At 41.0% G+C, this 57,467-nt stretch carries 58 protein-coding genes, 5 tRNA genes and 1 pseudogene (1 of these 64 running past the window's edge); 45 read left to right on the forward strand and 19 right to left on the reverse strand.

The genetic code is table 11. The annotated features are described in order from the left end of the window. Positions 1 to 204, reverse strand: a 204-nt coding sequence (locus tag B9T26_RS13500; protein ID WP_143223031.1) for a helix-turn-helix domain-containing protein, incomplete at its 3' end; no start/stop codon positions are given. Between the two features lie 220 nt (positions 205 to 424). Between B9T26_RS13500 and B9T26_RS13505 the strand changes: the two genes are divergently transcribed. The 3 genes from B9T26_RS13505 (at position 425) to B9T26_RS13515 (ending at position 2,151) form a co-directional block, all read left to right on the forward strand. Continuing rightward, positions 425 to 1,036, forward strand: a complete 612-nt coding sequence (locus B9T26_RS13505; protein WP_086200188.1) for a glutathione binding-like protein — start codon at positions 425 to 427, stop codon at positions 1,034 to 1,036. A 186-nt stretch (positions 1,037 to 1,222) separates the two neighbouring features. Next, positions 1,223 to 1,804 carry an NAD(P)H-dependent oxidoreductase gene (locus B9T26_RS13510; RefSeq protein ID WP_086200189.1) on the forward strand — a complete coding sequence of 194 codons (582 nt, stop codon included), beginning with the start codon at positions 1,223 to 1,225 and terminating at the stop codon, positions 1,802 to 1,804. Between the two features lie 26 nt (positions 1,805 to 1,830). Beyond that, a complete protein-coding gene (locus B9T26_RS13515; protein WP_086200190.1) occupies positions 1,831 to 2,151 on the forward strand; it encodes a putative quinol monooxygenase in 321 nt (106 codons plus the stop codon). Positions 2,152 to 2,216: 65 nt separating this feature from the next. Here the strand turns inward: B9T26_RS13515 and B9T26_RS13520 are convergent, their stop codons facing one another. From B9T26_RS13520 to B9T26_RS13540, 5 genes are all read right to left on the reverse strand, one after another. Continuing rightward, entirely contained in the window at positions 2,217 to 3,002 is a 786-nt protein-coding gene (locus tag B9T26_RS13520) for a thiazole synthase (protein ID WP_086200191.1), read from the reverse strand. A 12-nt stretch (positions 3,003 to 3,014) separates the two neighbouring features. Further along, a complete protein-coding gene (gene thiS, locus B9T26_RS13525; RefSeq protein WP_086200192.1) occupies positions 3,015 to 3,212 on the reverse strand; it encodes a sulfur carrier protein ThiS in 198 nt (65 codons plus the stop codon). Between the two features lie 18 nt (positions 3,213 to 3,230). Continuing rightward, on the reverse strand, positions 3,231 to 3,596 hold the full coding sequence (locus B9T26_RS13530) for a DUF423 domain-containing protein (RefSeq protein ID WP_086200193.1): 366 nt from the start codon (positions 3,594 to 3,596) through the stop codon (positions 3,231 to 3,233). 160 nt (positions 3,597 to 3,756) lie between these two features. Beyond that, positions 3,757 to 4,626 carry an RNA polymerase sigma factor RpoH gene (rpoH, locus tag B9T26_RS13535; protein WP_086176049.1) on the reverse strand — a complete coding sequence of 290 codons (870 nt, stop codon included), beginning with the start codon at positions 4,624 to 4,626 and terminating at the stop codon, positions 3,757 to 3,759. Positions 4,627 to 4,766: 140 nt separating this feature from the next. Then, a complete protein-coding gene (locus tag B9T26_RS13540) occupies positions 4,767 to 5,000 on the reverse strand; it encodes a sulfurtransferase TusA family protein (protein ID WP_086200194.1) in 234 nt (77 codons plus the stop codon). 383 nt (positions 5,001 to 5,383) lie between these two features. Between B9T26_RS13540 and B9T26_RS13545 the strand changes: the two genes are divergently transcribed. After that, positions 5,384 to 5,596 (forward strand): cold-shock protein, encoded by a 213-nt coding sequence (locus tag B9T26_RS13545; protein WP_004648643.1) that lies wholly within the window; start codon positions 5,384 to 5,386, stop codon positions 5,594 to 5,596. 99 nt (positions 5,597 to 5,695) lie between these two features. Beyond that, positions 5,696 to 6,847, forward strand: coding sequence for an ATP-dependent RNA helicase RhlB (rhlB, locus tag B9T26_RS13550; RefSeq protein WP_086176047.1), 1,152 nt, complete (start codon positions 5,696 to 5,698; stop codon positions 6,845 to 6,847). A gap of 398 nt (positions 6,848 to 7,245) precedes the next feature. Here the strand turns inward: rhlB and B9T26_RS13555 are convergent, their stop codons facing one another. Further along, a complete protein-coding gene (locus tag B9T26_RS13555) occupies positions 7,246 to 7,626 on the reverse strand; it encodes a hypothetical protein (protein ID WP_086200195.1) in 381 nt (126 codons plus the stop codon). A gap of 227 nt (positions 7,627 to 7,853) precedes the next feature. Here B9T26_RS13555 and B9T26_RS13560 point away from each other — a divergent pair, with 227 nt between their 5' ends. The 14 genes from B9T26_RS13560 to B9T26_RS13625 all read left to right on the forward strand — a co-directional run bounded on the left by B9T26_RS13560 (position 7,854) and on the right by B9T26_RS13625 (position 21,046). Next, entirely contained in the window at positions 7,854 to 8,429 is a 576-nt protein-coding gene (locus B9T26_RS13560; protein WP_086200196.1) for a nitroreductase, read from the forward strand. Between the two features lie 33 nt (positions 8,430 to 8,462). Beyond that, the gene (locus tag B9T26_RS13565) at positions 8,463 to 9,536 is read left to right on the forward strand and encodes an NAD(P)H-dependent glycerol-3-phosphate dehydrogenase (protein WP_086200197.1); all 1,074 of its coding nucleotides are present in this window, start codon (positions 8,463 to 8,465) and stop codon (positions 9,534 to 9,536) included. Between the two features lie 71 nt (positions 9,537 to 9,607). Then, the gene (locus tag B9T26_RS13570) at positions 9,608 to 10,063 is read left to right on the forward strand and encodes a SixA phosphatase family protein (RefSeq protein ID WP_086200198.1); all 456 of its coding nucleotides are present in this window, start codon (positions 9,608 to 9,610) and stop codon (positions 10,061 to 10,063) included. 30 nt (positions 10,064 to 10,093) lie between these two features. Then, positions 10,094 to 11,233 carry a type II secretion system protein GspL gene (gene gspL / locus B9T26_RS13575; RefSeq protein WP_086200199.1) on the forward strand — a complete coding sequence of 380 codons (1,140 nt, stop codon included), beginning with the start codon at positions 10,094 to 10,096 and terminating at the stop codon, positions 11,231 to 11,233. Next, entirely contained in the window at positions 11,233 to 11,712 is a 480-nt protein-coding gene (gene gspM / locus B9T26_RS13580) for a type II secretion system protein GspM (protein WP_086200200.1), read from the forward strand. Before gspL ends, gspM begins: the two co-directional genes overlap by 1 nt. 90 nt (positions 11,713 to 11,802) lie before the next feature. After that, positions 11,803 to 12,813, forward strand: a complete 1,011-nt coding sequence (locus B9T26_RS13585; protein WP_086200201.1) for a quinone-dependent dihydroorotate dehydrogenase — start codon at positions 11,803 to 11,805, stop codon at positions 12,811 to 12,813. Then, positions 12,810 to 13,397, forward strand: coding sequence for a CvpA family protein (locus B9T26_RS13590; RefSeq protein ID WP_086200202.1), 588 nt, complete (start codon positions 12,810 to 12,812; stop codon positions 13,395 to 13,397). The genes B9T26_RS13585 and B9T26_RS13590 overlap by 4 nt, the downstream gene beginning before the upstream one ends. A gap of 24 nt (positions 13,398 to 13,421) precedes the next feature. After that, entirely contained in the window at positions 13,422 to 14,960 is a 1,539-nt protein-coding gene (purF, locus tag B9T26_RS13595; protein WP_086200203.1) for an amidophosphoribosyltransferase, read from the forward strand. Positions 14,961 to 15,089: 129 nt separating this feature from the next. Next, positions 15,090 to 16,940 carry a M48 family metalloprotease gene (locus B9T26_RS13600; protein ID WP_086200256.1) on the forward strand — a complete coding sequence of 617 codons (1,851 nt, stop codon included), beginning with the start codon at positions 15,090 to 15,092 and terminating at the stop codon, positions 16,938 to 16,940. A gap of 97 nt (positions 16,941 to 17,037) precedes the next feature. Next, positions 17,038 to 17,706: a hypothetical protein gene (locus B9T26_RS13605; RefSeq protein ID WP_086200204.1), complete on the forward strand. Its 669-nt coding sequence runs from the start codon at positions 17,038 to 17,040 to the stop codon at positions 17,704 to 17,706. Then, the gene (locus tag B9T26_RS13610; protein WP_086200205.1) at positions 17,703 to 18,671 is read left to right on the forward strand and encodes a 2-hydroxyacid dehydrogenase; all 969 of its coding nucleotides are present in this window, start codon (positions 17,703 to 17,705) and stop codon (positions 18,669 to 18,671) included. Before B9T26_RS13605 ends, B9T26_RS13610 begins: the two co-directional genes overlap by 4 nt. Positions 18,672 to 18,757: 86 nt before the next feature. After that, positions 18,758 to 20,194, forward strand: coding sequence for a M48 family metalloprotease (locus B9T26_RS13615; RefSeq protein ID WP_086200206.1), 1,437 nt, complete (start codon positions 18,758 to 18,760; stop codon positions 20,192 to 20,194). 43 nt (positions 20,195 to 20,237) lie between these two features. Beyond that, on the forward strand, positions 20,238 to 20,606 hold the full coding sequence (locus B9T26_RS13620) for a GFA family protein (protein ID WP_086200207.1): 369 nt from the start codon (positions 20,238 to 20,240) through the stop codon (positions 20,604 to 20,606). 80 nt (positions 20,607 to 20,686) lie between these two features. Beyond that, positions 20,687 to 21,046 (forward strand): hypothetical protein, encoded by a 360-nt coding sequence (locus tag B9T26_RS13625; RefSeq protein ID WP_086200208.1) that lies wholly within the window; start codon positions 20,687 to 20,689, stop codon positions 21,044 to 21,046. Positions 21,047 to 21,203: 157 nt separating this feature from the next. Here the strand turns inward: B9T26_RS13625 and B9T26_RS13630 are convergent, their stop codons facing one another. Both B9T26_RS13630 and rpsU read right to left on the reverse strand, forming a co-directional pair. After that, positions 21,204 to 21,650 carry a GatB/YqeY domain-containing protein gene (locus tag B9T26_RS13630; RefSeq protein ID WP_086200209.1) on the reverse strand — a complete coding sequence of 149 codons (447 nt, stop codon included), beginning with the start codon at positions 21,648 to 21,650 and terminating at the stop codon, positions 21,204 to 21,206. 34 nt (positions 21,651 to 21,684) lie between these two features. Then, entirely contained in the window at positions 21,685 to 21,900 is a 216-nt protein-coding gene (gene rpsU, locus B9T26_RS13635) for a 30S ribosomal protein S21 (RefSeq protein WP_001136722.1), read from the reverse strand. Between the two features lie 146 nt (positions 21,901 to 22,046). Between rpsU and tsaD the strand changes: the two genes are divergently transcribed. Beyond that, entirely contained in the window at positions 22,047 to 23,063 is a 1,017-nt protein-coding gene (gene tsaD, locus B9T26_RS13640) for a tRNA (adenosine(37)-N6)-threonylcarbamoyltransferase complex transferase subunit TsaD (protein ID WP_086200210.1), read from the forward strand. Between the two features lie 218 nt (positions 23,064 to 23,281). Continuing rightward, positions 23,282 to 24,223 (forward strand): sensor domain-containing diguanylate cyclase, encoded by a 942-nt coding sequence (locus B9T26_RS13645; protein ID WP_086200211.1) that lies wholly within the window; start codon positions 23,282 to 23,284, stop codon positions 24,221 to 24,223. 8 nt (positions 24,224 to 24,231) lie between these two features. Here the strand turns inward: B9T26_RS13645 and B9T26_RS13650 are convergent, their stop codons facing one another. Continuing rightward, on the reverse strand, positions 24,232 to 24,795 hold the full coding sequence (locus B9T26_RS13650) for a DUF4385 domain-containing protein (RefSeq protein WP_086200212.1): 564 nt from the start codon (positions 24,793 to 24,795) through the stop codon (positions 24,232 to 24,234). A 399-nt stretch (positions 24,796 to 25,194) separates the two neighbouring features. Between B9T26_RS13650 and B9T26_RS13655 the strand changes: the two genes are divergently transcribed. Then, complete coding sequence (locus B9T26_RS13655) at positions 25,195 to 26,244, forward strand: hypothetical protein (RefSeq protein ID WP_086200213.1); 1,050 nt, start codon at positions 25,195 to 25,197, stop codon at positions 26,242 to 26,244. 399 nt (positions 26,245 to 26,643) lie between these two features. On the opposite strand, the gene B9T26_RS13660 is transcribed toward B9T26_RS13655, so the two are convergent. Continuing rightward, positions 26,644 to 27,612, reverse strand: coding sequence for an Lrp/AsnC family transcriptional regulator (locus B9T26_RS13660; RefSeq protein ID WP_086200214.1), 969 nt, complete (start codon positions 27,610 to 27,612; stop codon positions 26,644 to 26,646). Between the two features lie 112 nt (positions 27,613 to 27,724). On the opposite strand from B9T26_RS13660, the gene B9T26_RS13665 reads away from it, so the two are divergent. Continuing rightward, complete coding sequence (locus B9T26_RS13665) at positions 27,725 to 29,005, forward strand: MFS transporter (RefSeq protein WP_227518817.1); 1,281 nt, start codon at positions 27,725 to 27,727, stop codon at positions 29,003 to 29,005. Continuing rightward, on the forward strand, positions 29,002 to 30,345 hold the full coding sequence (locus tag B9T26_RS13670) for an amidase (RefSeq protein WP_086200216.1): 1,344 nt from the start codon (positions 29,002 to 29,004) through the stop codon (positions 30,343 to 30,345). The genes B9T26_RS13665 and B9T26_RS13670 overlap by 4 nt, the downstream gene beginning before the upstream one ends. Positions 30,346 to 30,406: 61 nt before the next feature. Here the strand turns inward: B9T26_RS13670 and B9T26_RS13675 are convergent, their stop codons facing one another. Then, positions 30,407 to 31,279, reverse strand: a complete 873-nt coding sequence (locus tag B9T26_RS13675; protein WP_086200217.1) for an ATP-binding protein — start codon at positions 31,277 to 31,279, stop codon at positions 30,407 to 30,409. Between the two features lie 187 nt (positions 31,280 to 31,466). Here B9T26_RS13675 and B9T26_RS13680 point away from each other — a divergent pair, with 187 nt between their 5' ends. The 7 genes from B9T26_RS13680 to B9T26_RS13710 all read left to right on the forward strand — a co-directional run bounded on the left by B9T26_RS13680 (position 31,467) and on the right by B9T26_RS13710 (position 34,527). Then, positions 31,467 to 32,978, forward strand: a complete 1,512-nt coding sequence (locus B9T26_RS13680; protein ID WP_086200218.1) for a DUF3336 domain-containing protein — start codon at positions 31,467 to 31,469, stop codon at positions 32,976 to 32,978. Beyond that, on the forward strand, positions 32,938 to 33,792 hold the full coding sequence (locus tag B9T26_RS13685; protein ID WP_086200219.1) for a protein kinase domain-containing protein: 855 nt from the start codon (positions 32,938 to 32,940) through the stop codon (positions 33,790 to 33,792). Before B9T26_RS13680 ends, B9T26_RS13685 begins: the two co-directional genes overlap by 41 nt. Positions 33,793 to 33,899: 107 nt before the next feature. Further along, a tRNA-Leu gene (locus B9T26_RS13690) sits at positions 33,900 to 33,984 on the forward strand. A 34-nt stretch (positions 33,985 to 34,018) separates the two neighbouring features. Next, a tRNA-Trp gene (locus B9T26_RS13695) sits at positions 34,019 to 34,092 on the forward strand. A gap of 37 nt (positions 34,093 to 34,129) precedes the next feature. After that, positions 34,130 to 34,214 (forward strand) — tRNA-Leu (locus B9T26_RS13700). A 71-nt stretch (positions 34,215 to 34,285) separates the two neighbouring features. Further along, positions 34,286 to 34,371: transfer RNA gene (locus B9T26_RS13705), tRNA-Leu, on the forward strand. A 71-nt stretch (positions 34,372 to 34,442) separates the two neighbouring features. Beyond that, positions 34,443 to 34,527, forward strand: a tRNA-Leu gene (locus B9T26_RS13710). A 141-nt stretch (positions 34,528 to 34,668) separates the two neighbouring features. On the opposite strand, the gene B9T26_RS13715 is transcribed toward B9T26_RS13710, so the two are convergent. Beyond that, positions 34,669 to 34,872, reverse strand: coding sequence for a hypothetical protein (locus B9T26_RS13715; protein ID WP_086176023.1), 204 nt, complete (start codon positions 34,870 to 34,872; stop codon positions 34,669 to 34,671). A 569-nt stretch (positions 34,873 to 35,441) separates the two neighbouring features. On the opposite strand from B9T26_RS13715, the gene B9T26_RS13720 reads away from it, so the two are divergent. Then, the gene (locus tag B9T26_RS13720) at positions 35,442 to 35,714 is read left to right on the forward strand and encodes a hypothetical protein (RefSeq protein WP_086200220.1); all 273 of its coding nucleotides are present in this window, start codon (positions 35,442 to 35,444) and stop codon (positions 35,712 to 35,714) included. A 21-nt stretch (positions 35,715 to 35,735) separates the two neighbouring features. Here the strand turns inward: B9T26_RS13720 and gloB are convergent, their stop codons facing one another. Continuing rightward, the gene (gene gloB / locus B9T26_RS13725; RefSeq protein WP_086200221.1) at positions 35,736 to 36,467 is read right to left on the reverse strand and encodes a hydroxyacylglutathione hydrolase; all 732 of its coding nucleotides are present in this window, start codon (positions 36,465 to 36,467) and stop codon (positions 35,736 to 35,738) included. A 248-nt stretch (positions 36,468 to 36,715) separates the two neighbouring features. Between gloB and B9T26_RS13730 the strand changes: the two genes are divergently transcribed. Together B9T26_RS13730 and B9T26_RS13735 are read left to right on the forward strand one after the other, a co-directional pair. Next, entirely contained in the window at positions 36,716 to 37,540 is an 825-nt protein-coding gene (locus B9T26_RS13730; protein ID WP_086200222.1) for a PhzF family phenazine biosynthesis protein, read from the forward strand. A gap of 135 nt (positions 37,541 to 37,675) precedes the next feature. Further along, positions 37,676 to 40,444: a M16 family metallopeptidase gene (locus B9T26_RS13735; RefSeq protein ID WP_086200223.1), complete on the forward strand. Its 2,769-nt coding sequence runs from the start codon at positions 37,676 to 37,678 to the stop codon at positions 40,442 to 40,444. 93 nt (positions 40,445 to 40,537) lie between these two features. Here B9T26_RS13735 and B9T26_RS15850 read toward each other — a convergent pair. Further along, a pseudogene (locus tag B9T26_RS15850) lies at positions 40,538 to 40,948 on the reverse strand (amidohydrolase family protein); the annotation flags it as partial. Between the two features lie 124 nt (positions 40,949 to 41,072). Next, positions 41,073 to 41,480, reverse strand: coding sequence for a DUF3144 domain-containing protein (locus tag B9T26_RS13745; protein WP_086200224.1), 408 nt, complete (start codon positions 41,478 to 41,480; stop codon positions 41,073 to 41,075). A gap of 108 nt (positions 41,481 to 41,588) precedes the next feature. On the opposite strand from B9T26_RS13745, the gene B9T26_RS13750 reads away from it, so the two are divergent. After that, positions 41,589 to 42,221 carry a hypothetical protein gene (locus tag B9T26_RS13750; protein WP_086200225.1) on the forward strand — a complete coding sequence of 211 codons (633 nt, stop codon included), beginning with the start codon at positions 41,589 to 41,591 and terminating at the stop codon, positions 42,219 to 42,221. A gap of 21 nt (positions 42,222 to 42,242) precedes the next feature. Here B9T26_RS13750 and B9T26_RS13755 read toward each other — a convergent pair whose 3' ends face one another. Then, positions 42,243 to 43,703, reverse strand: coding sequence for a CYTH and CHAD domain-containing protein (locus B9T26_RS13755; protein WP_086200226.1), 1,461 nt, complete (start codon positions 43,701 to 43,703; stop codon positions 42,243 to 42,245). A gap of 199 nt (positions 43,704 to 43,902) precedes the next feature. Continuing rightward, positions 43,903 to 45,363, reverse strand: a complete 1,461-nt coding sequence (locus B9T26_RS13760) for an inorganic triphosphatase (protein ID WP_086200227.1) — start codon at positions 45,361 to 45,363, stop codon at positions 43,903 to 43,905. Between the two features lie 284 nt (positions 45,364 to 45,647). Here B9T26_RS13760 and B9T26_RS13765 point away from each other — a divergent pair, with 284 nt between their 5' ends. The 10 genes from B9T26_RS13765 to B9T26_RS13810 all read left to right on the forward strand — a co-directional run bounded on the left by B9T26_RS13765 (position 45,648) and on the right by B9T26_RS13810 (position 56,240). Next, positions 45,648 to 46,025, forward strand: coding sequence for a DUF962 domain-containing protein (locus B9T26_RS13765; RefSeq protein WP_086200228.1), 378 nt, complete (start codon positions 45,648 to 45,650; stop codon positions 46,023 to 46,025). Between the two features lie 672 nt (positions 46,026 to 46,697). Continuing rightward, positions 46,698 to 47,318 (forward strand): thiamine phosphate synthase, encoded by a 621-nt coding sequence (gene thiE / locus B9T26_RS13770; protein ID WP_086200229.1) that lies wholly within the window; start codon positions 46,698 to 46,700, stop codon positions 47,316 to 47,318. A gap of 38 nt (positions 47,319 to 47,356) precedes the next feature. Next, positions 47,357 to 48,658: a glutamate-1-semialdehyde 2,1-aminomutase gene (gene hemL, locus B9T26_RS13775; RefSeq protein ID WP_086200230.1), complete on the forward strand. Its 1,302-nt coding sequence runs from the start codon at positions 47,357 to 47,359 to the stop codon at positions 48,656 to 48,658. Between the two features lie 156 nt (positions 48,659 to 48,814). After that, positions 48,815 to 49,231 (forward strand): GlcG/HbpS family heme-binding protein, encoded by a 417-nt coding sequence (locus tag B9T26_RS13780; RefSeq protein WP_086200231.1) that lies wholly within the window; start codon positions 48,815 to 48,817, stop codon positions 49,229 to 49,231. Positions 49,232 to 49,503: 272 nt separating this feature from the next. After that, on the forward strand, positions 49,504 to 50,256 hold the full coding sequence (locus B9T26_RS13785; RefSeq protein ID WP_086200232.1) for a hypothetical protein: 753 nt from the start codon (positions 49,504 to 49,506) through the stop codon (positions 50,254 to 50,256). Between the two features lie 135 nt (positions 50,257 to 50,391). Continuing rightward, complete coding sequence (locus B9T26_RS13790) at positions 50,392 to 51,090, forward strand: phosphopantetheine-binding protein (protein ID WP_086200233.1); 699 nt, start codon at positions 50,392 to 50,394, stop codon at positions 51,088 to 51,090. Between the two features lie 141 nt (positions 51,091 to 51,231). Beyond that, the gene (locus B9T26_RS13795) at positions 51,232 to 51,876 is read left to right on the forward strand and encodes an RluA family pseudouridine synthase (protein WP_086200234.1); all 645 of its coding nucleotides are present in this window, start codon (positions 51,232 to 51,234) and stop codon (positions 51,874 to 51,876) included. A gap of 142 nt (positions 51,877 to 52,018) precedes the next feature. Then, positions 52,019 to 54,856: an RNA polymerase-associated protein RapA gene (gene rapA / locus B9T26_RS13800; protein ID WP_086200235.1), complete on the forward strand. Its 2,838-nt coding sequence runs from the start codon at positions 52,019 to 52,021 to the stop codon at positions 54,854 to 54,856. Positions 54,857 to 54,998: 142 nt separating this feature from the next. Next, positions 54,999 to 55,265 carry a PAAR domain-containing protein gene (locus B9T26_RS13805; protein WP_086200236.1) on the forward strand — a complete coding sequence of 89 codons (267 nt, stop codon included), beginning with the start codon at positions 54,999 to 55,001 and terminating at the stop codon, positions 55,263 to 55,265. 153 nt (positions 55,266 to 55,418) lie between these two features. Continuing rightward, entirely contained in the window at positions 55,419 to 56,240 is an 822-nt protein-coding gene (locus tag B9T26_RS13810) for an alpha/beta fold hydrolase (protein WP_086200237.1), read from the forward strand. 38 nt (positions 56,241 to 56,278) lie between these two features. On the opposite strand, the gene B9T26_RS13815 is transcribed toward B9T26_RS13810, so the two are convergent. Next, positions 56,279 to 57,467, reverse strand: the 3' end of a protein-coding gene (locus tag B9T26_RS13815) for a fimbria/pilus outer membrane usher protein (RefSeq protein ID WP_086200238.1). The gene runs 1,232 nt beyond the window's last position; 1,189 of the gene's 2,421 nt are visible here — the last part of the coding sequence; the start codon falls outside the window, past its right edge; the stop codon is at positions 56,279 to 56,281.

Consider the following 57,467-nt stretch of genomic DNA (forward strand, 5'->3'; position numbering starts at 1 on the left):
GGGATTTGGGCAATGCCTTGCTTGAGCAAGCTTGTTTGCATGTTTGGCGAAATATCCATTTCTTGCTTTATTCCGACTGATTTCTCTAGAAATAGTTGAAGGAGATCGATTCAACCGCCAAGCAATATAACGAATAGAAAAATCTTCACGTAATAAGGCAAATATCTGATATCTTTCGTCTTGAGTAAGATGAGTATAGTTCATGATGCAACTTTGACTTTGGTCGGTCGGAAGCAAAATGCTAACTCATCTTACTTCCTTCCAAGAATTTAATCTCTGTTGCACTTCATTTAAGAATCTAAGATATTTAAAAGGTAAGTGATTTTTATACATTTACGCTTTTTTGCAATTTACAGGTGCGATCACTTGAAAGTTTGTTAGAAGCAATTTAAAACAGTGAATAGATATATAACAAGGATCAGGTATGAAGCTTTATTATTCTCCAGGTGCATGTTCTTTGGCATCACACATTATTTTAAATGAAATTAATGTTGATTTTGACTTGGAGCGCGTTAATTTAAAAACCCATAAGACAGAAAAAGGTACAGATTATTACGCGATTAATCCTAAAGGTTATGTTCCGGCTTTAGAAATTAATCCAGGTCTGATTCTTACTGAAAACGTTGCCATTTTACCTTTCCTTGCCCAGCACGACCCTAAACAAGATTTGATTCCGCCATCCGGGCTAGGACGTGCCAAAGTTCTAGAATGGTTGGGATATTTAAACTCAGAATTACATGATGCGTATGCGGTTTTCTTCGGTGCTCCTTTAGAAGCCGAAGCTAAAGAAAAAGCTTATGCAGAAATTGACAGGTTATTGACTTATATCGATAAAGCGATTGGCGAGTCGGATAACGATTATCTGGTCGATGATAACTTTGGCCCGGCAGATGCATATCTATTCGTATTAACCAACTGGTCGAATGGTATTGGTCATGATCTTACGCCGTACAAGAATATTATTGCCTTGCGTAATAAAGTCGCTGAACGCCAGTCTGTACAGATTGCCATGCGTGATGAAGGTTTGATTCCTTAATTCTGTACATTGAATTGAAAAAGCACCTTCGGGTGCTTTTTTTCTTTGAGTGCCGTAGTAAGACTCAAATCATCTGAAAATATATTATTGATTTTTTATCAATAGTATTTTGCAATTCCATGAATTTTTAGCAATGAAATATTTGAGTATATTGGCCGCTGAAAACAAATCCTCAAAGGCGAATGAATGAGTAATATCCTGATTGTGAATGGTGCCAAGCAGTTTGCACACTCGAATGGCGAGTTGAATGACACTTTAACTGGGTTGGCAAATGCTGTGCTGAGTGATCTGGGTCATCGCGTTAAAATTTCACGTGCAGATAGCGACTATGAAATTCAGGAAGAAATTCAAAAATATGTATGGGCAGATGTGATTATTTATCAAATGCCAGGCTGGTGGATGGGTGCGCCGTGGACAGTAAAAAAATATATGGATGATATTTTTACCGAAGGGCATGGCACCTTATATGCCAGTGATGGCCGATCGCGTTCTGATGCATCGAAAAAATATGGTTCAGGTGGCCTTATTCACGATAAAAAGTATATGTTATCGTTAACCTGGAATGCACCTATCGAAGCTTTTAATGACCCTGAGCAATTTTTTCAGGGTGTTGGAGTAGATGGGGTTTATCTGCCATTTCATAAAGCCAATCAATTTTTGGGTATGAAGGGTTTAGAGACTTTCATTGTGCATGATGTGATTAAAATGCCCAATGTCGCTCAATATCAACATGAGTACCGTCAACATCTTATGCATATTTTTGCTTAATTGATGGGTTCGTTAAGGAGCAAACCATGTTGACTATTATTGCAGATATTCAGATTCGCCCAGGTGCCAAACATCGTGAAAACGTACTAAACGCCTTTAGGAAAATAACAGCTACTGTTTTGCAGGAAGAGGGTTGTCACGGTTATGAACTACTGATAGATCATCAATCAAATGCTGATTATCAGACTAAATTACCTGATGTAATTACCACGTTGGAACATTGGGAAAGTATGGAGCATTTGAATGCTCATTTACTAACTCTACATATGCAAGCCTATCAGCAACAAGTTAAAGATGACGTGCTGGATGTAAAAATCCGGATTATGCAAAAGGGTTTAAGTGCTTAGGTACATTTTGAAATCTTAGAATATAAAAAAAGGACTCATTTGAGTCCTTTTTAAGATCTTTAATTTTATTTAAAGAAATAACCGGTTTCGGGCGAGCTGGCATTGGCCATGCGTTTACGTGGCATACGGCCTGCAAGGAAGGCTTCACGACCTGCTTCAACCGCTTTTTTCATCGCAGATGCCATTAAAATCGGGTTTTGCGCAGCGGCAATGGCGGTATTCATCAGTACACCGTCACAACCGAGTTCCATTGCAATCGCGGCATCACTGGCAGTACCGACACCGGCATCCACCAGTACTGGAACTTTGGCATTTTCCTTAATAATGGAAATGGTATGCGGATTTAAAATGCCAAGTCCTGAACCAATCAGGCTACCTAAAGGCATAATCGCGACACAGCCCATGCTTTCTAATTCTTGCGCAATAATCGGGTCATCCGAGGTATACACCATAATCTCGAAACCGTCGTCAATTAAGGTACGCGCTGCTTTTAAGGTTTCAGTGACATTCGGATAAAGTGTTTTTTCATCGCCCAGTACTTCCAGTTTGACCAGGTTGTGTCCATCCAGCAGTTCACGTGCCAGCATACAGGTACGCACAGCACTGTTGGCGTCAAAGCAGCCGGCTGTATTGGGCAGAATGGTGTATTTTTCTGGTGGAACGACAGAAAGCAGATTCGGCTGATCAGGATGCTGGCCGATATTGACCCGACGGATGGCAACCGTGACGATCTCTGCGCCGCTGGCCTGAATAGCCAAGTCGGTTTCAGTTAAGTCTTTATATTTACCTGTACCGACCAACAAACGTGAATTAAAAGTACGAGAACCAATTATAAGCGGGGTGTCTTCCATGGGAGCTCCGAATTAGCCGCCACCGACGGCATGAATAATTTCAATTTGATCTTCAGCGCAAATAGGGGTTTGTGCCAGTTTGCTTTTGGAAATGATCATTTCATTTTTTTCTACAGCAAAGCGTTTGCCTTCAAGTTCAAGCTCTTGAATTAGTTCTAATAAATTGCTGCATGTGGTATTTTTTGCTTCGCCATTTAAATAAATCTGCATCATTAATTCCCTTTAATTTTATTTCACGTATTTAAAGGCATTCCACGCCAATACCAGCCAGCCTGCAATCATCAAAGCACCGCCAATCGGGGTAATGGCCCCTAAAAAGCGGGGTAGGCCTAATGCCATGACATAGAGTGAGCCACAGAAAAAGAAAATACCAACCTGAATCAGTATAAAACTTGCTTTAATGGGAAGCTGGGGAAGCACTTTGGCTAAAATGGCAAGCGCCAAAAGTCCAAGCGCATGATAGAAAAAATAATCAGTTGCGGTCTGCCACCATGCCAATTGGGCTTCAGTTGCACGTGTTTTTAAGCCATGGGCACCGAAAGCACCCAGCATGACAGCAAAAGCTAAATTGAGGGCTGAAATTGCAATCCACATAAGCAATGACTACCTGAGTAAATTTGCGCATAACTTAGCATATTCTGACACTTGCACGAAAGGCAAAAAGCAACATTCCTGCAGCCTATATATGAAAAAAGAGCACGCAGCCCTTTTTTCAAAATATCATAAAATCGGTTTGGTCACTTAGTTGGAAGACTTAGTTAGATGACATGGCGACCTTAATTTTTTCCATGGCATTTTTTTCTAACTGACGAATACGCTCGGCAGACACGTTATATTCAGCAGCCAGCTCATGCAGGGTCGATTTCTCATCATCTAACCAGCGACGCTGTAAAATGTTGCGTGAACGGTCATCCAGCTGATCCATGGCATCATGCAGAGCAGAGGTGCTTTGTTCTTCGTAGTCTTCTTCTTCAGCTAAGCGAGCAGGGTCGTAACGATTGTCTTCCAGATATAAAGCCGGTGCAACATGGGTTGAACCTTCATCATCGTCATCGCCTTGTGCTTCAAAAGCAGCATCATAAGCGGTTAGACGACCTTCCATTTCCAGCACCTGTTCAGGTGTGACATTCAGGTCATTGGCAATGGATTGTGCTTCATCCAGAGTTAATTTTTTACTGGATTTTTTTAGGCTACGTAGATTGAAGAATAATTTACGTTGTGCCTTGGTGGTGGCAATTTTAACAATACGCCAGTTACGAATCACGTATTCATGAATTTCAGCTTTAATCCAGTGCACGGCAAAAGACACCAAACGTACACCCATATTCGGGTCAAAGCGTTTAACGGCTTTCATTAGACCCAGGTTGCCTTCTTGAATCAGGTCACCTTGTGGCAAACCATAGCCTGCGTAACTACGTGCAATATGCACCACAAAACGCAAATGCGACATCACCAGCATTTTTGCGGCATCTAAATCTTGATCATAATAGTAGCGTTCGGCTAACTCTTTTTCTTGTTCAGCCGTCAAAATAGGAATCTGATTGACAGTACTTATATAAGCACCGAGATTTACCCCTGGTGCCGATAATGACAGGGGCATCAATTGATTGCTGCTGTCACTCATATGTTCTCCTTGAGAGTTGGATGACATAACCATCTTAATAAATTTATCTTAATCCAATATTTCCGTGAAATTAGGAACTTTGGGTAGAGAAATGTAATTTTTTATGCACATTTGAAACGTTCTAGTTTAATTGAAAATAATTAAGATTCAATTAAGTAGTGATACTCAGAATCAGAAATTTTACTCATCTTGCAATTGATCTGATGCATCTGGCAATAACGGCTTACATCTTGCTGACTATGCGGATCTGAAGATTTAAGTAAAAATATGCCGCCTGATTTGTTCTTGATCGCTCGCTTAAGCATCAATAATGGCATGGGGCAAGGTTTGCCCATTGCATCAATAATTATTGCTGAATTGGCTAGATCATTCATCACATTCTATATCTGATTAACTTTAGATAAATATTAGCAAATTTGGTGCCAAAGCCCAATAAAATTATATAACTTCAACATAAAAGTACTTATCTAAAATAAGGAAATAATTAGTAAAAAAGAAGCGGAATCAAAAAGAAGATTAATCAAAAAAAACAGTATGAATTGTGATAAACCCGTGTTAAGCTCGTCGCGTATTCAAAATTAATGACACTATTTCAGTGTGTCTTAAAATGAATATTGCAATGGATGTAACCGGGATTTTGTTAATAGTAATACAGAATGATTACAAGCTTAGAAATAATAATTATTTTTAAACCTTGTTTACTCTGCTGTTTGCAACACCGGGTGGTCCTTTAATTAAATACAATGAGGATTAACTTATGACAGCTCGTGAACAAGGCGTAGTTAAATGGTTCAACGACACTAAAGGCTTCGGCTTTATTCAACGTAACGGCGGCGACGACGTATTCGTTCATTTCCGCGCTATCCAAGGTGACGGTCACCGTTCACTTCGTGACGGCCAACGTGTTGAATTCAGCGTAGTTAAAGGTCAAAAAGGCTTCCAAGCTGAAGAAGTACAACCTTTAGACTAATCGCCTGATTATTCATGAGAACGCCCCAATGTAATTTGGGGCGTTTTTGTTTATAATAGACTCCTATTTTTCCTGATCATTAAGTTAGAGCACATTTATATGTCATCTGGTTTTGAAACCTTAAATTTACATCCGAAACTGAAACAGGCAATTGATGCTTTAGGTTTCAAAGAAATGACACCTATTCAGGAAAAGGTTTTAAAATTCACTTTGGCTGGACATGATGCCATTGGTCGTGCACAAACTGGTACGGGAAAAACGGCGGCTTTTCTGGTCAGCGTGATTAACGATTTGCTGAATAATCCGATTAAACAACAGCGTTTTCGTGGTGAAGCGCGTGCATTGATTCTTGCGCCTACACGTGAGCTGGCTTTACAGATTGAGAGTGATGCCAAAGAACTTACCAAATTTACCGATCTGCATCTGGTGACTTTGCTGGGTGGGGTAGATTTTGACAAGCAGAAAGCACAGCTGGATAAAAATTTTGTCGATATTATTGTGGCGACTCCAGGCCGTTTAATCGATTTCGTTGAACAAAAAGAAGTCTGGCTGGACCAGATTGAATTTTTGGTGATTGATGAAGCAGACCGGTTACTGGATATGGGCTTCATTCCCTCAGTAAAACGTATTGTGCGTTTTTCACCGCGTAAAGAACAACGTCAAACCTTAATGTTCTCTGCAACCTTTAGCTATGATGTGTTGAACCTGGCACAGCAGTGGTTGTTCGAACCGGTGACTGTAGAAATTGAGCCGGAAAAGAAAACCAATGCTGATGTAGAGCAACGCGTTTATATGGTTGCAAAAACAGATAAATATAAGTTGTTGCAAGAAATCTTACGTGATGAACCAATTGAAAAAGTCATGATCTTTGCCAATCGTCGTGATCAGGTGCGTAAGCTTTATGATCACCTGAAAAAAGACGGTTATAAAGTGGTGATGTTGTCAGGTGAAATTGCACAGGATAAACGCTTGAAAATGCTGGACCAGTTTAAAAATGGTCAACATAATATTATGATCGCGACCGATGTCGCAGGTCGTGGTATCCATGTGGATGGCGTTTCACATGTGATTAACTTTACCTTGCCTGAACAGTCGGATGACTATGTTCATCGTATTGGCCGTACTGGTCGTGCGGGAACAAGTGGGGTAAGTATCAGTTTCTTATCTGAAGATGATGCGTTCTATCTTCCAGAAATTGAAAAGGCCATTGGTCAGAAATTACCTTTAACCCGTTTAGAAGGCTACTGTTAATTTTAAGATGTTGATCCAAGTGTTAAATAAGATGTAAACCAAAAGCCGCTTCAATAAGCGGCTTTTTTTTTGCTTTTTGATCTAGGGTCTGTTGACAATTCGTCTATGTTTGCGACTACGCGTATTTTTTAGATGATACTAGGCGTGAACTGCAAAATTTAGTCATTCTAAATGCGTAGTTCACAACGACGTAGCGTCAAAAAATACTCTAGTCCCGAAGGGTTGTGGCTAAAATTATCTCAGACTGCGTCATGAAATTTAAAAATGGAACCACCATTCTTTGCATTTCATTCCTTGTCTGCTCAATTTTAGCCGACAACGCAAGCCATTTATGAAATGTCAACAGCCCCTAGACTTTTATTGAGTGAATAAGCTGAGATAGACCCTTATTAGAAGGTCTAGTTGGCTCGACAGCTAAAGGTCAGTACGGTTTGATAGTCTTCATCACGTGCCAGACTGCCGCTTTTACCGGCCAGGGTGCCAAGTACACTGGTTGCAGCCTGAATCATTTGACCAGTTTTTTCATCGACCACACCTTTTAAGGCGCCATTATATTCAGTCTTTTCATTGACTATGACCGGGCTGGCTTTTTTACCGCAGGTATTATTGGCTGCTGTAATTGCATTGTTTTTAGAGATTAAGTTACTTTTACCTATACCTGTCACTTCATATTGGTTATTTTCTTTTTGAACGGCTAATGATGTGGTTGGATTGGATGCACATGCGGTGAGCGCGAGAGCAACGGCAACTGTTGAAGCGAGTGCAAAGACTTGATTCATCTTTTTCCCCTGGATTGTTTTAAAAAAGAATTTGAATTATTTGAACATGATTAATTGAATGATTTTTGAAGGACTTGTATAGAATATGCAGCTTTATATGGACACTATGTGACTGAGGGCGATTAAGTTGAATATTGGGGATAACACATTCACTCGATGCTCTAGAGTAACTGAACAAGATTATGCTAATCTTGTTGAAATATTTTAGTACACAGATATAAAAGTCAATGACGGATTCAGCGGTAGAGACGGTTCATCAAAATATTCATCAACGTCAGTCGGTAGGACATTTGGTTGAGCCTGCACCGAATGCACAGCAACTGGAAAAGGCCTTTCAGGCTGCTCTGACTGCGCCAGATCATCACCGTTTAAAACCCACCCGTTTTGTGGTGATTCCGAGTGATCAGCGTGAAGCTTTTGGCGAATTATTGTCTAAAGCTCTGGCAGATATGGGTGAAACAGATCCGGCTCAGCTGGAGCGTGTGAAGCATCACCCATTTCGCGCACCACTGCTGGTTTTGGCGTTAACCCAGTTTCAGCCACATCCCAAAGTCCCCAATTTTGAACAAACCTTAAGTTCAGGGGCGGCCATTGAGAATTTCTTATTGTCTTTGCAGATACAGGGTTTTTCAACCATGTGGCGAAGCGGGGCAGTGGTTGAATCGCCGTTGTTTAAACGAAGCCTGGCGCTGGCGGAAGATGATTTAATTTCTGGAATTATTTATATTGGCACAGCAGTAAAAGCGATTCCAGCGCGTATAGCAGTGAATACACAAAATTATGTCAGTTATTGGAATCAATAACTGTATTGAATCATGAGTTGAGATATAAAAATAATGTCAGAGTTGAAATTTTCAGATCTTGTGGAACCGGTTGCAATCGATCAAAAAACAGCTTTACGTGTAACGGTGTTGGGGGGCGGTAGTTTTGGTACTGCTATGGCCAATACTGCGGTACGTAATGGTTGCGACACCATGATCTGGATTCGTGATGAAGCGGTAGCAGCAGAAATTAACCAAACCCATATTAATAAACGCTATTTACCCGATTTTGTTTTGGAGTCGGGCTTAAAGGCAGTGTCAGATTTGGAAACGGCTGTTTGTAATCGTGACATTATTTTGGTGGCTATACCGAGCCATTCTTTTCGCGATGTGCTTAAACAAATTAAGCCTTTTATTACTTCGCAGGCCGTCATTTCCTTAACCAAAGGCATTGAGGCGAAAACCTTTCATTTTATGAGCGATATTATTCGCGAAGAATTGCCTCAGGTTCCATATGGTGTACTTTCCGGACCGAATCTGGCCAAGGAAATTATGGCCGGACAACCGGCAGGAACGGTTGTCGCCAGCCAATCGGAACTGGTGCGTTATGCGGTACAGCAAGCGTTACACAGCGCATTATTCCGGGTTTTTGCCAGTGATGATGTGCATGGTGTGGAATTGGGCGGGGCTTTAAAAAATATCTATGCTGTTGCCATGGGCATGGCTGCTGCTTATAAGGTGGGTGAAAATACCAAAAGTATGATTCTGACCCGTGCACTTGCAGAAATGAGCCGTTTTGCCGTGAAATTGGGTGCAAATCCTCTGACTTTTCTTGGTTTATCGGGCGTGGGTGATTTGTTTGCCACCTGTAATAGTCCGCTCAGTCGTAACTATCAAGTTGGGTTTGCCCTGGGTTCTGGTAAAAGTCTGGAGCAGGCGACTAAAGAATTGGGTCAAACCGCTGAAGGGATCAATACCATTGTGCAGGTACGTAGCCGTTCGGAAGAATTGGATGTATATATGCCAATTACCAGTGCCTTATATGATGTGATTTTTGAAGGGGCTCCCCCTTTAAGCATCGCACTTTCACTCATGAAAAATGGGCATCGTAGTGATGTGGAATTTGTTTTGCCTCATAATGAAGTGTAATTTTTTAATAAGATTATTACCTTCATAAAGCCTGGTTATAATTGCTGCATATTCGAAAATAAGGAAATTTTATGCAACTTACCTTAGTCCGTCATGGTGAAGCTGCTCCAGCGCTGCATGGTAATGATGACAAGCGGCCTTTAACCGAGCGTGGGCATAAGCAGGCACAATTCACCGCAGAATATTTAAAAAACATGATTCAGCCAGATGCTTTTGTGGTCAGTCCTTTATTGCGCGCGCAAGAAACCTTGGCCCATCTGCAACATTATTTTCCTGATGTGTCAGTCTTGGTGTGCAATAAAATCAAACCGGATGATGATGCAAAACTGGCAGTGGACTGGTTGTCACAGCTGCCTTATGAATCCATTGTGGTGGTGTGTCATATGAATGTAGTAGCACATATTTCGTCATTGTTGACAGCAGAACCTTTTCATCCGTATGCTTTGGCTGAAGCGCGGATATATGAGCAAGCAGTCATTGCAACTGGGTTATCAACCCAGTTAAAAAGTTTTATTCCAAACGCATAAAATATTAATTAAAACGGCAGAAAAACATTAATGTTGTATTTATGGATGCCTGAAGCCAATGGGGCTTGGCAATGGTCGACTGGAGAAAGTTGGTCTCAGGCCACTAGTCTTGAACAATTGATTCAAGATACTCAAGGCTATCATGGGCAAGAAGCGGTAGTTTTTTTTCCGAGTCGCGATGTGCAAATGCTGCAACAGAGTCTGGCTAAACCTCAATACAAGAAATTGGGTGCGGATGGGGTAAAATATTTATTAGAAGAATTTGTGGTTTTGCCCATCGATTCCATGAAAATATTGCATCATTTTCAAAATCCAGATCAATTGATCATTTTGGGTGTGGCACAGAGCACCGTTGAAACCTTGCAACATGCTTTGAACCTGATTCCGGTTAAAGTCATTTCCTTATTGCCTGATTTTCTCATTTTGCCGGTTCCAGAAGTGGGGCAAACCATCATTGCCAACCTGTCTGGACGCTTGCTGGTACGTGAAAGTGAATTTATGGGAAATTCGGTAGATGATTTGGCACTGTTTTTAGATTATCAGCCGCAAGGTCAATCTTATAAAATCAGTAATTTTACTGCTGAACAAATGCAAAGCCTTGAAGCCATGGTGACGCATGAACAGATTGAAACTTTTGATTATGCCGTGCCCTTATTAAAAAAAGCACAATATCATCCTTTTAATATTCTGCCTAAAGCCAAAAATAGCACGGGTGTATCTGGCTATTGGAAAGCGTGCGCTGCGGTATTGGTTGCTGCTTTAGTGGTTCAATTTGGCTATGATGTAACCCGCTGGTATAAATATAAAAAGGTGGCAGACCAGACTGCATTGCAAGCTGTTGATCAGTATAAATACTGGTTTGGGCAGAGTAGCCGTGTCACTGAACAGAATTTGAAAAGTCAGTTTGAAAGTCATGTACGCTTAAATAAAAGTGCCAACACCCAAGCTTTGCAGTTGCTGAGCCGTATTGGGCCGGTGCTCATGCAAAACCAGATTGTGGCCAATCGTGTCCATTATGAGGCTTCAGCTTTAAACATGGAATTAAAAGCGAATTCATCGACTGTACTGCAAAATTTAATCCAGCAGTTGAATCAGCAAGGCTTTAAGGCAGAATTAGGCAATATTCAGCCGAACGGAGCAGGTGTAATGGGATTGGTGAAAATACAATAATGAATACATCAGAAAAACTGCAAAACTCGATTGATCAGTCCATCGAAAGAATCACTGATTATCTGGATCGGCTGTCTGTACGTGAACGCTATATGGTGATCTTCACAACGGTTTTTGTACTGGTTGCGGCCATTGGTTCAGCACTTTGGTATATGCATGCCGCCGCCAATAAACAGCAGAATCGGGTCAATGATTTAAAAGACATGATGGTGTGGATGCAGAGCAATGCGGTAACCATGAAACCCGCCGATGATTTGCAGTTAACTGCGGCTGATAAGGTGCAACGCGTTGCCCAGCAGCAGGGATTGTCTGTGGCATCGCAACAGGCAGGTGAGCAAATCCAGATTGTGGCAGCGCATGAAAATTATGCCATTTTGGCCAATTTTTTAACCCAATTGACGCAAATGGGTCTAAGCCTTGAAAAAATAGAATTAATTTCCGAGGCGGGGCAGATTAAATTAACAGCGACAGTGCAATAATGGGTAAAAATAAAGATCTGCTAAGCATGGTGTTTTGTACAGGCTATGCCTATAATATGGCGACTTAAAAAGCAGTAGACTTTTATAGATATGTTGTATTCTCTTGCCCGCCCTTTGTTGTTTTCTTTAGCACCAGAGCGTGCACATGAGCTAACATTATCGTTATTGAAATCAGCTCATCGCATGGGCATGATGCGTCAAAACGTAGCGTCCAAACCTGTGACCTGTATGGGAATCGAATTTCCCAATCCGGTAGGTTTAGCCGCTGGTTTAGACAAAAATGGCGCTTATATTGATGCCCTGGCTGGACTGGGGTTTGGTTTTATTGAAATTGGAACCATTACGCCACGTCCTCAATCGGGCAATCCGCATCCCCGTTTATTCCGTTTACCTGAAGCCAAAGCCATTATTAACCGTATGGGGTTTAATAATGATGGGGTGGATAAACTGGTTGAAAATGTCAAAGCAGCAAAATTCAAAGGCATTTTAGGCATTAATATTGGTAAAAATGCCGATACGCCGGTTGAAAATGCAGTGGATGATTATCTGATCTGCCTTGAAAAAGTCTACAATTACGCTTCTTATATTACTGTTAATATTTCATCACCCAATACCAAAAATTTGCGTAGCCTGCAAAGTGGCGATGCACTGACCGAATTATTGCAAACCTTAAGAAAACGTCAGCTTGAACTGGCTGAAGAACATCAGCATTATGTACCTTTGGTGCTTAAGGTTGCACCAGATCTGACTGCCGAAGATATCGATTTTATTGCCAAACAGCTCATCCAGTTTAAAATTGATGGTTTGATTGTGACCAATACCACCTTATCTCGTGAAGGGGTAGAAAATCTCAAGCATGGCGATGAAGCAGGCGGCTTGTCCGGTGCTCCGGTATTTGAAAAAAGTACTGCTTGTCTGGCCGCTTTCGCTAAAGCACTGAAAGGTCAAGTTCCATTGATTGGAGTGGGCGGTATTTTGTCAGGTGAACAGGCGGTTGCAAAACAGCAAGCAGGTGCCAGCCTTGTACAAATTTATAGTGGCCTCATATATACAGGTCCAAGCTTGGTAAAAGATTGTGTTGATGCTTTAAAAACGCCATGAATACACTGGATATCTTCATACTGATTATTTTGCTCATTGGAGGGCTCAACGGTTTGCGACAAGGATTGGTTTCAGCCTTTGCGAACTTGGTAGGATGGATTTTTGCGCTGATAGTCGGTGCAAAATACGCGACCATCCTGGCACCTTCGATGGTCTCACTTAGTGCAGATCCAGTAGTACAAAAAATAGCAGCTTTTGCATTTATTGTATTGGTCATGGTGGTATTCACCTGGATTATTACCGCATTCCTCAACAAGATATTAAAGAGTCTGAAGCTTGGTCCGCTGAATAGACTGGCAGGCGGTGCTTTTGGCTCTTTAAAAGGTTTAATGATTGTACTGATTACCATGCAGGGCATTGGCCCTTGGGTAGAAAGCTCCCCGCATTGGAAACAGTCTAAATTCGTACAACTCCTTATTCCTTATGCACCCTGGGCGACCGAACTTTCTAAAGAAGCGGCGCAAGGGGCACTTGCTCATATCAAGTCCGATGAAGGTGCGCCGACATCTTCCGACTCATCATCTGATAAAACGCAGAAGCATGCAGCGCGTACAGATGAATCAACAAATAATCCTTTTTATTAATCCTAGCTTGTTTGCGAGGTTGCTATGTGTGGAGTTGTTGGTATAGCTGGTAAGTCACCTGTTAACCAAATGTTGTTTGATGCATTGACGATGTTACAGCATCGTGGTCAGGATGCAGCCGGAATAGTAACTTGTCATGAAGGGCGTTTGTTCCTGCGTAAAGACAACGGTATGGTACGAGACGTCTTTCATACGCGTCACATGCGTGCACTGCTAGGTAATTACGGTATTGGTCATGTGCGTTATCCAACAGCAGGTTCTTCAAGCAGTGCAGAAGCACAGCCATTTTATGTGAACTCGCCTTATGGTATTACCTTGGCGCATAACGGTAACTTGACCAACGCTGAAGAAATTCATGAAGACTTGTTTAAAACAGATCTTCGTCACATGAATACCGATTCGGATTCTGAAGTACTGCTCAACGTTTTTGCACATGAAATGCACAAGAACGGCAAGTTGAATCCATCACCGGAAGATATCTTTGATGTAGTGTCACGTGTACATGAGCGCTGCAAGGGTGCTTATGGTGTAGTCGCCATGATTACTGGACATGGTTTGGTTGGCTTCCGTGATCCAAATGGTATTCGTCCATTGATCTATGGTTCGCGTGAAACTGAAAAAGGCATGGAATATATCATTGCTTCCGAGTCTGTAGCGATTACCGCTTTGGGCTTTAAAGTTGAACGTGATATTGAACCAGGTGAAGCAATCTTCATTACTTCAGAAGGTGAATTGTTCAGCAAGCAGTGTGCTGCAGATCCTGAATATCGTCCTTGTATCTTCGAATATGTCTATTTTGCACGTCCGGATGCAATCATTGATGGCATTTCAGTGTATAAGGCACGTTTGAAGATGGGCGAAAAGCTTGCTAATAAAATTATCCGTGAATGGGGTGAAGAGCACGACATCGATGTGGTGATTCCAATTCCGGATACTTCCCGTACTTCCGCTTTGGAACTGGCAAATAGCTTGGGTGTTAAATTCCGTGAAGGTTTTGTGAAAAACCGTTATATCGGACGTACCTTTATTATGCCGGGTCAGCAGCAACGTGAAAAATCAGTACGTCAAAAACTCAACCCGGTTGAGCTTGAGTTTAAAGGCAAAAACGTTTTACTGGTAGATGACTCGATTGTACGTGGTACGACCTGTAACGAAATTATTCAAATGGCACGTGATGCTGGCGCAAAAAAAGTATTCTTTGCTTCAGCTGCACCGATGGTGAAATATCCAAACGTGTACGGTATTGATATGCCTGCAAAAGCAGAATTGATTGCTTCAAACCGTAGTGTTGAAGAAATTCGTGAAATTATTGGTGCTGACCGTTTAATTTTCCAGGATCTGGAAGATTTGAAAGGCGCAGTACGTACCAGTAAAGTACCGGCATTGCAGGAATTTGACTGTTCGGTGTTTGACGGTGTGTATGTGGCAGGCGGTATTGATGCAGCTTATCTCGATAATCTTGAGAACAAGCGTAACGATTCTGCGAAAAAAGCCCAAGGCGGTTATATTGATGTCAATATCGATGCTGCATCAGTAGACTTGACTGGCGTGAAAGAAGAATAAATTCTTCTTCCATACTATGAAAAGCGGGAAATTCCCGCTTTTTTAATTTATGATAGGTGAATAAATACAATGTAATACAGGAACTTTACATTGAAGCATGTGGGTTATTCTTTCATAAAAAATAAAAATATGGTTTGGTCTGCAAGTGTCTGTATGCTTGCGGTACTGCTCACGCTATTCATTTTAAATACCATTGTAGGATTGAACGTTTTTTATTTTGATCAGACTCAATCCATCTTCTGGCATGTGTTAAGCCCTTATCTCATTGTGCTATTGCTGAGCGTGATGATCATTTCTGTACTGTACGAGTTTTATGTGTTTCGTTCAGGTGGTCATTCACTGGCAAAACAGTTGGGTGCACGTCGCTTAAGCCTCATTGAAAGTATTCCTGAAGAAAGTATTGCGCTGAAAATTACCGAACAGCTGGCCGATACTTTTTTAATTGATGCGCCAGCTGTTTATGTGCTTCCTGATGAAGTGGGCGTAAATGCACTTACGGCCGGGTTTTATCCACGTGATATTGTGATTATCTTGACTTGGGGTGCTTTGCAGAATCTGGATGAACTAGAACTTTATGGTTTGCTCAGCCATGAGTTTAATAAAATTTTGTCTGGTGAAACGGCTGAAAATACCCGTTTAAAAATTCTCTACAGTAGTCTGACCACTTTTAGTCAGTGGGGCAGCAAAATTGCCAAACTTGGCTTTACCAAGCACGGCCAGGCACATACGCATAAATTTGCGACTTCTTTTGTGGCCATGGGTGGAATAATCTGGTTGATTGGAAGTCTGGGTGTTTTGATTACCCGTTTTATTAAATACATTTCACTTGGTAGCCGTACTTTTAAGAATGATCAAAAAACCAGACGCCTGATTCAAAACGATGCCAATGTGCAAACCTTGCTCAGAATTTATGTGCATCATTCAGGTTCGCAGATTCATAGTGAATATGCCGAATCCATTTCGCATATGTGTTTTGCCAATTCTTTAAGTCCACAAAACTGGATGAATATTCACCCCAGTATTGAACAGCGTATTTATGAATTGAACCCTGGTCTGGTGCAGGATTTACAGCTTGAGAATTTAAAAAAATTACGTAATCAGCCATTATTTAGTTTGTTCCGTTCCTTTGATGAACTCAACAGTGAAGTCTACACGCCGTGGAGTTCGCCTCAACCCTTGCCATTGCTGCGTTTATCCCCAATTAGTTTTGCCATTAATGATGCAATCAAGCCACTTAATCCGGAAATTCGCGACAATATGCAGCGTCCTGAGCTGATTCAGCGTGCACTACAGACCGCAACAGGTTCGCGCGAAGTGATGGTGGCGATTTTAATGATTCGTCAATACCGTGAATTTATTCCTGCCGAGGCTGAGGTCAGTCGTGCCATAGTTGATTCATTGCTGCATCTGGATGGCCGGGTGCATATCTCGATCTTTCATGAAGCATGTAAAAATATTGGCAGCATGCCTGCGACCATTGCACGTCAGTTTTTAATGAAACTGGCACGAATTATTCAGGAAGATGGCGAAATTGGTCTGCTAGATGCTTTATTGCTGGAATGTGTTAAATATGAATTGAATCTGCTGCCTTTACATACACCCACCTCACAGGAAGATGTAAAACCGCAAATCGTACGTTTGATTGATGCCTTGTTGCATGTGCAGCAGATTAATAGCCAGAATCAGCTCGACGTACGTAAGAAAATTCTGCGACGGGTACTCACGTTAAAAGAGCTGGAAATGTATGCCGAAATTTCGGATGAGCCGATTGATTTGTCAGAAATCTTAAATGATATTGCAGGTTTATTGCTGCGTGACCGCTTAAGTATTTTGGGTGTTGCTGAGCTATGTTTGTGGAATGACCGTATTATTACCCAAGATGAACTGGATGTTCTGCAACTGCTGTATTGGCGTTTTGGTTTTGAAACCGATGAAATTGTCGATCTGATGCAGAAGAAAAATAGTTTGATGATAGTCTAGACAAGCTGCGATAAAATTAGTGATGATTCAATAAAAGCACAGCAAAAAATCAGTAATCTCGTTAGAATACCAAGTATTCAATTGGTGATGAAAAAAGATGATAGGGCATCAGCGTGACATACTGGCAACATTGGGAATCGATATCTGGATTCCCCGGGATGTTGCATGTCAAAAAATGCCATCTTCATCACTCTGGCGCGATCAGGCTGCACCAGAATATCAGACTGAAATTGTGCTGGCAAAAGCGCCAGCAGTCTTGCCATTAGAGCTTAAAGCCGATCCAGAGCAAGCGATTGAGCGTATCGAACCGGTCAAGACTCCGGATGTCTCAGTAAGCGCAGAAAAAGTTGAAGTTGTAGCCGAAGTCATTGCAGAGCGTGCAGCGCTGCAAATAGCAGCTTTTCAACTACAAGCCTTAAGTTTGCCACATTGTGTCATTGTTGTGGATGCAACCGAAATGAGCGCTGAACAGCAGCAGCTTTGGAGTAATATTCAACAGGCGGTGCTGGCTGAATATTATGAATTACAGTGGCCATTTCCTTTAATGAATTTCCAGGATGGCCATGGGGTGGAAAGTTATGTGCAAGGCTTTCTTGATGCCATAAGTACAGATAAAAATATTATCTTTCTAGGGCAATGTACCTATTTAAAAAACTCAAAAAGTATCAATCTGGCTGGTTTGCAGGAAATGCTGGATCAGCCCTTATTAAAAAAACGCTTGTGGCAGTTTATGCAAAAAAGGCCTCAAAACACGGATGGAACATGAAGCAGAAAGTTGTCGTTTTTAGCCAGTTAGATCGGGATATTCTTCAGCGATTACAACAACAATATCATGTCGTCATGATTAACCCGAAACTTGGGGATATCAAAGCGCAACTACTTGAACAGGTTAAGGATGCCGATGCAATGATTGGCGCAGGGCGTTTACTGAATGAAAGTAATTTGGCCACAGCGCAACAGCTCAAAATCATTTCTAGCGTTAGTGTGGGTTATGACAACTATGATCTGGCTTATTTAAACCAGAAAAACATCTGGTTATCCAATACCCCGCATGTATTAACCGAAACCACTGCCGATTTGGCTTTTAGTTTATTGATGAGTGCAGCACGAAAAGTTCCTGCTCTTGATCAATGGACCAAGCAGGGGCAGTGGAAGCGTACAGTTGGTGAAGCACAATTCGGGCAGGATATTTTTGCCAAGACCCTCGGGATTATCGGTTTAGGAAATATCGGAGCTGCGATTGCGCGGCGTGGTTTTTATGGCTTTAACATGAACATTCTGTACCACAACCGCCGTGAAAAACTGGAATTGGCGCAACCGTTAAATGCCCGCTATTGTGCTTTGGATGAATTGTTGCAACAGTCCGATTTTGTTGTGCTGGCTGTTGATCTCAATGCAGAATCTAAAGCGCTGATGGGTCTGCATGAGTTTGAGCAAATGCAGCCGCATGCTGTTTTTGTCAATATTGCCCGTGGTTCTGTGGTCGATGAGCAGGCACTTATTACTACGCTTAAAGCAGGTAAAATTTTTGCTGCTGGCCTGGATGTCTATGCAACAGAGCCTTTGCAAGAATCTGAACTTTTTGCTTTGGAAAATGTAGTGACTTTGCCGCATGTGGGTTCTGCGACTGCAGAAACGCGTAAAAAAATGGCCGAACTGGCTTATGGTAACCTGGTGGATGCCCTGGAAGGGCGCACACCGCCTTATCTCGTGAATCCCAGCTTTTCTTAAAATTTGATAACACTTCATTGCAAATTGCTCCAAATTTCAATGTTATAGTCTGATAAATCTTAAAAAAGCAGTTTGAGAACATCACATTGAAACGGTTTTTATGGGCTTGTAACATCAGTTTGCTTTCTGCAATGGCATTGACGCACAGTGCAAATTTCAATTCAACGCCGCAATTTAATGTTCCTGAAATCGGTAGCGGCGTTGGTCTGATTGATCAACAAAAAGAAAAAATGATTGGTGAAAAAGTATTCCGTGAAGTGCAACATCAAATGCCAGTGCTGCAAAACCCATGGCTAGAAGACCAGTTGGGTAATGTGTTTTCCCATATTTTAAGCCAGACCCAGCTGGGACAACCGATTGGTCTGGTGATTATCAATGATCCGCAAATCAATGCTTTTGCTGTGCCTGGTGGACTGTTTGCCATCAATACGGGAATGGTGACATCTGCCCGAAATATCGATGAAGTGGCTGGAGTAATGGCGCATGAAGTGGCACATGTCTCACAACGTCATTACAGCCGCTCGCAAGAGGCATTCAAGGGGCAAGGTTTACTGACTCTGGCTGGATTACTGGTCGGTGCACTGATTGCTTCCCAAGCTGATGGCGATGCAGGAACTGCGGTGATGTTGGGTTCTCAGGCGGCGTTAATGGATAAACAGCTGAACTATAGCCGTAATCAGGAGCGGGAAGCAGACCGGATTGGGATGCAATATATGTATAGTGCTGGTTTTAATCCGCAAAGTATGGCGGACTTTTTTGAAGTGATGGATCGTTCAACCAGCAAGGTCAGTTTCTTGCCCGACTTCTGGTTCACTCATCCGCTTAGTAGCGAGCGGATGAGCGAGGCGCGTTTAAGAGCCAATCAATTCCCTCGGGTAAAATCAAGTTTGCATGATGAAGATTTTGAAATTCTGAAATGGTATAGCCGGGTTATTTCCAATCAGGCGACAGAACAGCAATTGCAAGTTTTGGCAAATCGCAATAATTTTTCCGGACAGCTGGCTTTATCCGCATTTTATTTAAAACAAGGCGATTATGTTCTAGCGCAGCAGGTTTTGGATCAGGCTAAAAAACAGCAACGTTTAAATAATCTGCTGGTTCTTATTCAAACTGATATCTATCTGGGGCAGAATAAAACCGATCAAGCCTATCAGGCCATTCAATCCGCAGCACGGATTATGCCGGAAAATCGGGCTTTAGCGCTTAAACTGGCAGAGGTTTTGATTCGCCAGAAAGATGCTGCACAGGCACAGAAGCTGATTCAGCGATTCACCAATAAGAACCCGCGTGACATACAGGCTTGGCGCTTGATGCAGCAGGCGGCCAATATAGACCAATCAGCATTCAGGACGGTGAACGTACTGCGTTATCGTGCAGAAGTGGAATACTGGTCGGGATCGGAAGAAAATGCAATTAAGTCCTTGTTGCATGCACAGCGCCTGATTAAAGATAATGAAGTGTTGGCTGCAAAATTAAAAGCACGGATTCAGGAAATGCAAAAAGAGCGACAACTCAGAATTTAATCGTAGATGAGGTTGCAGTCACAATAAAAACAAGGAGTGGCAAATGCTAGAAGGTCAATGCTTATGTGGAAGGGTGAGATATCGTTATCATGCTGAAATTGAAAAAACCATCATTTGTTACTGTAAAAATTGTCAAATGGCGCAAGGCTCAATCTTTGCTTGGAACAGTCCATTACAGCAATCAAAATTTGAAATTAGCACTGGACTTAAATTTCTAAAAGAATATTTCCATAGCCCCAATAAAGCCCGGGTATTTTGTCAGGAATGTGGCAGCCCGATCTATTCATATCGCTTGGATCTGCCTGATATCATTCGTTTGCGTTTGGGAACGGTTACGCAAGGGCATGTGCCTGCACCATCCGAACAGGCGTATAGAACATACAAACCTGATTTTCTGCATATCGCTGAATAAAATCTGCTGCTAGAATGATTATGCCTATGATAATCTTCGTGGGTTGTATATTTCGAATAATGAACAGTATTGATTGATTTATGAAAAAAATATTATTGACGCTATGGGTGTTGGGGTGTGCTGGATCAAATACGGCTTTTGCGAGCGTAGAGCAATATGTCGCAGCAGTGGATCAAATCTCTGAACAATATAAGCAGGATAGCAGAAATTTTTTTAGCAGTTTAAATGCACAACAGGCAAGTTTTACGCCCCAGCAGCAATCGCAGTACTGTGCAATGGTGGGTCGTTATATTGATCGGTTATATCAGGCGGCAGATCAGAACAGGCAGTCTTTAGATCGTCAATTTAGGCAAATGACCAAGCAAGACGTGATTAACCAAGTGATGTCGTCAAAAGAAATGCTGATTTTGAAAAAATATAATATTCAGTGCAATTTTTAGTTATAAATCTGCTGTATGAGATGAGTGGGCTAAAAATGGTGAATTGAAAAGAGAAGAAAGTGTATAAAAATATAAATAGAGGATTGTTATATTGATTTAGGGCTATTTAACAAGCTGCTAAATAGTCCAAACCAAACAATTGAATTATTTTGAAAGATTAAGAAAGTTTCGCTTTAATTTTAGCTGAAACTTGTGCAGGATCGGCACGCCCGGCTATGAGCGGACGTAGAGAGTTCATCACCTTACCCATATCTTTCATGCTAGTAGCTTCTTGCGCAGCAATAGTTTGCGCAATGATAGAATCAAGCTCTTCCTCAGTCATAGCTTCTGGTAGAAATTGAGATAAAACCTCAATTTCGGCTTGTTCTTTACTAGCTAAATCATCACGGCCAGCGCCTTCAAAGGCTTTAACCGATTCTTTTCGTTGTTTGATTTGCTTTTCAATGACCGCAAGAGTCTGAGCATCGTCAAGCTCTATGCGCTCATCGACTTCGATTTGCTTAATTGCCGCCTGTAGACCACGAATCACCGTTAACTTAGACATTTCTTTAGCACGCATAGTTGCTTTCAAAACATCGGTTATTTGGTTTTTTAAAGTAGTCATTTATTTAGTCCAGGCAGTCAATCACAAATTAATCTTAGTAAAGGCGTGTAGTACGAACTGATTCGCGAGCCAATTTCTTTTGGTAACGTTTAACAGCAGCAGCTTTTTTACGTTTACGTTCTTGAGTTGGTTTTTCGTAGAATTCACGTTTACGAACGTCAGCTAAAACACCCGCTTTTTCGCATGAACGTTTGAAACGACGGATAGCTACGTCTACTGGTTCGCCTTCTTTCAATTTAACTTGTGGCATGAAGAATCCTCATTAAGTTATGGATAAGATCTGCGGCACGATTGCCTTAGATCACAAGTGAAGGACAGTATTTTACTCATTTACATCTCATATCACAAGTCTATAATAGCTTTAGCAATATTTAGATACGGGTAAAAGGCAGTTTAATGATCGTTCTGGGCTTGGAAACTTCTTGTGATGAAACTGGGTTAGCTCTCTATGACAGTGAAGTCGGCTTAATAGGACAGGTGCTATATAGTCAGATTAAACTGCATGCAGAATATGGCGGCGTGGTACCGGAACTGGCTTCACGCGACCATGTGCGCAAGTTAATTCCTTTAATTAATCAATTGCTTGAACAAAGCAAAATTAAAAAATCACAAATTGATGCAGTGGCCTATACACGTGGTCCCGGTTTAATGGGGGCGTTAATGACCGGAGCTCTGTTTGGCCGAACATTGGCGTTTGCGCTAAATAAACCGGCTATTGGTGTGCATCATATGGAAGGTCATATGCTTGCGCCACTGTTGTCTAAAACTCCACCAGATTTTCCATTTGTGGCTTTATTGGTCTCTGGTGGGCATACCCAGCTGATGGCAGCACACGGTATTGGTCAGTATGAATTGCTGGGTGAATCGATTGATGATGCAGCAGGTGAGGCCTTCGATAAGGTCGCGAAAATGATGGGCTTGCCTTATCCGGGTGGTCCGAATATTTCGCGTCTTGCAGAACAGGGTGATGCCACTGCTTTTGATTTTCCACGTCCAATGCTACATCAAGGTCTGGATTTTTCATTCAGCGGTCTAAAAACAGCTGTTTCGATTCAGTTGAAAAAAGTGGCAGATCAAGGTCGCGAAGCCGACATTGCAGCAAGTTTCCAGGAAGCATTGGTTGATACTTTAGTTAAAAAATCAGTTAAAGCACTCAAACAATCAGGTTTAAAACGTTTGGTGATTGCGGGTGGTGTAAGTGCCAACAAACGTTTGCGTGAGCGTCTAGAAGCAGACTTGGCCAAGATTAAAGCGCAAGTGTATTATGCAGAACCTGCACTGTGTACCGATAATGGCGCGATGATTGCCTTTGCCGGTTATCAGCGTTTAAAAGCAGGCCAGCATGACGGCTTGTCTGTGACCACTACACCGCGCTGGCCGATGACGGAATTAACCAATCCAAATCAAGCTTAAAGCATTCAAAATAAAAAAGAGGCGTTTAGCCTCTTTCTTCATTTACAAGTTTGTAAAGAATGGGTTGATATCTTTAGATATTGTATTCATGATAAGTTTTAAGGTTCATTGACAATTCTTCTATTTATGAAATGTCAACACATCCTAATAATTGCAGAAAAATATCCTAAATTTACGAACAAATAATTTTTCAAGATGGTTGGCATAGGTTTATTCGGATGGATAATATAAATTTCAGAAGCTTTCAAGAGGCTGGTCAAGCTGTTTTAAAGTTTCTATATAAACGTTTCGGATTTAATTTATGGATGATTACCCGAGTCGAAGGTAAAGACTGGATTGTCCTTCAGAGTGAAGACCACGGTTATAATGTTCATCCAGGACAAGTATTTCAGTGGGCAGATTCATTTTGTTTTCATATGATTGCCGGTAAAGGTCCTAAAATTGCTCCTCGATCAGAAGACATACCTTTATATGCCACTGCACCGATTAACCAGCAAGTCAGTATTAAATCTTATATTGGTCAACCACTTGTCCATGAAGATGGCAGCTTGTTCGGTACACTTTGTGCGATTGATCCTCAAGAAAAATCTGAAAACATTATTCAGGACGTAGAACTGATTGAATTATTTGGTCATTTGTTAAGCAGTATTCTTCAAGCTGAACTTCGTCAAAATGAACAAGTCCGTCAACATGAGCGCTTAGAAGCTGAAGCGCTTATGGATGGATTGACCGGCTTATATAACCGCCGGGCATGGGAAAGATTGGTCACTACAGAAGAAGAGCGCTGTAAGCGTTATGGACATCCTGCTGCAGTTTTTTTTATCGATCTCAATGATCTTAAAAAAGTGAATGACAGTCTGGGGCATGATCAGGGAGATGAGTTAATTCAGCAAGCGGCGCAGGTACTCAAACATACGGCACGTAGCAATGATATTGTGGCGCGTCTAGGTGGGGATGAATTTGTAATTCTAAGTGTAGAAAATGATGAGGTCGGAGTAGAAATACTCTTGAGTCGTCTTATACAAGCTCTTACACAGGCAAAAATAGGTGCGGCGATTGGTGTTGCCATGCGACAACCTGCTCAAGGACTGTTTAAAGCAGCTGCAGAAGCGGATAAAAAGATGTTTGAGCATAAACGCCAGCTTAAGTCTGAAATATAGAATCCTGATCAAACTGTTTTTAAATTTTTTTCAATAAACTGATTAAATTGGTCTTTTAACTCGAGATACCTGGTATGCGTCTTGGCTTGGTTCCATTTTTGCTTGAAAATTTGGGCAGCGGCAGCCTTTACTTGATCTTCTGGACTATAAGGTAATTCATCCCCTCCATGTGAGCCACTTAAGCCTTTTTTATCCGCAGGAACAGCTCCTTTATATTTTTTACCTCCTTTATGATTGGCATAACGTCGCGCACGCGTATAACCCATTTGCAGAAATTTTCTGGCCATATCTGCGCCGATAAAATCATTTGCATCTAGATAGCTTAAAAACAATTCATATATTTTTTCACTACTTTTTTGGGCTTTTTCTTGATCTGCAAATTGCCAAAAGGGCAATATTTCTGACTTGTAAGGTTCGACCAGTAAAACGCCTTGTTCGCCACGCCCAATTCGATATAACTCGGGACGTTTTCGGAAGTTTATGTTTTTAAAATCTAAAGAGTAGTCAAAACTTTTGGAGAAAACTCTGGAATTTCGTCTCGGTATATTGTTCTTTTGATAATCATCTTTCATTGCTCATTCCATCAGAAAAGCAGAAACCTTGGATGCATTATTTTTCCTAGCCTAGATCATTTTGATGAACTTTTAAGCTTAAAGTTACAAATCATATAAATATTAGTTTAAGCGATGTGGATGTAAAAATATTTGCAAAGCTTGAATAGTGAAGGGTTTAGTTAAGTGAGTGGGTTAAAATTAACAGGCTGATAAATTGCCAATATTGTTGGAAATATACATTAAAATTACAGAAAAATTTTTGACTTTAATTACTATTATTTAATCAATGTTATATGGAATAAGGCAATACAACAATTAGACAAAGTGATGGAGTCTCATTGGCTTGTTTTTTTATACGGTAAATCTCAATCTTCTTATTAAATAAAAATGTAAATAAAATATAGGGAATACAATGTCATGAAAAAGAAAACCACATTAGTTGGAGTTGCGTTTATCTCGGGTTTATTGAGTGCTTGTGGCGGTGGAGGAAGTGGTTCCGATTCCGGTAATCCATCGGTAAGCACGCCACCGAATGTGCCTAACGAGACAATTTCTCCAGAGCTGTCAGATGAGTTTGTACCATTTGAAGACCAGAAGATCCTGGATAAAATTAAAGACTCTATTACCGGTAATACCAGTAATGACACGGATTATAACAGTGCGCTTGGTCATATGATTGGAGAAACCTTTGGGGATTATCCTTATGGGCGTACGGCTCGTATTGTGCAGATTTATAACCTGGGTATAAATAGTATTAAGTATCCGAACGTGTTATGCGCTGAAGTAAGCACGACGAATACGGTAAAAACGCTAAAATTAAAAGACAATAAAGATAACTGTGTGATTCTGGATAAAACCTATCGTAAAGGTTCTACGATTACTCAGTCAGTTAATGGCGATACCACAACTCTAACTTTTACCAATGTACGTTATGGCTCGAATGTTGATTTTAATTTAAAAGATGACTATTTAATTTCAGGCAGCATCGTATATAGCAAAACCAAAACTCCATCCGGCGAATCGGTGACTTATAAAATTGACCAGCTGGAGTTCCAACGCATTACGGAAGATCAGAGTGCGCCTGCAGGTGGCACGACTTTTAATCCGAACAGTAAAGAATATCTTCAGCTAAGGAATTATAGCTATAGCTTAGTAGACGATTACGGTAATGGCAGTAATGGGACTCGTACATTAACCAGTAAAGGCCTGATTATCGGTCAGCCTTATCTGGCAGACTTCCGTTATAGTTTTAATTTTGATACTACCACTCCATTTAAGATGCAGGAAACGCTATTAGATAACTATAAACATCTGCCGACTGAGGGAACTTTAAAAATTACCGACAGTTATAACCAGGTGGTGGAGGTGAAACAAAATCAGCCTGAATCACTCAAGGCGACTGTTTATTTTAATGGCAATGAAATTGCTGATCTGCTCTGGTCAACAATTATCGGCGATAAAAAATAAGATCCGGTATAAAAAAGCTCCGCTGTTGCGGAGCTTTTTTATTTACTTAGATTCTCAGATGAAGTGTAACAGGGATTAGGGTCTGTTGACATTTCATAAATGGCTTGCGTTGTAGGCTAAAATTGAGCATGAGACGTATACGTTGCAAGAATGAAATGCAAAGAATGGTGGTTCCATTTTTAAATTTCATGACGCAGTTTGAGATAATTTTAGCCACAACCTGAGCCAGAACAAAGCACTGCTTTGTTTGCAGCGCAAGGCGCAGCTGGGGACTAGAGTATTTTTTGACGCTACGTCGTTATGAACTACGCATTTAGAATGACTAAATTTTGTAGTTCATGCCTAGTATCCTCTAAAAAATACTCGTCGTCGCAAACATAGACCAATTGTCAACAGATCCTAATCTAGAGTAGAAAATAATTGTGCGCTACTGACTTTACGCATAAAACCAGCGCGTTTTAAAGCCAGGGTCACCATATTGGTATTGCAAGATTGAATACCCTCAAAATTGCCTAAATCTTCAGTAATTAATTTCCATAAATCACTTAAATCATTACACAGCACATGCCAGAAAAATTGAGAATTTCCACTAATACCAAACAAGCAACGCGTATTTTTAATTTCTGACAAGGTATTGGCAATTTTATTCGCTGCATCTGGTCGGGCTTTGATCAAAATAATGGCCTCTGATTTAAACCCCATCAAACTCGGTTCTACATCGACTCGAATATTGAAAATACCTTCTTCCAATAAGTCATTGAGTAATTTCTGAGTTTTATGTTCGCTTAATTCAATTTGTTCAGCCAAACTTTTGATAGATGAACGACCATCGATTGCAAGCAAATGAATGAGTTTTAATTCTGTTTCACTCAAGGATCTAAAACTGACTCTTTTATCGGTGTGGCCTTCTAAAGCCTTGGGTTTGCTGGCCCAGGTAAATGGTTTTAACACAACTTGTGTTTCTACCGTTTTGATATCAGGGATCTGAGTGACAAAGTCATGCATCCAGACGGAAAGATCGGCTGGTTTTTCTAAGCCGATTTCGAGGAAAATATCGGCAAGTCCTGTGGTTAGAAAAACAATTCGGACTTCTGGTCGATTTGCAAAAAATTGCGCAACTTCTTTTTCTTTTCCAAACTTCACACTGATCCATACATGAACGGTATAGCCCTTATTGGCAACTACAGGATTCAATTCAATAGCAGTGCGTATAACCTGTTCATCCAACAATTTACTGAGACGTCGCGAAAGTTTTTTTTCAGGGACTTCGCTGATCTGACTGAGTTCACGCCATGATCCTCTTGGATTGGAGATTAGGGCTTTGATACATGTTATATCGATTTCGTCGAGACTAAAAGATTCACTCATGATGATTGACTTGTCTAAAAACTAATTATAATCTAAATTTATGTCTAGAAAATAAAATACATAGTGTATTTATGTCTAAATATTAAATGAGACGCTTATGGATGAGTCTAAAATGCAAAACACAATTTCCACTCAAGGAAATGTATCACAAAAGAAAGTTATTCTTGCAGGAACTGTAGGAAATGCCATTGAATGGTTTGATTGGACGATTTATGCAACTTTTGCGGTATTTTTCGCGAAACAATTTTTCCCATCAGATGATCCAACCGCATCATTACTTGCAACCTTTGCAATTTTTGCCGTTGGATTCTTTATGCGCCCACTGGGTGGAATCGTACTGGGAATTTTTTCTGACCGTTATGGTCGAAAAGCAGCATTAGCCGCAACCATCATAATGATGGCAGGCGGTTCATTAATGATCGGTCTTTCGCCGACTTATGAATCAATTGGCATTTTTGCACCGATTATTCTGGTACTGGCACGATTGCTTCAAGGTTTATCCTTGGGTGGTGAGTTTGCTTCAGCTGCAACCTACCTTTCAGAAATGGCACCAAAACATAAACGCGGGTTTTATTCGAGCTTTATGTTTTTCAGTTCAGCAATTGGTATTTTGATGGCATCGGGTCTTGCTTGGGGCTTAACAAGTGCTTTGACTGAAATACAAATGAATGAGTACGGATGGCGCATTCCTTTTATTCTTGGTGCAATTGGTGGCTTAATTGGCATGTGGATCCGTAAATCTGTGCCTGACAGCGAAATGACCCATAAAAAAGAATCAGTGAAAAATCCTTTGGCAGTGCTGATTAAACGTCACCCTAAAGAAACCATGCGGATTGTGGGTATTTCAATATTAACCACATTTGCCTTCTATATTTTTGTGGTTTATGTCCCGACCTATGCGATTAAAGTGCTGGGTGCCGAGCCGCAAACAGCCTTTGCTGCGAATACGGTTGGCTTGATTATTTTTATGCTGTGTCAGCCAGTTTTTGGGTGGCTATCAGACAAAATTGGCCGTAAACCGCAACTAATTGTGTTTGCAGTAGGATATTTGCTTTTCTTTTATCCAATCATTAAATGGATGGATGGAACATTTAGCTCGATTTTATTGGTCGAACTTTTTGGACTGGTTTTATATGCTTTATATACCGCCATTGGCCCAGCGGTCATGTCCGAACAGTTCCCAACAGAAGTTCGAGCGGTGGGTATTGGCGCACCATACAATTTGATGGTGGCTTTACTCGGCGGTACAACACCTTATGTACTGACTTGGCTGCAAAGTATCGGTAAACAGGATTACTTTTACTTTATGGTCTTGGTCGGTGCTTTATTAACGTTAATCACATTTATCAAAATGCCTGAAACGGCAGGAAAAGGTTTGGAAGATATAAAATGAATATAGTGAATTTATCTGCACTTGAGCTAGGTCGTCAAATTGCCTGCAAAAAGATAACTTCAGTTGAGTCAGTTCAATTTTATATTGATCGAAACCTAAAATTTAAACATCTTGATTGCATTTCAGAACTGTTCGAATCAGAGGCTTTGGAACAGGCGAAACATTTAGATGAGCTGCTTCAACAAGGCACACGCTTGAGTCCATTTCATGGTGTTCCTGTTTTATTGAAAGATAATCTGGATGTGGCAGGTCATATCACGCATGCTGGAACTGTTTATCTTGATAAAATAGCGCAAGCGAACTGCGAACTTGCCGATCAGTTACAGGCTTTGGGCTTGGTTATTTTGGGTAAAACTAAAATGACGGAATTGGCATTTGGTTTGTCAGGACAAAATCCAATGCAGGGCACACCGAAAAATCCATGGGCTGAACAGCAATTTGCACCGGGCGGATCTTCATCCGGTTCAGCAGTTGCTGTGGCTGCGGGACTGTGTCCCTTGGCATTTGGCGGTGATACTGGCGGTTCAATTCGCACACCAGCTGCATTGAATGGTGTGTTTGGATTTAAGCCATCGAGTCATAAAATTGCAGACACTGGTGCAGTGCCTTTATCCAAAACATTGGATACAGTGGGGCCATTTGCGCGTTTTGCAGCTGATATCAGTGCCTTGTTTGAACTTCTAAGTGACGCAAATGCTGAACCGGTTTCAGCTGAAAATTTTATCTATGCCTTAGATGAATCTGCATTTCCTTATCCGCTAGAGCCTGAAGTATTGGCACTATGGTGTGAAGGTTTGAAACGTATAGAATCTTTAGGCATTCAGATTAATAAGTGGCAACCACCTGCAAATTTTGATTTTAAAGATCTGTCAGATCGAACCTCTGACATTATTGCCTATGAAAGTTATTTATATCATGGTGATTCGGCTGAAAATCATGCAACGCTTATGTGGGAACTGGTTCGACAGCGCGTTCTACGTGGCAAGGAAATCACCCAACAACGATATGAGACATTGATTGCGGAACGGACTCAATTTCAGCAAGAGTTTAAAGTGTCTTTAAATGGGCAATGCTTGTTATTTCCAGTTAGCCCATTTGTTTCAGCAGTGTCGAGCGCGGCTGATACCGAGTTTAGTCACGTTGGTGAATATACCCGGCCATTTAACTATCTGGATGCACCCAGTTATGCCTTTCCAATCACACAAAGTGTGAATGGCTTACCCATGGGAATTCAGTTGGTCTCATATCAGGGTAATGATGTCGAGGTGATGAATACTGTGCAAAAAATTGCGAATGGCTTAAATATTCGTTCTATTTTTCCGCCGCTTTGTCAGCATTAAAATGCTCGATTAACTCGAACCTTCAAGAAAGAACTGCATATGCAGTTCTTTTTATTGAGGCTTATAGTTGTTTTAACTGCTGCGAACCAATCCAGTGTTTCGAGAATTGATAAGCAGCACGGCCTGAGCGTTGTCCACGTGCTTGACACCAGCGTAAGGCTTCGGCACGGGTAAACTCGGTCATTAACATGTCGGCTTTCTTCAAATAATGCTCAACAATTTCCAAGTATAAGTTTTGATCCATCGGATAGAAAGACAGCCACATGCCGAAACGGTCAGACAGTGAAATCTTTTCTTCAATCGCTTCTTGCGGGTGTAGCTCGGTATATTGTGGAACATCGACACGTGTGACCGGGGTATTTTCATGCATAAATTCAGGCAATAAATGACGACGGTTACTGGTCGCATAAATAATAAAATTGCTTGCACCGGACTGTAATGAGCCATCCAGCACACTTTTTAAACTGCGATAATTTTCATCTTCTGCATTAAAAGCCAGATCATCACAATAGACAATGAATTTTTCAGGACGATCGGCAATGATTTTTTGAATTTCCGGCAAATCTGACAAATCATCACGTTCAATCTCAATTAGGCGTAAACCTTGCGATTCATATTCAGTCAGTAGGGCACGTACAATAGAAGATTTTCCTGTACCGCGAGAACCGGTTAGCAGCACATCATTAGCCGGCAAGTCTTTTAAAAACTGCAGGGTATTTTGAATCACTTTTTCTTTTTGTTTCTCAATGCCTTTTAAATCGTCCAGATAAATCTTTTTCGGTTGTTGAATGGCTTTCAACTGTTTATCTTGCCACTTATAGGCAGAGGCGGAAAAGTTGGTTTCTTGTTTCAGTTCGGGTAAATTTTGCTGTAGCTGTTGGAGTACAGTAGCAAGGGCTTGTAAGATATTGTCGGGTAGATCAATTGTTGCCATGATTGTTCAGCTTTATGCGTACGAAATTAAAAGAAGATTTTACTTGGGACTGTATATCAAATAGTCATAGTTTGCCAATTGAATCGGGGGTATGATGGGTGAATAATCAATTGAGTATTGTGCACATATGTTGTTTGATCACCTATTGAGAATAGGACATAATAATGAAAGTGTTTGAGGGATAGATATGTTATTTACAGACTTCACGACAGATATTAATCCACATCAAGCGTATCGTATAAAAAAATTAAAAGGCCAGCTCGCAGCGGCAGAAACCTATGAAGAATGGAAAAGCATCGCCCTAAAAATAGATGAAGAATCCGGTGCACAAGAATGGAAATTTGATAACTGTTCACCTTATTTTGATGCTGAAATTATTTCTGAACGATTAAGCAGGTTAAAACGGTACCGTTTTCAGAAACGTACTCAAGACCTGATGTATATATTACGTGAAGGTCTTACCTACGATATCGCCAATATTGCCCATCCCATGCTTTTTGCGGCAACTTATGTCGGCACCAAAAAAATTATTGAAGATTATGTGGAAGAAGTCAGTGAAAGCTTGGCATATATCGCATCTTCGTCTTGTCATTGTTTGTCGATGTCGGAAAAAATAGAATTTTTCCAGCATTGTAAAAAGGCTTATGGGCAGCCTGCAATCATGTTTTCGGGTGGGGCAACATTGGGGTTGTTTCATACTGGGGTGTGTAAGGCACTGCTTGAGCAGGATTTAATGCCCAAGGTATTATCCGGTTCCAGTGCTGGAGCCATTATGACCGCCATGCTGGGGACTTCAAAACCTTCAGATATTTCAGGTCTGTTAAATGGCGAAAACTTTTTTACTGAAGCATTTCACTTCCGTAAATTTAATGAAATCATCAAAGGCAATGGTGGCTTTGCCGATGTTAAATATCTGAAAAAATTCCTGGTTGAAAATCTGGGTGATGTGACATTTGAAGAAGCCTTTAAAACCTCGGGTTTAAATGTCAACGTGGCTGTGGCACCTTATGATGCCTCACAAGAAGCCCGCATTATGAATGCCTATACTTCACCAGACTTGCTGGTTTGGAGTGCAGTATTGGCTTCCTGCGCCGTGCCGATTTTATTTCCACCGGTGAAGCTGACCAGTAAACGTCAGAATGGTCAACTTACTCCGTATATGGCAAACACGCGTTGGGTCGATGGCAGTGTAAGAAGTGATTTTCCACAAGAGAAAATGGCCAGACTGTATAATTTAAATTACACCATCGCCAGTCAGGTGAATCCGCATATTGTGCCGTTTATGCAAAGCGACTTGGAGCGTTACCGTAGTGACATGCTGAGTTGGCCTGAACGGATTATTCGCCGTCAAGGCAAGGTGATTGCCAGAGGTCTTATGGACTTTAGCCGGGGACGGATGGGTAAAATTCCTCCTATACGACGGTTGCTCGATCATGGCTATGGTGTAGTCAATCAAGGCTATTATGGTGATTTGAATATTGTGGGAAATTATAGCTTACGTCACTATAGTTATATGTTTCAGAACCCGCGTCCATATTTGTTCAAATTATTGCAACGCGAAGGTGAGCGGGCAACCTGGCCGAAAATATCCTCTATTGAAACCCATGCCCGAGTGGGTAAAACCATTCAGCATTGTTTAGAGCTTTTAAGTTATCAGCATGATCCAGAACAAAAAACCGCAGAATTTATTGCAGTTTAAAAAAGAGGATTTTGCCAACATTGCATTGCAGCTGTGCACCAAGCCCAAAAGTTTAACTTTTGGGCGTTGTTTATATACATTTGAATATCAGCAGCAACGCTATTGGTTAAAAGCCCAAAGCGCCAATATTCATCCGGACATAGAAGCCGGCTTTGTGCAGGAACTCAATTTTTATCGGCAATTTCTAGATCAAGCGCAAGCGGCCAGTTTTTTATTGCCTTTTCAAATGATTTCTCATTTTACAACCGGAGCCGAGGCACAAGGGCAGGATGTAGCAGCATTGCTATTGGCGCATGCGGATGCTTTTCTGGGGGATCTGGTCGATTGTACCCTCCAATCAGTTCAGCAGATCAGACAAAAGATCTTGCTGCTACTGGACGCTGTGGAACAATTGCATCAACTGGGCTGGGTTCATGGCGATTTAAAACGCGAGCATTTTGTTGAGTACCAAAAGCGCGCCTGTTTAATCGATTTTGAACAGGTAGAAAAAATCAATTCAGCACAACAACTGAAAAATTTGACTGCAACTCCACGTTATATGGCACCTGAACTTTTTCAAGGTGCAGATAAAACCGTACAAAGCGATATTTATGCTTTAGGCATTATTCTGTTTGAATGGTTAACAGGGCAGCGTTTGACGGCAAAAAATTATCAGGATTGGGCCTATTTGCATTGTCAGCGCTTAAGTATTGAACTTCCACCACATTTGCGCATATTTGAAAAGTTATTGACGGGCATGCTGGCCAAGCAAAAGCAGCACAGATTTGCCGATATTTGCGTGATAAAACAGCTCTTACTTACTGAAAATGCTTAAGAAAAATACAGTAAAACGTTTTTTGTTTCTTATTTAAACAAACAAGTGGATTTTTCATAAAAAGGTCTTGTCATGAGTAATCGATCTCTATAATATACACAGCCATTGGGGACGTGGCGAAATTGGTAGACGCACTGGATTTAGGTTCCAGCGCCGCAAGGTGTGAGAGTTCGAGTCTCTCCGTCCCCACCACTTAAATATCAACTTAGCTTGATAATTAGGTAACAGAGGATTGGTGTAATGGTAGCATGACGGTCTCCAAAACCGTTCGTCAAGGTTCGAATCCTTGATCCTCTGCCAAGTTTTAAAAATCCAACTACTTGGTTGGTACCCTGATGGGGACGTGGCGAAATTGGTAGACGCACTGGATTTAGGTTCCAGCGCCGCAAGGTGTGAGAGTTCGAGTCTCTCCGTCCCCACCATCATATTTAGGCAAGGTAAATCACCTTGCTTTTTTGTTGTAAAAAATCCAGCATTAAGTTGGTACCCTGATGGGGATATGGCGGAATTGGTAGACGCACTGTGTTCAGGTCGCAGCGCCTTCTGGGCGTGAGAGTTCGAGTCTCTCTATCCCCACCATCAGATTAGAGTAAGGTAAATGGCCTTGCTTTTTTGTTGTAAAAAATCCAACACTAAGTTGGTACCCTAATGGGGACGTGGCGAAATTGGTAGACGCACTGGATTTAGGTTCCAGCGCCGCAAGGTGTGAGAGTTCGAGTCTCTCCGTCCCCACCATATATTAAAGCAAGGTAAATGACCTTGCTTTTTTATTGCCTGAAAATAAGTTAAAGATCAATAAAAAAAGCCCCAAACAGGGCTTTAAATCGATTTGAATAATTGATTTGTTTTTGTCTCGGTCCAAAAGGAAAATAGCGTTTAAGCTTTTAAATGATCTTCGAATTCTTCGCCAAGTTGCATGGCAAGTGCATTGCCTGCCAAATCACAAGTGACCAGACCATATTCTTTTTTAAAGCTAAAAGTGAAGCCACGATTATCAGTCAATGACTTTACTGAATAGCCCAATTTTTCTAACCAGATACGAAATGCAATTAAATTTTTTGCCTTAACAACTTTTTTCACGAGAAAACTCCTTGTATATATAAGTTACGAACCGCTGTTAAATAATTAATAGGGATGCAGCAATTTTTTTAAAGGGTAGCTTTGGCAGGTTTTTTATAAAATAATTTTTTTGTATTTTTTTTATGCAGTAAATGGCTAAATAATCGCTAAAAAATGATTTTTATTTAAGCAAGAAGTTAGAGTAAGTAGAAATTATATGGCTGATTTTTATTTATTTTAATCGCTTTATTATTTTGGGTGAGACTAAGGAAATATTTATACACAATTTTCAATTGCTGTTAAATATTCTATTACCAGGTTATTGCTTAAAAAATATCTCAGCAAAGTAATATCTAATCTCTACTATTCGATTAGCCTTGCATTGATATAGGTATATATCGATATCTAAAAGATAGACATCTAAAAAATAGCCATCTAAAAAAATATGCATCTAAAAAAATAGCCATGCTTGATATAGTGAAAAACGTTAAAGTTGCCGTGCACAGTGTAGCAGGATCGCTCAGCAGTTCTGGGCTGTGTGTAGTGTGCAGATGATATCAACAAGCTTAGATTAAACTGGTTAAATTGAAATGATGACAGCAACCATCGAACAGCAAGTATTGGATCAAATTCAAAAGATGCAGCAACAGGATCAAGTTCCTGTTGCCGTCATGTTAGGGCATGAAGACTGGCTGATTTTTGCCGAGCAGTCGAAAGTAGCTTATACACCTTTTGGCAGTGCTCGACGTTATCAACCTGCTTTAGCTGGCTTGTTATTGGTTCGTGTTGATGAAATGAATATGACGCGTGTGGTAACTCAAACTGAGTTGGATGCTTATGCTCAAACACATCAGCTTCTATAAACATTTCATATGATACATATATTAAAACTGATCTTTTAACTGCCGTAAGCGTTGGAATTCCTCGACGCTATCGGCTCTTAAAAACGGATTGGTTTCCAATTCCAGTTCAATCGTGCTGGGTAAGGTGCATTGTCCCAGCATGCGTTGGGCTTCTACTTTATCGAAGCGCTGCTGAATCGCAAGATTATCGGGTTCTACATGCAAGGAAAACTTGGCATTGGCCAGCGTGTATTCATGAGTACAGTAGACCTTGGTGCGTGCAGGCAAAGCAGCCAGACGATTCAGTGAATGGTACATTTGCTCGTAAGTACCTTCAAATACCCGACCACAACCCATGGCAAACAATGTATCGCCACAGAAAAGCACATCCAAAGCATCAATAAAATAAACAATATGCCCCAGCGTATGTCCCGGTACGGCAAGAATCTCAATATTTAAATCATGAAAATGAATATGGGCTTCATGTTGTAGCGGATGAGTGATAAAAGGAACTTTACTCAACTCATCACGCGGTCCATACACAGGAATGTGGCGGTTGATTAAAAGTTCAGGTACACCGCCGGTATGATCTTTATGCCAATGTGTCAGCCAGATTTGACTGAGCTTTAAGCCATGTTCTGCGCAATAGTCTTCGACCAGATGTGCTTCAGTTGGGTCAACTGCGACCACTTCTTTAGTTGGAATATGTTCTAATAACCAAATATAGTTCTGTAATTGATTTTTCACATCAATCATATGGATTTGAAAATTCATGAGATATAAATCAATAATATAGATATGAATAAGCTAGCGTTAAAGCCAAGTTTTTTCTAGGGGAAAATCGCAATTAATAGGGCAGGTTTTATACATAAAGTTGCTGATCTGTAGGATGAGATAAAGCTCATCCTCATAGACAGCTTTTTAATTTAAAAATGGTTGCAATTGAATGCTGGTTGAAACGATTTATGTATTGCAGTCAGCACATGCAAAAAATGCTGAGTATAAAAATGGGGTAGATCAATATGAAAATGTATCAGGTAGATGCGTTTACAACGGAATTATTTAAGGGGAATCCAGCGGCCGTGATTATCACCGAGCAATGGCTAGATGAAGCGTCAATGCAGAATATCGCTCTGGAAAATAATCTGTCTGAAACGGCATTTGTTAGAATAATCGATGCTGAGAATTATGAAATCCGCTGGTTTACCCCAACCACTGAAGTGAACTTTTGCGGGCATGCCACTTTAGCCAGCAGTTTTGTGCTATTTAAGGATTTTACCACTGCGAAAACCATCCTGTTTCATGTAAAAAACCTAGGTGTTTTTGTGGTGAGCCAAGCGGCTGATGGCAAAATCAAAATGAATTTTCCGATTCGCCGTGCAGAAAAAATTACCCATTATCCTGAAATTTTAAAGCAAATTTTAAGCAAGCCATTTAAAAATGTTTTTTTAAATAATCAGGCTTACATTATGGAATATGAAAATCCACAAGATGTACTGGATGAAAAGCCCAACCTGCAATTATTAAAACAATGGGCACAACATCAAGCAAAAGTAACAGAACCGCAGGTTGCGCTGGATCTTGCCATTACGGCTCAGGCAGTTACAGCTTATGATTGTGTATCTCGTTATTTTGCCCCAGCCAATGGTATTGACGAAGATCCGGTTACAGGTTCAATTCATTGCGCTATTGCACCGCTTTGGGCAGATAAATGGGGCAAAAGTGAAATTCTGGCTTATCAGGCATCTGCACGTGGAGGAAACTTATATTGTGAAGTGCTTGAAAATGAACGGATTGAAATTTCAGGTTATGCCAAGTTATATATGCAGGCTGAGTTAAATTTTTAACTTGTGGATATAAAAGAACTACAAAGTTGTTGAAATAATCAGCAATTCTTGCAAAAAGTTACTACTCGCCATCATCATCATTTTCTAAGATGTGATGGCTTAAAAATTCATATGACTGAATAAATTGGAATAATTATGCTCATGCGGTTTAAACAACTTACTATCTCATTATTATTTGTTGGCTTTAGTGCAACTGCTTGGGCACAGCCTATTTTAATTAAATCTGAGCAGAAGATTGAAGAATATAAATTAGACAATGGTTTTCGCGTGGTGCTGGCGCAAAATGATAAAGAAAATAAAGTATTTATGAACACGGTCTATCTGACCGGTTCACTTAATGATCCGCAGGGTAAAGGTGGTTTGGCACATTTGCTGGAGCATCTGGCATTTAAGGGTACCCAAAATATCAAGGGTGAAGAATTTCAGCGCCGTCTGGATCAATATACCTTAATGACCAATGCCAGTACCGATTATTATTCCACTAAATATACCAATATTATTCGTCCTGAACAGAATGCAATTAATGAAGTGATTCATCTTGAAGCCGAGCGCATGGATAAACTGGTGCTGCAAGAAAAGTTTGTTCCTTCGGAAATTTCGATTGTGAAACGCGAACGCGAAGTGCGTATGGATCAGCCTTTTTCGGTGATGATGGACCAGATGTGGAAATCGGCTTATGGCAACCGCTATTTGGGACGTTTGCCAATTGGCGATTTAAACGAACTGCAATCCATTAAAATGGATGAGCTGAATAAATTTTACCGTACCTGGTATGCACCGAATAATGCCGTGATGATTATTTCCGGTAAATTTGATAAGGCAGCCGTATTAAAACAGATTGATCAACAATTTAGTCCAATAGCAGCCCGTCAGGTTCCTGCTCAGACCAAAGTTCCTGTGCTGGATTCGGCCAAAATTCAGCAAAGAAATTTTGTCGTGAAAAAGGGCAGTGATCTGGCCAAATTCAATATTTACCTGAACGGCAAAAATGAAAAAATCAAATCTGCTTTGGCACTGGCACCCTATTTATATACCATGCAGCCGAGTGGACATTTATATCAGAGCGTGGTGGAAACTGGGCTAAGTACCGGTGTTCAATCGACTACCTGGCTGGATCAGGACTTTAATCTGGTGTTTATGGGAGCGGTTTACGCGCCAAATCATGATGAGAAAAAGGTTCAATCCGAACTGGTGGCAGGAGTAGAGAAAAAACAGGCCTTTAATGAGACCGAATTGAACCGAGTGAAAAATTTAATTCAGAATCAGGCAGACAGTGTGCTGAGTAATGCGGCTGCACTGGGTGGGCGATTAAGTGATTACTATGTGGCTTATCAGGGCGATTGGTCACAGTATTTTACTGATCTGAATAATGTAAAACAGCTCAAGCTGAACGAGGTCAATCAGACCCTGACCCAGTTTTTAGTGCCCGAACACCGTATTTCTGGTGATATTAAACCGACTCCGGAAGATCAGAAAAAAGCATTGCAGCAACAGGCCGCCGAGCAGCCTAAAACGCCAAATCAGACCAGTGTGCAAGAAGAGCCGCTTAAAGATAGCAGTGTCTATAAGCAGGAAGTCGCGGAATATGTGAAAACATCCAAACAGTATTTGCTGAGTACGGAAAAGAAAATTCAGCGTGGAAAATTGAAAAATGGCATTGCCTATGCCTTATATCCGACCTCCACCCGTGATGATAAAACCTATGCCACGATTTCTATCGATTTCGGTACAGAACAATCCTTATTTAACAAAGGTGAAGTGCTGGATTTGATGGCGTATTTACTGTTACGTGGTTCAGAGCAATATAGCTTGCAGGATATTGCAGACAAATCGATTGAAGCAGGCGGTGGAGCAACTGCTAGCGCCTCAGCCAATAGCATTACCATTCAGATTGTGGCGAAAAAAGACAAATTTGAGGATTATTTCAAATTTATGATGCAGGTACTGAAAAAGCCGAAGTTTGAACAGTCGCAATTTGACTTGATTAAATCACAAAGCTTGTCGAGCCTGGATCGTCCTTATACTGAACCTGAAACGGTTGCAGCACTGACCATGACCCGCTTATTAGAAACCTATCAACCGGGAGATTTGCGTTACCATTTTGAGCCGGATCTTTCCAAACAGCAGATTAAAGCGGCAACTGTTGAGCAAGTGAAAAAGTTATATCAGGATTTCTTTGTCAGTAATCATGCACAGATTGCCATCACTGGTGATTATCAGGCTCAGCCCATGCTTAAACTGCTGCAAAAAGAATTTTCAGGATGGAAAGCGCAACAGCCTTATCAACGTCTAAGTTCTGATTATCAGGCGTATAAAGCACAAAAAGTTCATGCCTTGGCGGAGCAACGTGAATTTGGTAATTATCAGGCAATTTTGACCTTGCCGGTAGGTTCAAACCATGCCGATGCACCAGCACTCATGGTGTTGAGTTATATTATGGGTGACTCGCAACTGTCTTCACGCCTGGCTCAAGAACTACGTGAGAAAAATGCCCTGGTGTATGGTTTTGGCAGTGATCTGGATCTGGATGAGTGGATCGACTCAGGTGCACTCACTATTGAAGCCAATTATACAGCAGCGAAGTCGGTGCAAGTATCACAAGGGGTGCATAAAGTCCTGAATGATTTACTTAGTAATGGGGTGACGGAACAGGAGCTGGAAGCGGCCAAAGCCAATATTCTGAAAAAACGGGTCACTGCTTTGGAAGATGAGCGTAATATTCACGCAATGCTTATGCCACAGCTGGAACATAATCGCGACTTATTGTTTCGTGAGAAGCGTGATCAGGCATTCGCAAAACTCAGCAAAGCCGATGTAGACGCCGTGATCAAGAAATACATCAAACTGGATCAGCTGGTGGAAGTCATGGCGGACCAGTATGGGAAGCCACAAAACAAGTCATAATTTTTAATCCCTTCTTTAAAACTCCTCCCTTTTATAAAGGGAGGTTGGGAGGGATTTTGACTGATTGAATAATGAATAGTGAATAGTGAATAGTTATAAGCGATAAAACTGCTTCGCATTATGATGAAATACCCGTTCCAATGCATTCGCATCACATGCCACAACTGCATCACTAAGGGCATCAATTGTTGAGCAGTGAAGTGCTGACCCGATCCATCGGAAAGTTGAAGGCAAACATTACCCGGTAACTGCCAAAGTTTTGCAGCACATGGCTGATCAGTGGAAAGGCCAGATCATAAACTTCCTGTTTGCTGGCGAGGCGGTTTTGCTTATGAAACTGATGAACCCAACACAGGCATAAACATTCGGGTAGCTGGTCAGTTCGGTAATATCCTTGTCTTCATGTACTGCTGCCATTTTACGAACGTCTTTAAAGCGCGGCGAAGCTTTTTTATGCAATTGCAAAATCTTTTTAAAATTGCTGTCACGTGAATCTGCTGTTGCATTTCTATCCTTAGTACAGCAAATCTTTATTAGTTAAAATCTTGTAAAGTATTATGGCTTTTAAGAGCCTTTCATCCAAAAAAAGGGCCTAAAAAAAGCCCTGACGGGCTTTTTTAACAGATGATCAGTGCTGATGATCATGATCATGATCATGGTCATGCTTATTGGCATGAAATTCTTCGTTATGACGGAAGCGAAGATAGTTTTCAAACTGTTCGCAATATTCGTCATAGTTGTCTTCCAGCATCATCTGGAACTGCTGCATGATATAAGACATCACCTGATCTTTGGCATCGCGCATTTCATTGCCATCTTTAAAGTTATTGGCAGCCACCCAGGTATTAAAACGGGCAGTACCGAACAACATTGCAGCGCTTACTTGTCCGCGCATTTCAGCAGGTTTCACGGCTGAACCTTTTTCGACACGGCAAAATTCATTGGCCTGTTTAATAAATTCATCAGCACGTTCAAAAAAAGCAGCATTTAACGCTTCTTCTTCGGTTACATCTGTTGCTTCAATCTTTTGAACCATGAACTTTTCCTGCAAAAACGATCTAATGGCATATTATAGGCAAAGCCTTGCAGAAACTAAACCTTTGGCTTAATCTAAAAATAGCCTAAGCATAAAATGGATACTCCAATGCAAGATGCCATTGCCGTACAAAGTTTAAAAAGTGATATCGCCTTATTGCGTCAAAATATCTGGCCGCCTGCAAATCTGGCCAATGTTGAAGGCTTGCCTATTTATTATGGCTCTAAAAAAGAAGTTGATGAATATTATCGGCAATGGACCGGTCTAATTGAAAGGGCACAAGACCTGTTTCAGCCTTTTATGCAAGATGAAATTATGGATGCCGTGCATTTACCCAGCCATTTGAATCTGCCGTTATTTTATTTTCATGTCGATCGAATCCGGATTAACAAAACCCGTGCCAAAGAGTCGAAAACTTTTCGTGGTATTGCCAGCCTGATCGATAAATGTGGAGAATATCCACCCGAGCAGATTCAAGCCATGCGTGCCTGGCTGGAAAGTGATGATACGGCAGCATTAGTGGCACACCGTGAATTTATTGATTTGCGTACTTATGTGTTCCAGCATGGACAAAGTGAATATACCCGTACACGGTTTTATGTGAATGGCATTGTACTCAGTACAGAGCCACATTTTGAACTGGTGGATGCCCGCGATAAACCGCGAAAACAGCGCAACGATAGTTATAGCGACCCGTTGGCGGATAATGGAACCTGGAAAATATTTGGCAAATATCGCTAATATTTAATTCTCTTTTTATATTTACCAGAAAGTATCGGTTTTAGAATATTCATCTAAATGCTGTTTGGCCTGTTGCAGAATGTATTTTTTTTCATTGGCAATCCAGCCCAAGGCAAACCATGCTTTTTGCTTTCTCTTTACGATGTTCTGGAACATGACTTCAGCCATCATTAAATCATTATATTGTCCCAGGCTTTCCTGTGCAGGTTTTAAATCTTTAAGATAACGCTTTACATCTTTGTCTGGATAAAGTGAAGCCACAAACTCTACCGAATAACGCAAACGTTTGACCCGTTTGCGGGTGCGATGCCGTGACGGAATATCTAAATCTAGAAATTGTTCAGCATCTTTGCAGATCTGGTGATGTAATTTTTGCAGTTTTTTGGCGATATCTTTTTTTAATCCGGATTTTTTCTTGTTTTTAACCGGTTGATGGACGAATTGTAGTAGCGCTAACATCAGGTTAACGAAGTCTGAAGAACGTAATGATTCATCCACTGCAATCTGATTTTCTTCAGTAATATTCGGAAGTTCAATATAAGGTCCTCCCGCTTGTTGTAATTGCGGTAAAAGTCCTTCGTTCAAGGCATCGCGGTCACGGGTTGCACCCAGTTGACGAAATAAGTCGGTCAGTTGTTCTTGCCATTGTGGATTTACCTGATCTGACCAATCATCAAACACACGCAAGGCACTTCTTAAACGGCGCATGGCAACGCGTGCCTGATGTACATGTTCGCTGTCATATTGTTCAGCAGCGATTGCCGCTGCATTCGGTAACAGATGCTGCAAGGCATTATTGATGATCTGTTTTAATGTGCTATCTGTTGAATCCTGTGAGTTCAATTGTAGGGGAGCGGCAAACTGAGCCGGTGGAATTGTTAAATCCTGGGCTAGTAAATCGCCGCGTTGCGCTTTGCTGCGAACATCCAGCCATAAATCATAACGCTGCACCCAAGGCTGGATAAATTTGATCAGGTCATGGATAGAACCTTGTTTAAGCTCAAATTCAATTTCATAAATAGGTAGTTTTTGATCGTTGTGACGAATCTCACCACGATCCAGACTGACCTCAATTTCTGAACGGTTAAAATGAACCACGTGCACCAGACGTTGAACCACTGTTTCATATTGCACAGTCAGGTTTTTAGCCTGTTTGCCCAAAGCATTTTGCAGCAATTGTTTTGCTTGCGAATTGGACGGGTAAATCTTGAGATCTAAAGTCGGATCTTTTAGCTCGCCCAAGTCTTTTTCTAATTCAAAACGTTGTAAGGAATGATTACAGGGCGCTTTTAAGGTTTGTATCCAGTGATCGTCTTCAAGACGTTGCCGTAATGAAATCTTTTGTTGAGCCAAATGCCGTTCGGGCGTGTCGTAGTATTTTGCATATAAAGAAATCAAGCGAGCATTCTTGTTCAAGAAGAGCTGATAGAGCTTTTCTTGATGTGATGCGGGAATCTGAAATTTTAATTCTACTTCGAGCATGTTAAAACTCCTGACACTTGATCATCGATACTGTCATGACTTCGATTGTAAGCCAGTCTCAAAAAAAGGGTAGAGTTTTGCGAGGAAAATAAACAAAGCATATGCAGGATAAATCAAGCTCATTTACTGATCCTGCAAGATGCTCTGGATGTAGCGATTTTAAAATTTTTACAGTTTTTAGAGTGATTAGTTTTTATCGCTACTTAATAAATTTACGACTCACCAGAAACTGTTCTGTCGCTTCCAGCAGATTCTGCGCATACACTTCCTGTTTGGCTGTTAGCCAGCCCAACACAAACCAGTCACTGGCTTCCAGTTCAGTTTGCTGGATATACTCGGCAGAAGAGGCCAGAATCTGATATTCACTGGCTGCAAGTTGAGCGTCATTCAAGGCTTTGCTGTATTTCTGCAAATTCTTGACATCATAAATCGAGGTTAAAATAGGGAAGCTAAATTTCAGTTCATGAATTTTAGTGGCTAAGGTATCCAGACTTGCAAAGTCAGTAATATCGGCACCGTTTAGGCTGTCTTGCAACTGTTTATATTGATTTTGCAGAGTGGTTTGCGCAAAACCTTTTAGGTCTTGTGCTTGTGTCTTATCTTCCTGGTCCAAACTGAACATCAATAATTCCAGATAGTGATGCACATTTTGGGTTGAACGCACCAGATTGGCCAACTTTTCTTTGGCATACAAAATATCTTTGGCTAAATTTGATGCAGTATTAGGGTTCTGTAAAAATGCACCTAAAGTGGTTTGCATGTGCTGCAAATGCTGCAAATGATCGAACTGCTGCTTAAACGCACCCAGTTGCATGGCCCATTTGTCTGAAACAGCCTCATTCCAGTCTTTAAATAGCGCTAGTGTCAAATTCAAATGATCCAGGGCAATTTGCGCTTGCTGAACATGTTCCTTTTCCGCAACGCCTGCTGAAATGGCTGCAATATTCGGCAGCAAATGCTGGAGTTGCTGTGCGATCAGCAGACGCAAGTTTTTATTGGCCGGATCTTTTTTGCTTAAATTAAATTCTTTGGCAGATTTTGCCGGACTGACTTGTTGCTGGGTGGCTAAAAGATTGCCGATTTCAGCTTTGCTACGCACATCCAGCCATAAATGATATTTTTTTACCCATTCAAAGCTAAAGGCTAACAGCGATTGAATAGAGCCGGCTTTAAGTTCAAATTCAACTTCATGCACGTCACTTTGCGCCGTTTCGGTACGCACTGCACCGACATCCAGGCTGACTTCAATATCGGTTTCTTCAAACTGGATCACCCGAAAGGTGCGCTGTATATCGGTTTCAAATTGCAGTTTGAGCTGATCCTGTGCATCTCCCAAAGCATTTTTCAAGATTTGCTGTGCTTCGGCATCCTGGTTATAAATCGATAAATCCAGTTGCGGGGCGTGTTCAAGTTCCCCTAGGTCATGATTATGCTCAAAACGGTGTAAGTGGCTTTTCCCGGCAGCTTTTAAGGTTTGAATCCAGCGTGTGCCTTCCAGGCGTTGTCTTAAGGCAACGCCGTGCTGAGAAAGTAGGCGATCTTCAGTATCATAATATTTGGCTTTCAGTTGAATAATTTCAGATTTTTTAGGATCTAATGCCTTAGCCAGGGCATTACGTCTTGCTTCAGGAATTTGAAATTTTAATTCCACTTCAACCATGATCTTTCATCCTAATTTTTTGATGTGATGCCAACAATGAAACACGACATCCGATAGCTTACAAATGCGTTATAAAATCTATTTTTTCTAGCGCCAGAATTGTATTGTTCATTCTAGGCTTCTGTTCTAGGCTTTTGATTGTAGCGAAAATGAAGTTTGATGTAAGACTTGACGAATGGATTTGTGAATAATTGATTTGGAAATGATCAAAAAATGATGCTGGCGGGCACTTTAATTTGAGCGAAATATACGCTAACGTAAATGAAAACAGCGGGACGACGACTATGAATACAACGATTCAGCTCCAATTTGAACATCAACCGGAATTTCAGCTACCGATTCAAAACTATCATGAATTTTATCGGTTTTATCTCACTGAGCATCGTAATATCATGAGTCGCCGTTTGCACATATTGGGCAGTAGTGTCGGATTGTGTTTATTGAGCCGTGCTATTCTAAAAAGAAAGCCCAAATATGTGGTTTATGGTTTATTGAGTGGTTATGCCAGCGCATGGATTGGACATTTTGTGTTTGAAAAAAACAAGCCGGCAAGTTTTAAACAGCCGTTGTATAGTTTTATTTCAGATTGGCGCATGTTTTCCGATGTAATGCGCGGCAATTTAAGTTTAAAAGATCGCTCTCTGGATAAAATTCCAAGTTAGGTAAATCAGCTGACTAGTTTTTAGTCAGTATATTTCGTCGCAAAAATTTACCCAAAGATAAAATAGCTGAAAATATATCGCAGATGGACTTGCAATATTAGAATGAATATTCTATTAATAGAGCAGACACTTAAGAAGTTGATTTTTTTCACTTCAAAACTGTCCCAATCTTAAAGTTTTCCAAGCCTAGAGCGACCTTTCTCTAGGCTTTTTTTATGCAAAGAATTCTGTATAAAAGCGGAATGTTTTAAGTAGAGTAAAAATACATTTTTTCTAAAAATAGAAAATGATTCGGGCATGAATCATCCTTCAGGATTAAAAAATAGTACGCAATTTTGGCTGAGTACCAGGATAAAATAAGGCGACTCCCTAATCCTTCATTCGCTTCCCCAAGCGCGTTTTATAATGAAGGATCAGGAAGTCTGTTCTTGGCTCGCATTTTTTATAATTATTATTTATTGTTATTCTTTGACTTATTAAACTGTTTAATGTCCAGATGATCTATCCCTGAAAATGGGTATTTTTCACCAAATTTAAAATAAAGTTGCTGTAGTTCATGTTTCTAATTTTTTGCACATTTTTCTGCTGTAATGTTAAGGAATTAAGTCAGTCCCGCTGAATCTTGTCCCTGATATGCCTATAATAGGGCAGTTTTAGTTTTGGCAGTTTGTTATGCGCGGTTTATATCTGATTACCAATGATGATCCTTTAGAGCTTTTATTAGCCAAGCTTGAAGGCGCAATGGCCAATGGTGGCATTGCAGTCTTGCAATACCGTCGTAAAAAAGTCGCCAAAGAAGATCAAATTTATGAAATTGAGTACATGAAAGCCATGTGTGCTGAATACGGTGTGCCTTTCGTAATTAATGATGATCTGGAAATGGCGGTCAAATACGGCGTAGGTGTGCATTTAGGTCAGGATGATGGTTCTATTGTCGATGCTGTTGCACGTTTGCCTCAGGGCGTACTGATCGGTCGCAGCTGTAACAATTCACTTGAGTTGGCTGAACAGGCAATTGCTGAGGGTGCAAATTATGTGGCATTTGGGGCGATCTATGCGACCGAGTCTAAACCTGAAGCTGGAAACATTGGCTTAGAAACCTTAAAACTGGCCAAAGAAAAACTGAACGTACCACTCTGTGCGATTGGTGGTTTAACTGTTGAGAATTCCAACGAAGTCATTGAATCAGGTGCAGATTATTGCGCGGTGATTAGTGATATATTGGGACTTCCTATGCATGCCATTCCTGAGCGTTTAGATGAATGGTCTGCGCTTTTTCAAGCTACAGCATAAAATTTTTTGATTGATTTAATTTTTAGTCGAGTGCCTTCATGAGCTTATCTCCAAAGCAAGAACAATTGTTCAAACAAGCCAATAAACATATTCCGGGTGGAGTGAATTCACCTGTGCGTGCATTTAATGGGGTGGGCGGTACGCCTGTATTTATTGAAAAAGCCAAAGGTGCGTATTTATACGATGTCGATGGAAAACGCTATGTGGACTATGTGGGCTCATGGGGACCAATGATTCTGGGTCATGCACATCCTGATATTATTAAAGCAGTTCAAGAAGCTGCGGTTGATGGCTTAAGCTTTGGTGCGCCAACCGTACATGAAACCACATTGGCAGACATTATCTGTGAGATTATGCCGTCTATTGAATTGGTACGTATGACCAACTCAGGTACAGAAGCCACCATGACAGCAATTCGTCTGGCACGTGGTTATACCGGCCGTGACAAGATTGTAAAGTTTGAAGGCTGTTACCACGGTCACTCAGACTCGCTACTTGTAAAAGCGGGTTCTGGTTTGTTAACCAAAGGTGAGGGTGAGGCGACTTCTGCGGGTGTTCCTGCTGACTTTGCCAAGCATACGCTCACGCTTCCATACAATGACATCGCGACTTTAAAAGAATGCTTTGCCAAGTTTGGTCATGAAATCGCTGGTGTGATTGTTGAACCTGTAGCGGGCAACATGAACTTGGTAAAACCAATTGACGGTTTTCTGCAAGCAATCCGTGATGTATGTGATGAGCATGGCTCTGTATTTATCATTGATGAAGTGATGACAGGTTTCCGTGTTGGTCTTGGCGGTGCACAGGCACATTATGGTGTGACTCCAGATTTAACAACTTTAGGTAAAATCATCGGTGCGGGTTTGCCAGTCGGTGCTTTCGGCGGTAAACGTGAAGTGATGGAATGCATCGCGCCACTGGGTAAAGTTTATCAAGCAGGTACGCTGTCAGGTAACCCACTGGCTATGCGTGCAGGCATCGAGATGTTTAAGCATTTACGTGCTGAAGGTTTTTATGAAAAATTAACCGCACAACTCGAAAAATTGCTTGCCGGTTTACAAGCGGCTGCGGATGAAGCAGGCATTCCATTTAAAACCCAGCAAGTGGGCGGTATGTTCGGTCTGTACTTCACTGATCAGGAAGACATTACCAGTTTTGATTCAATGTTGAAATGTAATGTGGATGACTTCCGTAAATTCTTCCATGGTATGTTAAAACGTGGTGTGAACCTGGCACCTTCTGCTTTTGAAGCTGGATTCTTCTCGGCTGCACATTCTGATGAAGATATTGAATTTACCATTCAAGCTGCAAAAGAAACATTTGCTGAAATGAACGGGTAAATTAGACCTCTCCTTAATCCTCACTTGTGCCTCATTTTAAACTAATGCTTTAAATATTCGCTCAGGAGAGGGTTTTCAAAGTTGTAAATAAAGATCACACCTCTCCCTAACCCTCTCCTAAAAGGAGAGGAAAGCTTCAGTTAATTTGAGATCAAAATGCAAACCAAACATTATTTAACCCTAAGTGATGCTGAATTTCTATTAAATGAAGCTCATCAATACGCGATTCAGAACAACTTTAATGTCAGTATCGCCGTAGTTGATGAGACAGGCACTTTGCTTGCCATGAAGCGTATGGATGGTGCTTCGCCGATGACTGCAAATTTATGTTTAGAAAAAGCCAAATGTTCTGCGATTAGCCGCCGTCCATCTAAGCTGTTTGAAGATTTGATCAAAGGTGGTCAAATGGGTTTTCTGACTATGGAATCATTTTCAGGGATGCTGGAAGGTGGTGAGCCGATTATGTATGAAGGGCAGTTGGTCGGTGCGATGGGCGTATCAGGTGTAAAATCGTTTCAGGATGCGGAGATTGCGCAGGTGGCGATTGAGAAGTTTTTGACACTACAAAATTAGGTACCTAGTGTTTTTGAATTCCAAGATAATTCTAAGTAAAAATAATAGTGGAATATGAATAATCTTAAAAAAGCCCAAGTAGATTTGCTTGGGCTTTTAATTAAATTGTAATGGTTTGATTTAACTGAAATAAAATATTATTTCATATGACGTGTACTAAGGTGATTTTAGAAAATTTAAAATAGACTGTCTATTTCAACTTAAATCTAAGTTACTTTTGTGAGATATATACGCTAAAATTTATATTTAAATTAGTAATATAGGGGGAAATAATGTCTTTAGGAGATTGGGGGGATATTGCAACTATTCTTACATCATTGGGAATTATTGGTATTGCAATTCAAGCTTATTATGCCCGTAGTAGTGCGGTATCTGTGCAAGAAGATGTCATTAATTCTCAGAAAGCATTAGCTATTGCCCAAAAAGACTTAGTTAATTCTCAACAAGCGTTAGCTATTGCCCAAAAAGATATTATTAATTCTCAGCAAGCATTAGCTATTGCACAAAAAGGGTTAGATGCAGATCATGAGCGTAGTAGAAGGGAGAAAACTGTAGATATTCTTTTTGAATGGGATCAACGCTTAAAAAAGGAAGGGGCTTTAGCTCGAAGAATTGTTGAAACTTTTTCTGCCGAGCAGTGTAGAGAATTGCATGCCCAATCACCTATTTTAGTTAATGCAAAATTAGAACCACTATTAAAACAGCTTTTTAATGAAGGATTTAAGGTAGAAAATAATATTATTAGCCTAAATGAGGGGCATTCCTCAGAATTAAGATGGTATGTAATTACTTATTTAAATGCCCTAGAGTCAGTACTTGTAGCATGGCAATATTCAATAGTTGATCGAGAAATCATTGAACATCAATTTTCTTATTTATTTAAACCGTGTGATGGACATGAAGGCTTAAAGCATTTTAGGGTTGCAGCTGGAGGAGAGGAGAGCTATCCAGCAATTGAAATTTTTGCTAGCCATATTCTAGAAAAAAGACGTGCAAAATTAGTGCAAAAAGCTAACGTTGCTTAAGTATTTAATATAAGGGCTATATGTAAAATTCAATCCCTTACATATCAAAAAATGTAAGTTAATTAGAACTTATAATTTCATCTTTTCTTAGCTAGCATATTGCAACCTTGCAATATGCTAAGTAGAAAACATCCCATGTTCTATCCTATGCCCAAAAAAATCCAACTAGCACCATCTCAAGCCAAATGGCAATTGGCATCAGCACAATCTGTTCTAGTTCTTGTAGGCTTACAAAATCTACGCATGATGCAGGGGATTCAAGACAGTGTGCTTATGCAAAACCTGATTCAAATCAGCAACAAAGCCAAAGCACTCGATATTCCCATTGTTGACCTGTACGGTGATGATCTGATTCAAGGTATGCAGCAACTCGGTGAATATGCCTCAACCCATCCACAACTGATATTTGCCGGACAGGTCACGCCGATGCTCAAGCAAATATTGCCGCATTTGCAAAGTGTCACCGAGCAAATCTGTGTTGTGGATGATGCTATTTTATTGTCAAATCAGGAACAGCATATTCAGTGGATCGATAACATTTCGGCACAAGGTGTGCATCACATGAATAGCTATAGTTTGACTCGGCTATGGGATTTAAGTGCACCATCCGATTATGTGCTTTCAACCAAGGGCATCATGCTGGCTGTGGCGGAACAATTAAACATGGATGCACTTGAAATTGATCCTTATGTTGATTTGAAACAATACGGTTTGGATTCTGTGGCTATTGTCACTCTGGTTGGCATTTGGCGCGCGCATGGGGCAAATATCACTTATGAAGATGTCCTAAAACACAATTCACTGCATGAACTCGCCAGCTTTATATTGCAATAGGCAGGTTCATAAAGCGCTATTGAAATTATTTTTGTTTAAAATCGAAAAAACCGTCGCCAATTCAGGCATTGTGCATTGTAATTCTGTGCCAAGCTTTCTATCATTGCCGGCTTGTTTTCGCGATCAGCCTGGGATTGAACATTGAGTAATTTTCTAACCGAACATCTGATACATCGTGATGAAGATTTTATGGTGATCCATAAACCTGCAGGCGTGCTCACTGTTCCCGGTAAAACCGAAGATTTACAAGATTGCGTGATCAACCGATTATTAGAAATAGAACCCAAAACATTACTGATTCATCGTCTGGATCGGGATACCTCCGGTATTCTGGTGTTTGGCTTGAGCAAATGGGGGCAAAAAACCATTTCCCGCCAGTTCCAGGAACGCCAAACCGAAAAAACCTATCAGGCCGTTGTAGCAGGTCATCTTGAAGGAGAAGGCACGGTTGATGTACCTGTGGTCTATGATCCTGAACATCCGCCTTTACATATTGCCGACCTCAATCACAACAAGCCTGCATTAACCCATTGGCAGGCGATTGAACATTTTCAAATTCAGGGACAGGCGGTGACGCGTGTCAAACTCACGCCAATTACCGGGCGTTCACATCAGCTGCGTGTGCATATGCAGTATCTGGGGCATCCGATTGTCGGTGATACCTTATATGCCACAGCCGAGCAGCAACAGTTAATGCCGCGTCTGTGTTTGCATGCCGAAAACTTAAGTTTTTATCATCCGCAAACAGAGCAGTTGGTAGAGTTTTATTATCCTGTGCCTTTTTAAGGTGAAAACTTTTTAATCTCATCGATTTTGCGCACTTTTTAGTGGGCTTTATGTCAAAATATATTGCTTAAAGACCTATTTTTTTGCTCAAATACTAAGCAGTTTTTGAGTTTGAAATTAGAGTCCTCATTTTTAGATAAAGGTGGAAAAATTGCATCAGTTTGCTATTGGTCAGCGTTGGTTATCAGATACAGAAACAGAACTCGGATTAGGGGTTCTTATTGATGTAGATGAACGATCGGTTAGCATCTTATTCCCAAAAAGTGATGAAACGCGTGTCTATGCACGTAACAATGCACCTTTATCACGTATCGTTTTTAATATTAAAGATGAACTGCAGGATCAGGAAGGCACCAAATGGGTGGTTGAGTCTTTTGAAGACCGTCATGGCGTAGTGCGTTATAACGTGATTCGTACTCTGGAAGATGGTAGCGAAGAACGTAAATCACTCAACGAAACCCGTATTGGTGCGACCATCCAGCTGTCTAAACCGCTTGACCGTTTGCTGGCCAGTCAGGTCGATTATAAAGAATGGTATGACCTGCGTATTGAAGCCTTGTTGATGCAAGCCAATATGAAATCCAGCCCCTTGCGTGGCATGGTGGGGGCACGTGTTGGCCTGATTCCACACCAGCTTTATATTGCGCATGAAGTGGGTCAGCGTTTTGCACCGCGTGTATTACTGGCAGATGAAGTGGGCTTGGGTAAAACCATTGAAGCTGGTTTGATTATCCATCAACAACTGAAAACCGCGCGTTCTGAACGTATCCTGATTTTAGTTCCAGATTCACTGCAATATCAGTGGATGATTGAAATGCGCCGCCGTTTCAATCTGGAATTTTCATTATTCGATTTGACCCGTACCGCTTCAATCAAAGAACACGATCCTGATTTAAACCCGTTCCTGACCGAGCAACGTATTATCGCTTCGGTTGACTTGATGGTCGATCACGAAGATTTGCGTGAGCAGGCTTTAGAAGCCGGTTTTGACCTTCTGGTGGTCGATGAAGCGCATCACTTGATGTGGTCTGAGGAAGAAGGTGGTAATGATCGTTACGATCTGGTAGAAGAACTCGCTGAAAAAACTCCGGGTGTGTTACTGCTCACTGCAACACCTGAACAACTCGGTGTAGAAAGCCATTTTGCCCGTTTACGTCTGCTCGATCCGCAGCGCTTTAGTTCACTGGATCGTTTCTTAGACGAAGAAGAGCAGTACCATCAAACCGCCAAAATTGCTGAAGTGTTGATGTCGGACCTGCCTTTGGAAGATGGGCATTTAAAAGCGATTGAAGGTTTGCTAGGTCATAGCATTCAGGATGAGCCGGAACAGCGTTTCCGTGCTATTCACGAATTATTAGACCGTCATGGCACAGGTCGTATTTTATTCCGTAATACCCGTGAAGCGATTCAGGGTTTCCCGGGCCGTGACTGCCGACCAGCACCTTTGCCAGCACCGGCAAACTGGTCGAAAGACGGTAAGCTGCGTGAACAAATGTGGCCTGAAGAAGCACAGCTGGATGGTGCCTGGATGGAACATGACCCACGTGTGATGTGGCTCATGGAAATGCTGCGTACCGAACTCAAGCATAAAAAAGTATTACTGATTGCACGTAGTGGTCCGGTGGTTGAAGCGCTGGAAAATGTTCTACGTTTGCATGCCGGTATCCGTACCGCCATGTTCCATGAAGGCATGAGCCTGCTTGAGCGTGACCAGGCAGCAGCATATTTCGCTGAAGAATCTTATGGCGCACAAATTCTGTTGTGTTCTGAAATTGGTTCAGAAGGTCGTAACTTCCAGTTTGCATCTGACCTGATCCTGTTCGACTTGCCTGCGAACCCGGATGTGCTTGAACAGCGTATTGGCCGTCTGGACCGTATTGGTCAGGAAAACCGTATTCAGATTCATGTGCCTTATTTAGTGGGCACTGCACAGGAACGTATGTTCCGCTGGTACAACGAAGGTTTAAATATTTTCAGCAATATTTCACCAACCGCACAAACCCTGCAAGAAAACTTCATTGTGAAGTTAAAAGACTGTTTATTGGCAGACTTGGGCCAGCAGTTTGAAGATTTACTGGAAGAGGTTAGCGTTCAGCGTGAAGCGCTGGAAGCGGAGTTGCAGGAAGGCCGTGACCGCTTGCTGGAATACAACTCATGCCGTCCAATCGTGGCACAGGAAATTGTGCAGGCGCTTGAAGATTATGACGACAACACCACTTTGCCAATGTTTATGAAACGCTTCATGGCATCGACCAACATCGATTTCGATGAGCAAAGCAACGGTACCGTGATCATCAAGCCAACTGACCAGATGCAGGTTCAAGGTTTGTCTTTAGATGAAGAAGGCATGACGGCGACTTTCTATCGTGATCAGGCGCAAGTTCGTGAAGACGCGCAATATTTGACCCTGGAACATCCATTCACTGAAAGTGTGATGGAAATGATTAATACCCAATCTTTTGGTAGTACCAATGTTGCAGTATTAAAATCGGCTGCCTTGCCACAGGGTTCGGTATTACTTGAAGTCTGGTTCAAGGTAGATGTGGTTGCACCGAAAGCATTGAACTTGCCGTCAAGCTTGCCACAACAGCTGATTCGCGTATTGCTCAGTGAAAAAGGTCAGGACCTGTCTGAAAAAATTGCACCGGAAATCTTGAAGCCTTATCTGCATCACCTGGATGGCAATAGCTGCCGTCAGGTGGTGAAAGCACGCCGTGAAGTGATTGAACAGCGTTATGCACAAGCCTTGGATATTGCCAAAGCTGCATTGCCGAACTTTAAGCAGCAGGCTAAAGAAGTGTATGGCAACAAATGGCAATATGAAATTGATCGCCTGACTTACCTGAAGCAATTCAACCCAAGCATCCGTGAAGATGAAATTTCACGTTTGCAGAAATTTCAGAAAGAAGGCTTGAGCCTGCTGGATGGTTTATCAGTAACACCAGAAGCAATTCAGGTGATGGTGGTAGTTAAACCATAACTGCAACTTACTTACTCAAATAAAAAGCACCTTCGGGTGCTTTTTTATGGCCTAACTTAAATAGCATTGAGTCACAACTCATCTAGCTTAAAATTCAACTCATGCTAAAATAAAAAAATTATAAAGTATTAAAAGAATAACAATGACTCAGTCTTTAATCACCCTCGGTTCTACAACTTCACACGGCGGTATAGTCTCAGAATGTGATCCTTCTTTTATCATTAATGGTATAGCGGTGCATTTACACGGCATGAAACATTATTGTCCGAAATGCAAAACAGTGGTGTCTGCCATTGCAGCAAAACAGTCTACTATTGTGAAAGGACGTGGGGTGGTGATTGCAGGTGATAAGACAACTTGTGGAGCAACTTTTTTAGGTAGTCAGTTTCTGGTGGTTTCACAAAAATAATCACAAAACCAATAATCGGTTTTGTCCAGTTTTTCAAAGCCCTTGAATTGACTTGCAAGTCAGTGAATCATGCATTTATGTATGTCATCTACCCCAATTTTTCCTTAAGCTACGATGGTGTTAATCAGATAAATTAAACAAGAGCAGGCATATATGCCAGATGAATTAGTAAGAAAAAATGCGATTCATTTTACTCATGCCAATGGGATTCCTTCGGCCACGTATCAAAAGTTTTTTAATTGTTTCAAAGCAGATTTTAATTTAAAAGCCATTCCGATCATTGGCCTGGATCAAAAATATCCAGTAACCAAATCTTGGGATTATCTGGTTGCACAGGTGATTGCAGATATTGAACAACAATTTCCACATCAGCAGGTGATTGGGTTGGGGCATTCATTCGGTTCTTTGCTCACGTTAATGGCGGCGTATAAACGCCCTGATTTGTTTACACAACTGGTGATCATGGATCCCCCTTTTGTAATTGGCAGCAATTCGGCTATTTTTGAAGCGATGCAAAAACTGAAGTTAAAAGCCGTGGATAAAATTACCCCAGCGGGCATAACCATGAAACGCAAAGACCATTGGTTAAATCGGGAAGAGGCTTATCGATCATTACGCAATAACCGCTTGTTTGAAAAATTTGATGCTGAGTGTTTTGATGATTATTTTGCACATGGTATTACAGAAGATCAAAGCAGAGGAGGCGTGACTTTAAGCATTCCTAAAGCCATTGAAGCAGATATTTTTAGAACTGTACCTGCATGGTGGTGGCGTACGCCGCGTAAAGCGCCAAATGTGCCTGTGCATTTAATTACTGCAGCGCAGAGTCCTTTTTATAAGCAAGGCTTGCCTGAGGGAATGAAAAAAATTTATGGCATTGATTTTAGTATAGTTGATGGTGGGCATATGTTTCCTTTAGAGAAACCAGAGGTCACAGCCCAGTTTGTGCAGAAAATTATCCATTTACAGGCATAAAAGGAGAGGGTGTAAATCTCCTTTTATGCCTTACTTATTTATTGGCAAATGAGAGTTACAGGTTCATTTACTTGAGTATCAGCATTTAACGTAAAACTGCTACTACACATACCTTTGTTGGTTTGAATCTCAATAGTATAAGGTTTTGGCGTTAATCCGTATATTGTGACAAGGTTATTGCTGTTAATTGGATATTTACCTTGTTCAATACCTTTAAAATTGACAATGCTTCCACTTTCAAGGGGTTGTTGATTTTGATCAATAAATTTGAAAGTCAGGTTGTAACTTTCAGTATTACTCATTGGAAAATCAATAATATATCCACGTTGATTAATGGGCATAATAGAGTGAGAAGAGTGGGCAAAACTATCTTCAATGCTGATTTGGCTCTCATCAAAAAGCACATTGTTTTCACTATAGCCATATAAGTTATAGCTGAAAATTTCACCTTTTTTGTTGGTTTTGCCAATATAGGAACCGTTGCTGTAAATATCAACATTTGGAGTTCCATCAACACGAATGAGTGCAAAGCTATTCGAGATGTATTTACTCAAATCTAAGCGATTGCCGAGCCAAACAAGTGATCCCATATAATTAGCGCTGTAATATTTTTGATCATCTGTTTGCAGATATTGCACATTCAAATCACCGGCGTTAGTTTTCATGGTTGCAGATGCATTGCCTGAGTAAATATCTTGCCAGCGGCTGGCGCCAATGCTGTAGTCAAAACCGGTATTTTCATAACTGTATTTATTGAACTGTACGCTGGTTTCGTCATCATCATGCTGATTCAGTGTAATTGAATGTTTGCGGTCATCAAAGTTGTAGCTCAGCATGAAATCAACACTGGCGCGGTCATTAGACTCAGCATCATAAGAGATGCCCAAACTGCCGAATAGGCTGCTCGTCAACGAACGGCTGGTTCTCAAATTGAACAGCTTCTGATTCTGCTGTTCCATACCTTCTCTATATTTTCTTTCAACATAGCTCAATGATAGATTGTCAATGTATGGAATTTGATTTTTTGATAGGTAAACTTGATTTTCTTGCTTGGGCAAATAACTGGTTTTGTAATCATCTAAACCTAGCATACGAAATTCTGAACTATAATACTGTGAACGTAAGCCGACACTATAGTCTGGGGTATTACGCTTAAATTCAGTATTGACGGTATAGCCTTCTAAACCGATTTCATCTGCATGGCTATAGGCTGAGTTCACCTCCAGT

Source organism: Acinetobacter sp. ANC 4169, from assembly GCF_002135355.1.
Taxonomy (GTDB): domain Bacteria; phylum Pseudomonadota; class Gammaproteobacteria; order Pseudomonadales; family Moraxellaceae; genus Acinetobacter.

Coding starts and splice junctions, on each gene's coding strand:
- B9T26_RS13685 (WP_086200219.1), top strand. CDS start 32,938: ATGATCCAGAACAAAAAACCGCAGAATTTATTGCAGTTTAAAAAAGAG.
- B9T26_RS13810 (WP_086200237.1), top strand. CDS start 55,419: ATGCCAGATGAATTAGTAAGAAAAAATGCGATTCATTTTACTCATGCC.
- B9T26_RS13790 (WP_086200233.1), top strand. CDS start 50,392: ATGTTCTATCCTATGCCCAAAAAAATCCAACTAGCACCATCTCAAGCC.
- B9T26_RS13750 (WP_086200225.1), top strand. CDS start 41,589: ATGCAAGATGCCATTGCCGTACAAAGTTTAAAAAGTGATATCGCCTTA.
- B9T26_RS13805 (WP_086200236.1), top strand. CDS start 54,999: ATGACTCAGTCTTTAATCACCCTCGGTTCTACAACTTCACACGGCGGT.
- B9T26_RS13675 (WP_086200217.1), bottom strand. CDS start 31,279: ATGGCAACAATTGATCTACCCGACAATATCTTACAAGCCCTTGCTACT.
- gspM (WP_086200200.1), top strand. CDS start 11,233: ATGAATACATCAGAAAAACTGCAAAACTCGATTGATCAGTCCATCGAA.
- B9T26_RS13565 (WP_086200197.1), top strand. CDS start 8,463: ATGTCAGAGTTGAAATTTTCAGATCTTGTGGAACCGGTTGCAATCGAT.
- B9T26_RS13650 (WP_086200212.1), bottom strand. CDS start 24,795: ATGAAAGATGATTATCAAAAGAACAATATACCGAGACGAAATTCCAGA.
- B9T26_RS13555 (WP_086200195.1), bottom strand. CDS start 7,626: ATGAATCAAGTCTTTGCACTCGCTTCAACAGTTGCCGTTGCTCTCGCG.
- B9T26_RS13625 (WP_086200208.1), top strand. CDS start 20,687: ATGAAAAAAATATTATTGACGCTATGGGTGTTGGGGTGTGCTGGATCA.
- hemL (WP_086200230.1), top strand. CDS start 47,357: ATGAGCTTATCTCCAAAGCAAGAACAATTGTTCAAACAAGCCAATAAA.
- purF (WP_086200203.1), top strand. CDS start 13,422: ATGTGTGGAGTTGTTGGTATAGCTGGTAAGTCACCTGTTAACCAAATG.
- B9T26_RS13570 (WP_086200198.1), top strand. CDS start 9,608: ATGCAACTTACCTTAGTCCGTCATGGTGAAGCTGCTCCAGCGCTGCAT.
- B9T26_RS13765 (WP_086200228.1), top strand. CDS start 45,648: ATGAATACAACGATTCAGCTCCAATTTGAACATCAACCGGAATTTCAG.
- B9T26_RS13515 (WP_086200190.1), top strand. CDS start 1,831: ATGTTGACTATTATTGCAGATATTCAGATTCGCCCAGGTGCCAAACAT.
- B9T26_RS13645 (WP_086200211.1), top strand. CDS start 23,282: ATGGATAATATAAATTTCAGAAGCTTTCAAGAGGCTGGTCAAGCTGTT.
- rpsU (WP_001136722.1), bottom strand. CDS start 21,900: ATGCCACAAGTTAAATTGAAAGAAGGCGAACCAGTAGACGTAGCTATC.
- B9T26_RS13605 (WP_086200204.1), top strand. CDS start 17,038: ATGATAGGGCATCAGCGTGACATACTGGCAACATTGGGAATCGATATC.
- thiE (WP_086200229.1), top strand. CDS start 46,698: ATGCGCGGTTTATATCTGATTACCAATGATGATCCTTTAGAGCTTTTA.
- B9T26_RS13620 (WP_086200207.1), top strand. CDS start 20,238: ATGCTAGAAGGTCAATGCTTATGTGGAAGGGTGAGATATCGTTATCAT.
- B9T26_RS13785 (WP_086200232.1), top strand. CDS start 49,504: ATGTCTTTAGGAGATTGGGGGGATATTGCAACTATTCTTACATCATTG.
- B9T26_RS13665 (WP_227518817.1), top strand. CDS start 27,725: ATGCAAAACACAATTTCCACTCAAGGAAATGTATCACAAAAGAAAGTT.
- thiS (WP_086200192.1), bottom strand. CDS start 3,212: ATGCAGATTTATTTAAATGGCGAAGCAAAAAATACCACATGCAGCAAT.
- B9T26_RS13655 (WP_086200213.1), top strand. CDS start 25,195: ATGAAAAAGAAAACCACATTAGTTGGAGTTGCGTTTATCTCGGGTTTA.
- B9T26_RS13560 (WP_086200196.1), top strand. CDS start 7,854: ATGACGGATTCAGCGGTAGAGACGGTTCATCAAAATATTCATCAACGT.
- tsaD (WP_086200210.1), top strand. CDS start 22,047: ATGATCGTTCTGGGCTTGGAAACTTCTTGTGATGAAACTGGGTTAGCT.
- B9T26_RS13780 (WP_086200231.1), top strand. CDS start 48,815: ATGCAAACCAAACATTATTTAACCCTAAGTGATGCTGAATTTCTATTA.
- rhlB (WP_086176047.1), top strand. CDS start 5,696: ATGTCATCTGGTTTTGAAACCTTAAATTTACATCCGAAACTGAAACAG.
- B9T26_RS13610 (WP_086200205.1), top strand. CDS start 17,703: ATGAAGCAGAAAGTTGTCGTTTTTAGCCAGTTAGATCGGGATATTCTT.
- rpoH (WP_086176049.1), bottom strand. CDS start 4,626: ATGAGTGACAGCAGCAATCAATTGATGCCCCTGTCATTATCGGCACCA.
- B9T26_RS13660 (WP_086200214.1), bottom strand. CDS start 27,612: ATGAGTGAATCTTTTAGTCTCGACGAAATCGATATAACATGTATCAAA.
- B9T26_RS13540 (WP_086200194.1), bottom strand. CDS start 5,000: ATGAATGATCTAGCCAATTCAGCAATAATTATTGATGCAATGGGCAAA.
- B9T26_RS13735 (WP_086200223.1), top strand. CDS start 37,676: ATGCTCATGCGGTTTAAACAACTTACTATCTCATTATTATTTGTTGGC.
- B9T26_RS13680 (WP_086200218.1), top strand. CDS start 31,467: ATGTTATTTACAGACTTCACGACAGATATTAATCCACATCAAGCGTAT.
- B9T26_RS13590 (WP_086200202.1), top strand. CDS start 12,810: ATGAATACACTGGATATCTTCATACTGATTATTTTGCTCATTGGAGGG.
- B9T26_RS13520 (WP_086200191.1), bottom strand. CDS start 3,002: ATGGAAGACACCCCGCTTATAATTGGTTCTCGTACTTTTAATTCACGT.
- B9T26_RS13755 (WP_086200226.1), bottom strand. CDS start 43,703: ATGCTCGAAGTAGAATTAAAATTTCAGATTCCCGCATCACATCAAGAA.
- B9T26_RS13760 (WP_086200227.1), bottom strand. CDS start 45,363: ATGGTTGAAGTGGAATTAAAATTTCAAATTCCTGAAGCAAGACGTAAT.
- B9T26_RS13530 (WP_086200193.1), bottom strand. CDS start 3,596: ATGTGGATTGCAATTTCAGCCCTCAATTTAGCTTTTGCTGTCATGCTG.
- gspL (WP_086200199.1), top strand. CDS start 10,094: ATGTTGTATTTATGGATGCCTGAAGCCAATGGGGCTTGGCAATGGTCG.
- B9T26_RS13670 (WP_086200216.1), top strand. CDS start 29,002: ATGAATATAGTGAATTTATCTGCACTTGAGCTAGGTCGTCAAATTGCC.
- B9T26_RS13505 (WP_086200188.1), top strand. CDS start 425: ATGAAGCTTTATTATTCTCCAGGTGCATGTTCTTTGGCATCACACATT.
- B9T26_RS13510 (WP_086200189.1), top strand. CDS start 1,223: ATGAGTAATATCCTGATTGTGAATGGTGCCAAGCAGTTTGCACACTCG.
- B9T26_RS13730 (WP_086200222.1), top strand. CDS start 36,716: ATGAAAATGTATCAGGTAGATGCGTTTACAACGGAATTATTTAAGGGG.
- B9T26_RS13585 (WP_086200201.1), top strand. CDS start 11,803: ATGTTGTATTCTCTTGCCCGCCCTTTGTTGTTTTCTTTAGCACCAGAG.
- gloB (WP_086200221.1), bottom strand. CDS start 36,467: ATGAATTTTCAAATCCATATGATTGATGTGAAAAATCAATTACAGAAC.
- B9T26_RS13630 (WP_086200209.1), bottom strand. CDS start 21,650: ATGACTACTTTAAAAAACCAAATAACCGATGTTTTGAAAGCAACTATG.
- B9T26_RS13545 (WP_004648643.1), top strand. CDS start 5,384: ATGACAGCTCGTGAACAAGGCGTAGTTAAATGGTTCAACGACACTAAA.
- B9T26_RS13600 (WP_086200256.1), top strand. CDS start 15,090: ATGGTTTGGTCTGCAAGTGTCTGTATGCTTGCGGTACTGCTCACGCTA.
- B9T26_RS13745 (WP_086200224.1), bottom strand. CDS start 41,480: ATGGTTCAAAAGATTGAAGCAACAGATGTAACCGAAGAAGAAGCGTTA.
- B9T26_RS13720 (WP_086200220.1), top strand. CDS start 35,442: ATGATGACAGCAACCATCGAACAGCAAGTATTGGATCAAATTCAAAAG.